The following is a 49,430-nucleotide window of genomic DNA, read 5'->3' on the forward strand; positions in this document are numbered from 1 at the left end:
CGTGTGCGCTGAAGGTCGGCACAGGGGCTCTCGAGGCCTATCACGCCGCCCTGCTGGTCTTCGACGGTCACTACCCGGAGCCGCAGGGGCTGGTGGACGAGACGATCGAGAAGACGGTGAGCAACATGGTCCAAGTCTCCGTCCACGGCATGCAGAACTTGGACAGGGCGATAATAGACGTTATAGCGGGCAGATTCAGCTGAGATTCGCCGGGGCGGACGGGTGTTCGCCCCGGTCGCTTCGTCAGGCGCTCTCCATCAGCGACGCGTGGTCGAGGACCGAGTCTATGAAACGATCCACCGAGTCCTTCCGGGGCAGGGTCTTCGCTATCCAGCTCAGGGTCCCGGCCTCCCTCAGCATCCTGAAAGATGGAGCGTAGTTCATGTCCAGCACCCAGGAGAGCTGCACCAGAAGAAAGTCGGGCAGCGACTTGACATTCTGGTAAGAGGCCCTTCCGTCGGACCCCAGCTCGACGAGCAGCGCCTCCGAGTAGCCTCCGTCCGGGTCGATCGCAGTGAGCAGCTCCTTGATGCGCCCCTCCTGGACATGAGAGCGCACCAAACCGAACACGTCAAGCTTGTCGCTGTCACGGACTATCTTCGCGATGGGCAGGGCGCGAGGCGGTACGTCGCCGGGCAGCTCCCTCTTGTTGTGAAGGCGCACTGCCAGCAGTATGTCCTCCCACCGAGGGCACGACCGGGCCAGGTCGGCGGGGAATCTCTCCCGCAGGGCCGACTCACCCAGGTCCCCGTGATCTGTCGACGCGCCGTCGTAGTACGTCCCCCACCCGGCGTACTGGGGGAAACGGCCGGTGTCGTGAAGAAGCGCCGCGGTCACCGCGCTGTCGAGCAGTTCACCGGTCCATCCGAGCTCCCTGGCTATCTTTACCGCGATGTCCCTGACGCGGAGGCTGTGCACCCGCTTCACCTCCATCAGCGGCGGCAGAACCCCGTCCTCCGCGAAGGAGTTTATGTACCCCTCAAGCCACCTGGCGGCGGCATCGTGAAACGTCATGAGACCACACTTCCTTTCATTTTCCACGTCAAATTGTACACTCGCAGCCGAGGATTGGCAACGAGAATGCCGGGGTCGTTCAAAAGGACGACGGTCCCTGTCGTCCCGAACGGCGCGTAGCGCCGGAGGGACCTCGGGGATGAACCGACTTTGCCCACGAGGCCCCGACCTTCGGAACAACAGCTTCGCTGCGAGGGAGTATGAAAGAAGCGCGAAACGCTATATACTATAGGGGGTTTACACCATCGTGAAAAGAGGTGTTTTAAGTGAAAACAATCGAACTTGTCGTGCGTGTAAAGTGGTGCGTCGTCGCTCTGCTGGTCGCTGTCGTCCTCCTTCCCGCCGCGGAGGCTAGCGGCTGGAGTGGCGAGCTCCTGTGGAGCTACGACGCGATGTCCCCGGTATCGGGGTCGCCTGTCTCGGCGGGCGATCTGATCATCACAGGGGACGACACCGGCTGGCTGCACGCGGTTGAAAAAAGCTCGGGGCGGGGCGTGTGGACCTTCAACACGGGGGCGACGATCAACGGCGCGCCCGCCATCCTCGGAGGGAACGCTTTCGTCGGCGGTGCGGATGGCACACTGCTCGCGGTCGACATAGCCACCGGGTCGGTCAGATGGAGATTCACCCCCTCCGGCGAGTACGTCTCGCTCTCCATATGGGCCTCTCCGGCGGCAGGGGACGGCAAGGTCTTCTTCAACAGCTCGGACGGGAAGACATACGCGCTGAACGCCGAGAACGGATCCCTCCTCTGGGCCTACGACACGGGCAGGGAGCTTCGCTCGTCCCCCGTCTACGGCGACGGACTCCTCTTCGTCGGTGCCTACGAGGGGCTCTTTCACGCCCTCGACGCCAAGACGGGCAAGAGGCTGTGGGGAGGCGGCAGCGGCGGGCCGATCGGCACCCCGGCGGTGTCGGACGGGGTCGTCTACTTCGGCGCCTGGGACGGAGCGATTCAGGCGGTGCGCATAAAGAGTGTGATCCCCCTGTGGAAGCACACTGCGGGAGAGGCCATCACCACAGCGCCGTCCGTATCGGGAGGAAGGGTCTTTTTCGGGACGATAAACGGGAAACTCGTCGCACTCGAGGCCGCGTCGGGAAGGCCGCTCTGGGAGTTCCCCGTCCCGGGCGGGGTGCACTCCAACCCTGCGGTTCACGACGGGCTGGTCTTCTTCGGCAGCGTCGGGGGTGCCTTCCACGCGCTGGACGCCGCAACCGGGCAGGAGCGTTGGCGTTTTGAATCATCGCGCGAAATCATGTCCTCGCCGCTGGTCGACGGTGGCGTCGTCTATTTCGGAGGGCACGACGGATGGGTGCGCGCCTTCCGATAGAGCCCGAATAATGCCTGCTACTCCGGGGACGGAGGGGACGATCCCCTTCGTCCTTTGTTTTTTCGCCCGCTCGGTTTATAATTCCCGAGGAGATATCTGCTTTTTGAGCGACGAGGAGGTCGGATGAGTTGCAGGCTGAGATGGACTTGAAGAGCAGAATTGCGAACCTCGAGGATGCTCTGGCCGCGTCAGAGGACGAGAGCAGGAAGATGGCGGCTTTCATAGCCAACATGAGCCACGAGATTCGCACGCCCCTCAACACAATAATCGGCGTGGTCGCCCTTTTTCAGGATACCAAGCTCGACTTCGAGCAGAAGAAGTTCGTCGAGATGCTGTCTGCTTCCTCGAGCGACCTTCTGCAGCTGGTGGAGGAGCTGCTCGACATGTCGCGCCTGAAGACAGGCGGGCTCGAGCTGCAGGAGAGCCCTGTCCCCGTGCGCTCCTGTTTCTCCCAGGCGGTGCGCCCTCTCGCCATGGCGGCGCGCGAGCGGAGGGTGCAGGTCGAGCTCACCATCCCCCCCTCCGTTCCGGAGTTCCTGCTGGGGGACAGCCACCGACTGAGACAGACCCTCAGGAACATCGTCGCAACTGCCATCGCCCTCACCGCGAGGGGGGCAATCCTTATCAACGTGGTGCCCGAGGAGGAGACGAACGAATCCGTCATGCTCCACGTCACCATCGAGCACCCCTCCAACCGGGCCTCCAACGACAGGATAAGAGCCATGCTCGACCACTCCGCCCTCGACCGCACCGAATTCTCGCAGGCGTACGAGGGAACGGGCATCGGCCTGATAATCTCGGAGGGCATAGCCGAGGCCGCGGGAGGCGCACTGTGGGCAGAGAGTTTGGAAGACGAGCGGAACGTCTTCCACCTGACGCTGAACCTCAAGAAGATCCCCTCCCCGGCATCGCAGTCCCCCGAGAATCTGCCGAAGACGCAAGAGGAGAACCTTGATCCGGCGCAGCTCCCCGCCGAGCTCTCCATACTGGTGGTCGACGACAATAACTTCAACAGGAGCCTCACCAGGTCAATACTCAGGAAAAAGGGAGGGCCCGGTTGGACCATAGACCTCGCCAAGGGGGGCGAGGAGGCGCTGCGGATGGTGGCGGAGAAGGAATTCGACCTCGTGTTCATGGACATCCAGATGCCCGGAATGAACGGGCTGGATACGACCAGGGAGATACGCGCCAGAGAGGGCGCGGATACCAGACTGCCGGTGGTGGCTATGACCGCCTACGCGATGGAGGGGGACAGACAGATGTGCCTGGACGCCGGGATGAACGACTACATAGCCAAGCCGGTGGACCCCGACGAACTGGTTGAGATAATCCTGCGCAACACGGCGCCGGGCTAAGGCGCCTGACCCGGGTCTCGCTCAGCGGACGTGCACGCACAGGGCGGACAAGTCGTCCTTGCTCGCGCCCGAGTAGCCTATGGTGAACAGGTGATCGTACGCCTCGTTGAACGACATTGCCAGGTCTTCCGACCCATGCATCAGGTCGAGGAAGCCGTCGCTAGTGAAGATGAAGTAGTCCCCGCTCTTGGTCGAGATCTCTCCCGTGCCGAACTCCACCCTCCTTGACAGCCCCAGCAGCGACCCGGGCGACGATGCCTTGCTCATCACCCCGCCCGACCCGTGAAGGAACGCGTTCACCCCCGCAGAGCAGTAGGACAGGCTCATCTCGCGCAGGTTCAGGCTGAAGCATATCGCGGCGGCGAAGGATTCCGACAGGAACCTCTCGGCTGCTATGGCGTTCACCCACTGCAGCTTCTCCAGCAGGCTCGTCCCTATCATCTCCTCGTCCTCGAAGGCCTGGCGGAAGAGCACCAGCATCGCCGACGTCTGCAGGGCCGCCGGGACGCCGTGCCCCATCAGGTCGAACAGGTATCCGTTCAGCACCCTGTCCTCCGGGTCCCAGTGGTACCCAAACAGGTCGCCGCTGATCATGAACATCGGCCTGAAGATGCTTCGCACCTCCACGTCCGGCTCCCCCGTCAGGTCGCCCGGCAGGAAACCCCGCTGGATCGCCGAGGCCAGGGCGACGTCCTCCTTGGCCAACGTCTCCTGCGACACGTCCGTCACGACCATCATCATTATCTCGTCCGTGTCCTGCGCAAGCGAGCGGAAAGTGGCCTGGACCGGGAAGAACACCCCGCCCTTCTTCCTGTGCATGGTCGTCGTGACGGAGAAGACCCTGCCGGCGGACGCGTCGCGCGCCGGGTAGACCTCGTCAATAGTCAGGTCGTCCGTCTCCTCCAGGGAGTAGCCGTACAGTACCCTGGCCGCCTCGTTCATGTAGATGATCCTGTCCGTGCTCGTCTCCCAGACGACGAGCGACTCGCCGAACATGTCCAGCAGGTTCATGCCGTTGAACCGGAAGCCGGCTATCTCCACCGCCAGCGGAAACGGGGACGGAGCGGGCGGCGATGCCTGCCGTTCCTCCGGGGCCTCGTTCCTCATCCTCAGAACGACCATCCTGCCGGACTCCTCCAGCGTGACCTCGTCCACCAAGTGCAGGATGATCTGCACCCCGCGCCCGGACTCCATCTCGAAGTCCATGAAGACCTCCGGGTCCGGCCTGAGGTCGTGCGCGAAGCAGCCCCCCTCGCTCCTTATCGAGACGCTAAGCGCCTCTCCTTCCTTGAGGACGCGCAGCTCCACCCGCGCGTCGGGCAGACCGTTGTTGCCGTGAAAGAGCGCGTTGTTCGCGGCCTCGTTGACGGCCGTGAACAGCCTCATGCCCCTCCTGGGACCGCAAACAGAGCGGAACAGATGCAACAGCCCCTCCCTATGAAGGGCAAACTCGTCCACCGTGCTGAACGACAACGAAGCCAGGATCTCGGTAACGCTCATGCCATCACCCCCCGAAATGAATAGGGAAAAGATGAAAGGGGAAAAAAGACCCCCGCGCCTGTACGTAATGATAGCACAGGGCGGGGGCATCAGTCCGACTTGAAATACTACTGCCACCAGGACTTGACTCGCTCTTTCACCGGGCCTATTTAGCCGCCGCGGCCAGGGCCTGGGCCCTGTCGGTCCACTCCCAGAGAGGCAGGGGATCAAGGTCGATTCTGCCCATGTGCCCGTAGGCCGCAAGCCGCTTGTACTGGGGCTTGCACAGCTGAAGGTCGCGAATTATGGCCGCGGGGCGGAAGTCGAAGTGCTCTCGCACTATCTCCGATACCTTCTCGTCGGGGATCTTCCCCGTTCCCATGGTGTCCAGCATGATCGACACCGGCTCTGCCACCCCTATGGCGTAGGCCAGCTGAATCTGGCACTGGTCGGCAAGTCCCGCCGCCACAACGTTCTTGGCCACGTAGCGCGCCATGTAGGCCGCCGACCTGTCCACCTTGGTCGGGTCCTTGCCCGAGAAGGCGCCCCCTCCGTGCGCCACCCATCCACCGTAGGTGTCGACGATGATCTTTCTTCCGGTGAGGCCCGAGTCAGCCATCGGCCCCCCCTTGACGAAGCGTCCGGTCGGGTTCACCAGGATCCTGGTCCCGTCCTTCATCAGGTGTCCGGGCACTATCGGCGCTACCACATACTCGATGATGTCGGCCCTTATCTCGTCCAGGGTCGCCTCCGGGTGGTGCTGGGCGGCCACCACGATTGTGTCGGCGCGCACGGCCTTGCCCCCCTCGTATTCAAGGGTGACCTGGGTCTTTCCGTCCGGGCGCAGGTAGGGGATCGTCCCCTCCTTGCGCACCTTGGAGAGCTGCCTGGCAAGCCGGTGGGCCAGAGCTATCGGCATGGGCATGTACTCCTCGGTCTCATTGCAGGCGAAGCCGTACATCATCCCCTGGTCGCCCGCACCCGTCCGTGCGATGTCCTCCTCGGACACCTGGAGCTCGCGCACCTCTAGAGCCTTGTCCACGCCCCGCGCTATGTCCCTGGACTGCTCGTCAATCGCCGTCAGCACCGCGCAGGTGTCCCCGTCGAAGCCGTACTTCGCCCTGGTGTAGCCTATGTCCTTGATTATGTCCCTGGCCAGCTTCGGGATGTCCACGTAGGTAGCCGTGGTGATCTCCCCCGCCACCATCACCATGCCAGTGGTACAGAGCACCTCGCATGCCACCCTGCCCGTCGGATCCTCGGCCAGGATTGCATCCAGAACGCCGTCCGAGATCTGGTCGGCCACCTTGTCCGGGTGTCCCTCCGTCACGGACTCAGAAGAAAACAGAAAACGCTCGCTCGCCAATTATGCATCCCCCTTGAAAAGTGATAAAAAAAAAGACCCCTCGCAAGAAGGGCCTTTGACTGTTCTCAAACGCTCCCTCTTATCACTCGGCCTTGGGCCGCTGGTATTAGCACCATGCCTCGCGGCAGGTTGCCGGGTTTCATCGGGCCAGTCCCTCCACCTCTCTGGATAAGAGTCCTAGATTGTAATGAATCGACCAGGATGAATTATACGCTATTTCGCTCCCCTGTCAACGATCGCCGAGGCGAAGGAACTCGCCGCGCTCGAGATGGCAAATAAAGCTGTCATCCCGAACGAGTGTGAGGGATCCCGCCCCCCTCTGTCTTCCCGAACGAGTGTGAGGGATCCCGCCCCCCTCTGTCTTCCCGAACGAATGTGAGGGATCCCGCCCCCCTCTGTCTTCCCGAACGAATGTGAGGGATCCCGCCCTTGAGGGCGCGGCAAGTTTGACAGCCGGGAGCGAGTGTAATATACTTCATTTGTGTCAGTGTATCCTGGAGGTGAGAACGATGACCCCGGCTTTCGCTATTCCATCGATTGAAGTAGTCGGCTGGGCCAGAAAAAACTACCTCGAACCCTCGTACCCCGACAAACGCTACGACGAGCAGAAGTCCTTCTCCGAGCTACGGGCCCGAGGCAGACATGCCCGAGGGGACGGGACTCTTCAGCGTGCGCTTGACTCATACCGGGATCACGCGGCCTACAGCAGCCGTTTTCTTCAGTTCAACATCGTCGAGGAGGCAGGCCTCGTCCAGGTGATAGTGAAGGAGAAAAACGACGAGGAGAAGATCATCCGAAAGATACCGCCGGACGAGATAGTTCGCCTCATCGAGCGCCAGAACGAGATGATAGGCTTCCTGCTCGACCTGGTGGCCTAGCTGAAATAAGATGGATAAAAATTAAGAGACCCGGACCGACCGCGGCCCGGGTCTTTTTTGTTCGCCCTCGTTATTTACAGGGGGTGTAGCCGCAGCTGAAGCAGTACTCGCACCCCGAGATCATCTCAAGGGGCGCCTTGCACTCCGGGCATACCGCCGCGCCGCCCTGCGTATCGCCTCCCCTGCCTATCAGCCTCTCCAGCAGCACTGCTATCGCGTCCGGGATGGAGCGGGTCACGTGCTGGTCGTCGAACTCGAACAGCCAGTACTCCTTGCCGGACAGCCCCTTCAGGGTCGCTATGAAGTCCTCCAGCTTTCCGCCGCTGCGCAGGCCGATGGAGATCGCTCTGGACAGGGCCTCAGTCATCGCCTTCAGCTCCGAGCCGCTCTTGCCTATCGTGGCGAAGACCTCGAACGGCTCGTCCCCGTCGAAGTTCAGGGTGACGTAGATGCTCCCCCACGGCGTGGTCTCCTTGATGGTCTTGCCGAAGACCACCAGCCCGGGCCGCTCCTTGACACGGCTGGACATGGGCGGCCGCTTCTCCTCGGGGACCTCCGCCTTCTCCGGCTTCTTCACCGTCTCGATCGGCTGAAGCGAGCGGGACCCGTCCCGGTATATCGTTATACCCTTCGCCCCCAAGTCGTGGCATCGCTGGTAGATCGCCCTGACCTGGGCAACAGTCGCCTCCTGCGGCAGGTTGACCGTCTTGCTTATGCCGCTGTCCACTATGCCCGCGAAGACCCCCGTGACGTCGATATGCTCGTCGGGGGTTATGTCGTACGCCGTCACGAACACCGGGTCGGAGAGAGAGTCGCTTTCATGCAGCTCCGCCACCTGCTGCTGCGACAGCAGCTTGTGATGAAACTCCCTGGTCTCCTGCCCCTCTCCATCCACCTTGGCTATGCGACGGCTCCAGCTCCAGGCGAAGTTCGGCTCGATTCCGGCGCTTGTGTCTATCAGCATCGAGATGGACCCGGTCGGCGCTATGGAGAGCCGCCTGCTGTTGCGCATCCTGCCGCTTGCGAACGCCCGGAACACCCTCGCTGCAAGGGCCAGTCTCTCCTGCTCGTTTCCCAGACCGACCGCGTTGAAGAAGGACTCGAAAGAGTTGGCCAGCGTGTAGGGCACCGTGGGAGATGAGCGAAGCTTTCTCACCAGCGACTCCATCGTCTCTCGATCTACCGAGTCGAACCACGACTCGGGGAAGAGCTGCTCACCCTGCTCGTGCGCGAACTTGAGGAAGAGCTTCTCCACCAGGTGCGACTCCGGGAAGGGCTCCTTCCCCATCTCGCCCACTATGTCGGTGGTGGCGCAGAGGGCAGCCGCTCCCATCGTGTCGGCGAGCGTCTTGCAGAAGACATTGAATCGCTCCGAGCCGTACCTCATCCCCAGCATTATTGCCGCGTCCGCCAGGCCCATGATCCCCAGCCCGACCGGCCTGATCCGTTCCGTGCGCTCCCCTATCCGGTCCAGCGGGTAGGAGCATGCGTCTATCACCAGGTCGAGGTAGTAGATCGACCGGAAGACCTGGTCGGCGAACCCCTTGAAGTCGAAGTACGAGCTCCCGTCCTCCCTGCGGGCCACGAACGCCTCCACGTTAACCGAACCAAGATTGCAGCTCGTATAGTTCGGCAGCGGCTGTTCACCGCAAGGATTAGTGGACTCGATCTTCCAGGTGTCGTCCAGCTTAAGCAGGTTGTCGGCGTTTGCTCGGTCGATGAAGAAGATTCCGGGGTCGCCGCGCCTCCAGGCGCTCTCGCACAGCTTGTTCCACAGCTCGACCCCGTCGACAGTCCGGACCGGCTTGCCGCTCCTCCGCGAGACCAGCTCGAAAGGCTCTCCCGTCCCTGCAGAACGCATGAGCGCGTCCGATACGCAGACGGAGATGTTGAAATAGGGCAGCCTTCCGTCGTCTACCTTCGCGTCTATGAAGTCGAAGATGTCAGGATGGTCGTCGAACAGCATCCCCATGAGCGCCGCCCTCCTGCGGCCGCCCTGCACCACCACGGCCCCCATGGTATTCCACGTCTCCATGAACGACACGGGCCCGCTGGCCTGTCCGCCGATGCCGCCGTTGATCACGGATCCCCTCTCCCGCAGGTGCCCGAAGTTGGCCCCCACGCCGCCGCCGAACTTGCTTATCACGGCCGCGTCCTTCACCGAGTCGAAGATGCCGTCTATGCTGTCCGGGACCTCTATGACGAAACAGGCGAAGAGCTGCTGCCCCCTCGTCCTTGAGCTGTGCAGCAGCGAGTAGTCCTCGAACGACAGCCTGTCGGGGTCGCAGTAGAGCTTGTCCGAGAGTTGCGGGTCGACCGTCTGACCCGCGCCCGCCGCGAACAGGCAGGGGGAGTTGAACAGAAAGCGCCTGCTCCGTATGTCGTCGAATATATTCAGCTCGAGCCGCCTCAGCCACTCCAGGGACTCCTCCCCGCCGTCGAGATACCGGGACTCGGCGCAGGCCACCGTGCGCGACACCCTGCGGGCGAACTCCGTGAAAGTCCTCTCCTTCCGGATCTCCTGTACGTCCGCATCGAAACGGCGGGCGAAATAGCGCTGGTCGAGAAGCCACATAGCGTTCTCGGAGAGACCGTTCTCGCCTCCTTCCGGGGGCGATGAGAACGAGGAACGGAAGCGATCTCTGTACGAAACCGACACTTTAAACCCCTCCTAAACACACTACATATACTATGATACATCTTTCACACTCAACATATTGTGTAGAAACCGGATTGCGGGTATCAGACTACCACTTCTTACCCTTTCTCACAAGGGGGACGATGCTACTTCAGAATTGAAAGAATAGGGGCCAAAAGCACCTTTTTTCATCCTTACAGGGCCCTTTGTGACTGAATCTTCCGTCCGCCCCTTGACAGGAGAGAGGAAAGGATGTATCCTCTTCGCCAATTCCACGGGGAAAGGAGAGTCCGCCGGATGGTTTCCGCAAGGTGCGCGGTCTTTGTGTTCGAGTTCGCGTTTACCTGTGACCAGGGTTATTATTACCCCTGGTCTGCCTTGCTTTGGAAACCGGATGACGGCTCGCGCTTTACGCCCGCAGAGGTATAGAGGACCGTGTTTTTCCCACCCTGTTCGCAGGGCTAGGAATCGGAAGAGACAGCGAGGACCGTTCCCGGTTTCCACCGGAGGACGGTCCTTTTTGTCTTCAGGACAACAGTCAAAAGGAGTGATGCAGGATGAAGCGCATTGAACCGGCGAAGAGGATCCACGGCAGGCTCTCCCTGCCCGGGGACAAGTCCATCTCCCATAGGGCGGCCCTTCTCGGGGCCGTGTGCCCGGAGGGGATCACCGTGCGCAACTTCTCCGACGGAGCGGACTGTTCGGCCACGCTGAGCTGCCTTGAGCAGGCCGGAGCTTCCGTCAGGCTTGGAGGCGGCGCCCTCTCCGTGTCGGCCCCCGCGGGACTGACCTCCCCGGGAGGGGCGTTGGACGCGGGCAACTCCGGCACCACGGCACGCACCCTATGCGGGCTGATCGCGGGCCTTCCCGGCGTCAAGGCGCGCATAACGGGCGATGACAGCCTTTCGAAGCGGCCGATGATGCGAGTGGTCAGCCCGCTGCGCGCCATGGGGGCGAGCATCGGCGGGCCGTCGGACGGACTGCGCCTCCCGGTCGAGATCCGGGGCGAGAGACTGAAGGGGACCTCTCACGTCATGGAGACCGCGAGCGCGCAGGTAAAGACCGCGATACTGCTGGCCGGCCTGGGCGCCGACGAGCCGGTCACAGTCATAGAACCGCTGCCCACCCGGGACCACACGGAGCGCATGCTGGCCCACATGGGGGCGGCGCTCTACCTTGACGGCGGCGCGATAACGATCTCCCCGTCGAGGCCGTTGAAGGGCGGCGAGTGGACCATACCCGGCGACTTCTCCTCGGCGGCCTTCTGGATAGTGGCCGCCGCCATCCTCCCGGACTCGTGCGTCTCGCTGCCGGGCACCGGGCTGAACCCGACTCGCACAGGACTTCTCAGTGTGCTCGAGCGAATGGGGCTGGCCTGCACTGTCGAGCAGGAGGGGCTTAAGGGAGGAGAGCCGGCGGGCACGATAACAGTCCACTCCAGCAGGCTGCGAGCGACGGAGATAGAGCCGTCGGAGATACCCCTGATGATAGACGAGCTCCCCGTTCTGGCCGTGGCAGCGACTCAGGCGGAGGGGACGACGGAGCTTCACGGCGCCATGGAGCTTCGCTTCAAGGAGTGCGACCGCATAGTGGCCATGGTGCGCGGACTGTCGGCCCTCGGCGCGGACATAACAGAGCTGGAGGACGGCTGGAGGATAACAGGGCCCGTGAAACTCAAGGGCGGACGAGTCTCCAGCATGGGAGACCACCGGGTCGCCATGGCCCTGGCTGTGGCCGGACTGGCGGCGGATTCTCCCGTCGAGATAATGGATCACCAGTGCGTGGACATCTCCTACCCCGGCTTCTTCAAGACTCTCGACATGCTAGCCGGGAGGAGGAACTGATGAGCCTTCGCTTTTTGACAAGCGGTGAATCGCACGGCAGGGGGCTCCTGGTGGTGGTGGACGGGCTGCCCGCCGGCCTGCCGGTGTCGCCCGAGCACCTTGAACTGGCGCTGGCGCGAAGGAGGCGCGGATTCGGCAGGGGAGGAAGGGCTTCTGTCGAGCGAGACGAGACGGTGGTCTGGGGAGGGCTTCGGGACGGTCGCACCACAGGCGGCCCTGTGGGCATCTCGATAGCCAACACGGAGCGAGAGCTGTGGGACGAGGCGATGAACCCTTGGGCGATCAACGCGGAGGCGGCCCGCACGAGGGCAGTCACCGCGCCGCGCCCGGGGCACGCGGACCTGCCCGGGGGGGTGAAGTTCGGCCACGACGACATGAGGGATGTGTTGGAGCGAGCCAGCGCCAGGTCCACCGCGCCCCGCACGGTCGCCGGGGTGCTGGCCGCTCGGATGCTGGAGGAGCTGGGCGTCTCCGTGCGGGGCGCGGTCGAGTCCGTAGGGGGAGTCAAGGCACGAATGCCGGAGAGATCGGAGGATTGGGCACGGGCGTCGATGTCCGAGCTCGGAGCGGCCTTCGCGGAGGACGAGGAAGCCATGAGGGAGAGGATCGTCCGGGCCGATACGGAGGGAGACAGTTTGGGAGGAGTTTTCGTCGTGTCGGTAGCCGGGCTCCCCCCCGGAGTGGGCAGCTTCACCGAGTGGGACAGGAGGCTGGACGGGCTGCTTGGACAGGCGCTGCTCTCCATACCCGGGATAAAGGGGATCGAGTTCGGGCTCGGGTTCGATGCTGCGGATCTGCCGGGCAGCGAGGTTCACGACCCGATAGTCGTGGACGGAGGCCGGTGGACCAGGCCCACGAACAGGTCAGGAGGGATCGAAGGCGGTATGAGCAACGGAGGCGAGATAATAATCCGCGCGGCCATGAAGCCCATCCCGACGATGAAGAGGGGGCTTCCCTCCTACGACCTGGTCTCCCGCTCGCCCTGCGAGGGTCACGTGGAGAGAAGCGACGTCTGCGCGGTCCCGTCGGCATGCGTGGTGGGAGAAGCGATGGCTGCATGGACCGTGGCGTGCGCCGTGGTCGAGCAGTTCGGCGGCGACAGGATGGACGACCTGGCGCAGAGGTTCATGCTCTACAGGCGTAGGGCGGAGGGGTGGAACCTCCGTGCGTAGCCGCGTCGTCTGCCTCGGAGGCTTCATGTGTTCGGGCAAGAGCAGCGTGGGGCGCGAACTGTCCCTCAGGCTGGGGCACGAGTTCCTGGACACGGACGAAATGGTGGAGGCAAGGGCCGGTCTGTCGGTCGCGGAGATCTTCGCCCGTCTAGGGGAGCCGGAGTTCCGACTCATGGAGCGGGAGGCCGTGCTGGAGGCGCTCGACGGGAGCGGTCGCGTGGTGTCCCTCGGAGGCGGGGCGCTGCTGGACGAGGGATCCCGGTCGGCGGTGCTCGCGAGGTCGTTCCTGGTGATGCTGGACGTCCGGCCGGAGACGGTGCTGAAACGGGCCTGGTCTGCCGGGCGAAGAGCGCGCCCCCTGCTGGACGGAGGGGTGCGCGCCCTCATGGAGAGCCGTGCAGAGGCCTACTCGTCATGCCATATGAGGGTCGCCACGGACGACCTTGCGGTCGAGGCCGTGGCGGACGCAGTAATGAAGGGCCTGCCCCTCCTAGAAGCAGGGGTATGAGCCCAGCAGGCGTATGAAGGAGGCCCGCTCCCTCATCTCGTCCAGCGCATTCCTGACGTGCGGCTCCTCGACGTGCCCCTCGATATCGATGAAGAAGTAGTACTCGAACGGGCTTCCCGACAGGGGCCGGGACTGGATGTGGGTCAGGTTCAGCCCGTTTGTGTATATAGGCTCCATCGCTCTGAACAGGCTTCCGGGCGTGTGACTTACGTTGAAGAGTATCGAGGTCTTGTTCCTCTCCCCCATTCCGGGGTTCCCGAATCCGACCGTCCAGAAGCGAGTGGTGTTCCGCCCCCGATCCTGTATCTTGCGGGCAAGCACGTTCAGCTCGTTGTTGCCGGCCGCCAGCTCGCTGCAGACAGCGGCACGCCCTCGGCTTCCCACCGCCAGGGCGGCCGCGGCGCTAGTGCTCGCCGCTGGTATCTGAATCGCCGACGGCAGGTTCGCCCTCAGCCACTCCCTGCACTGCCCCAGGGCCTGCGGGTGGGAGAATACCTCGAGAATGTCCTCCAGGCGATTCTCGCCGGAGGCCAGGTTGTGGTCTATGGATATCGACAGCTCCCTCTGGATGGAGAGCTCCGTTCCCTGCAGCGAGGCGAAGGCGTCCATCGTAGGAAGCACCGTCCCCTCCAGGGAGTTCTCCGCCGGGACGACCCCCCAGTCCGCTTTCCCCTTCTCCACCTCCGCGAACACGTCCACGAACGACGTGCAGTACACGGGCATCATCTCCGAGCCGAACGACGCCAACGCCCCCTCGTGGGAGAACGACCCCTCCGGCCCGAGGAAGGCGACCCTCGGCCTGCGCTGCACCGCTCGGCAGGCCGACAGTATTTCCCTGTATATATGCTCGACCGCCCTCCTGTCGACCCCCTCCGCGGCGGCGGCCACCCTCTCTATGACCTCGCCCTCCCTCGCCGGGTCGTACACCTGGCCCCCCTTCTTGGCGATCCCCGCCTCGAAAGCCACCTTGACCCTGCGCGACAGCAACGATGCTATCTCCAAATCGATCTCGTCTATTCTCTCCCTGCACTCCCGGAGCTCTTCAGAGGACATTCAGCTTCCCCCCCAACCACACATTTATCAGAGTTTTCTTTGTTTATTTCTCCTCTTGACAATCTTCGACAAGGCATATAAAATCTCCGACAACTTGCGGCGCCGTTGCCGACACACACCGTTGCATATAGTATCACACGGCCCGCAAGGACGACATAGACGCAAAGGAGGGAATCCCGATGAACGATCTTTACTCGATGAATCGCTCGACAAACGCCTCTGTAGTAGCCATCGTTATTATCATTCGCTGCGGGGATTCCCCCGGAGCGCTTGTCGTCGTGTAACCACGCGACAGGCTTTCCGGCCGGGGTCCCCAGCAATGAGGGGGCCCCGGCCTTTTTTTATTCAAAAACTTCGGGGAGGTGCAGACATGGAGCGGACGATAGGAGTAGTGGCGGAGAACAGGCCGGGAGTGCTGTCGAGGCTGTCGGGGCTGATGGAGCGAAGGGGCTTCCAGGTGAGGGACGTGTCGGCGGGGGTGACGCAGCAGCCGGGGCGCTCGCGCTTCACCTTCGTGATCGCCGGGGACGATAAGAGGGCGTCGCAGGCTGTGCGCCAGCTTCGCAAGATGGTGGAGACGGTCGACGCGTTCGAGCTTAGCCCGGCCTTCTGCGTGGAGAGGCGGATGATGCTGATGAAGTTCGACCTGCCCTTCGAGGGACGGCCGGCGCTGTTCGACTCGCTGCGGGGTTATTCGCACTCGATCGCGGGTGAGCAGGGGGACACTCTCATAGTCGAGGTCACCGGCACGGGCGAGCAGCTTGACGGTTGCCTGGAGGCGGCCAGGGGTCACGGGCTGACGGAGGCCGTGCAGAGCGGCCCGTTGGCGATGGACGCGCGCTCCGGCGCGACGGCGTTTTAAGTACACATTGAAAAAGGAGCTGTGATCGACATGGCGAAGGTTCTTTACGACAGAGATGCGGATATGGGGTTGCTGAAGGGTAGGACGGTGGCGGTGCTAGGCTACGGCAGCCAGGGACACGCGCATGCGCAGAATTTGCGCGACAGCGGGGTCACGGTGCTGATCGGTCTGCAGGAGGGCAGCAGATCGAGGGCGACGGCAGAGTCGGACGGCTTCAAGGTCTTCTCGGTCGCCGAGGCCGTCAAGCAGGCGGACGTAGTGATGTTCCTTATGCCGGACCACGTCCAGGGGAACGTCTACAGGGAGCACGTGGCCCCCAACCTCAAGAGGGGCGCGGCGCTGGCCTTCGCACACGGCTTCTCCGTCCACTTCAACCAGGTGACCCCGAGGGAGGACAACGACGTCTTCATGGTGGCGCCCAAGGGGCCGGGGCACCTGGTCCGCAGGATGTACGCCGAGGGCAGGGGCGTGCCGTGCCTCCTGGCGGTGCATCAGGACGCGTCGGGCAGCGCGCGGGATCTGGGGCTGGCGTACGCGTGCGCGATAGGCGGCGGCCGGGCGGGGGTTCTATCCACCACCTTCAGGGAGGAGACGGAGACCGACCTGTTCGGAGAGCAGGCTGTCCTCTGCGGGGGGATAACCGAGCTGATCAAGGCCGGGTTCGATACCCTGGTGGAGGCCGGCTACCAGCCGGAGATCGCCTATTTCGAGTGCCTGAACGAGATGAAGCTGATCGTCGACCTGATGTACGAGGGAGGCATAGGATGGATGCGCTACTCGGTCAGCGACACGGCGAAGTACGGCGACCTCGTGGCGGGAAAAAAGGTCGTCGACAACAGGGTTCGCGAGACCATGAAGGAGCTGCTGGAGAGCGTGCAGGACGGTTCGTTCGCCAAGGACTGGATGCTTGAGAACCAGTGCGGCAGGCCGCGCATGAGAAAATGGATGGAGCGAGAGAGGGCCCACCCGATAGAGGAGGTCGGCAGAGAGCTGCGAGCGATGATGCCTTGGATGGACGCCAAGTCCGCGCCCGAGGGATAGAAGAGAGACGGAAAGGGGAAGGTTGACATGATGATGAACGGAGCGAAGATGGTCGTCGAGGCACTCCAGAAGGAGGGTGTCAAGTGCGTGTTCGGCATACCGGGAGGGTCGGTGATCCCCCTGTACGACGCCCTCTACGACGCGGCCTTCCCCCACATCCTGGTGCGGCACGAGCAGGCGGCGGCTCACGCCGCGGATGGATATGCCAGGGTATCCGGCAGGCCGGGGGTGTGCGTCTGCACCTCCGGGCCGGGCTTCACGAACATACTCACGGGATTGGCCACGGCATTTCTTGACTCGGTGCCAATGGTCGCTATCGCGGGGCAGGTGTCCACGTCGCTCATCGGGGGGGACGCCTTCCAGGAGGTGGACTCCTTCGGCGCGAGCCTGCCGACCGTGAAGCACAGCATACTGGTCCGCTCTGCGGAGGAGATCCCGAGCGCGATCAAGGGGGCGTTCGAGCTGGCTCTCTCCGGCAGGCCAGGGCCGGTGCTGGTGGAGCTGCCGGTGGACACACAGAGGGCCGAGGGCGAGTTCGCCTGGCCGGAGGAGGAGCTCTTCTCGGGGCACCACCTGAAGCAGGCAGAGGACCTGTCGCGACTGGGCGATGCTGCGAGGCTCCTGAGGGGCGCGCAACGCCCCGTGATACTGGCGGGCGGCGGGGTGATAACCTCGGGCGCGGCGGGGCGGCTTCTGCTGCTGGCCGAGCGGGGGGACCTTCCGGTGGCGGTCACTCTGATGGGCAAGGGCGCCTTTCCCGACGATCACCCGCTGGCCCTGGGGATGGCCGGGATGCACGGGACGCCCGCGGCCAACACCGCTCTGGCGGAGGCGGACGTCGTGCTGGCGGTAGGCGCGAGGTTCAGCGACAGGACGACCGGCAAGGTTGCCGACTTCGCAAGCGGGGCCTCCGTCATCCACGTCGACATAGACCATGCGGAGATAGACAAGATCGTTAACTGCGACGTCGCCCTGCTTGGGGATGCGGCCAGGGTGCTGCGGGCCCTCGCGGACTCCCTGCCGGAGATGGAGCACGGAGAGTGGACCGGCCGTCTGAGGGAACTGGCCGAGGAGATGCCCCTGAACAACCCGGAGGAGGGCTTCTCACCCGCGTCGGTCTTCGAGGCGGTGAGGCGTCGAGTGGACGAGCGGACGGTAGCCGTCACCGACGTCGGGCAGAACCAGATGTGGGCCGCGCTCCACTGGAGGGCGGGCGGGCCGAGGACCTTCCTCAGCTCCGGCGGCCTGGGGACGATGGGCTTCTCTCTCCCCGCCGCGATAGGGGCCTCGTTCGCTGCGGGAGAGGCGCCGACAGTATGCTTCGCTGGCGACGGAGGCTTCCTGATGACCTGCCAGGAGCTTGAGACCTGCGCCCGCTACAGGCTGCCCGTCAAGGTCATCCTGCTGAACAACGGCTGCCTGGGGATGGTGCGACAGTGGCAGGAGCTCTTCTGGGACGAGCGTTACTCGGCGACCACCCAGGCCCCAGTCTGCGACTTTGCCGCCATCTCCTCGGCCTTCGGAGTCCCGGCCCGTTCATGCGACGATCTCGGCGGGCTGGAGAGAGCGCTGGACTTCGCCTTCGACGTGCAGGGCCCGGCCTTGGTCGAGTGCCGCATCCCGCAGAATGAGCTCGTAATGCCGATGGTCCCGGCGGGAACGGCACTGAAGGATTTCATGTACAGGGTGAGGGCGTAAAAAACTCCAAGAGTACGTGCCGGGGAAACAGGCGACATCGGCGCACGTCACGTCATATTATGCGACCCGCGCCCCGATCTGTGCTTGCCTATCGGCATGAAGGATCTCTCAAAGAGAGTGAGATCGGCGCTTTTGAATACGCGCCCGAACGACGAGAAGGACAAGGGCGACTATCATCAAAAGCAGGGCGTAGGCCTGAGGCTGCGAGACCCCAAGCGCACCTGCCCGGCCGCGAAAATCGCCCCTGAAAAACTCCAGCGCGAACCGCGCCGCGCCGTACCCGGCGCAGTAGCCGATCAGCCTGAGCCTCTCGGGCAGCAGCGTCAGAAGCAGATAAAGCGCGAACAGCCAGGCGGCCTCCATAAGCTGCACCGGCCACACCGGGACGCCGCCGTAGTGAAGCGCGGCGGGGCTGCCCGGGGGGAAGACCACCCCCCACCCCTCGGGTGACGGCCTGCCGTAGCAGCAGCCCGCCATGAAGCAGCCGATGCGTGTAAAAGCGTGAGCCAAGGCAAGATACGGGGCCAGCCTGTCCATAGTCTGAAGAACGGGGATGCTGAGGACACGAAACGCCATAACAAGAATAACCCCTCCGATGAACATGGCGGGCATCACAGAAAAGCCACTGGAAGGAATCCATACGCCCATATCAAGCGTCAGGAAGGCCCTTGCCCCGCGCCTGCAGAACACCCTCGTCCAGTGCGAGAGCAGAAACCCGCACCCAACCGCCAGCAACCCCATCACCAAGGAGGGCACGGCCCTGGCGTCGTGCCCGTACCTGAACCAGTAGAGCAGCGAAGCCAGGGCTATCCCTGTCCACACCAAAAGGCTGAACGACCGGAGGGGCACGCCCTCTCCTATCGGCATCACGCAGAGAATCGGGCGCATAACATGAGTATTATGAGTATTCCTATCTCCTCAGCAGTATCAGCAGAGGCAGCAACAGGACGACCACGGACGCGCCGGTTCGACCGGCGACAAACGAGCAACCACCGCCACCACCGCCTGCAGGCGGCCTTGGATCAGGGTCGGGTCCCGGGGTCGGCTCCGGCTCGAGTTCGGGTTCGAACGAATCCTCGACTGCGCCCGTATCTCTATTCACATTGTTTACCCTCATATTCGATAAATCGCCCACGAACAGCCTGCCGTCAGGGGAGACCGCCAAAGTCGACGGGATCAGCATCTTGCCCTCCGGGACCTGCGACGGTGCGTCTTCGATCGGCCCCTTCCAGCCATCCACCCATCCGTCGCCATCGCGTGTGGGCGATACGAAGCCCTCTGCGCGGACGAAATCCCCGCCATTCTCGACGTAACAGACTATCTCGTTCTTCCATCCGTCGCCTCTCGGGTTGTTGCGATATGTCACATAGAGCCTCTCCCCCTCGGCACTGGTTTTTCCCGAGCCTGACGCGGCGGCCACCAGCAGATTCTCCGGTGTCTTTGTGCCTATTACCATCTGTGGATAACTTGCGACAAGCGAGGGGCTGCTGCCGGTGGAGATTTTCAGAACCCTGCCGCCCTCTGCAAGCTCTGCTACGTAAAAATGCCTTCCGTCCGGGGCCACCGCCACGCCTGACGGACGCTCCACACCCGCCAGCTTCAGCATGTCGTAGACTATCTTCTCTCGAACCTCCCCCGACGATTCAAAAAAGTACTGAAGCACCAGATGATTGGTCTGCATAGAGGACGCGTTGCAGTCCAGGACAAACAGGCTTCCGTCGGCGGGGCTCCAAGCCAAGTCGCGCAGCTTGTTGAACTCCATTGAACCGCCCCCCGGCTCGTCCAACTTCCTCAGGAATACGCCGTCGGTGTCGAAGGCCTGAATACGCGAGTTGTCCGCATCGCCCACGTAGACGACGCCCCTCTCACGGTCAACGGCTATCCCCCTGGGTTGTATGAACTCACCGTCACCACTTCCGGCGGCACCCCATTTTTTTATCAGATCTCCGCTCGGCGAGCGCTTCTGAATCTGAGGAGGCTTTGCCAGCACGGTGTAGCAGTTGCCCTGGCTGTCGAAATCCGTTCCCGCTACAGCGCTCATCGGTGTGACGGAGTCCGACGTCGCGCCGACCCCCGCAGCGGCGCTGTTTGGTTTTCCGTAGTTCATCTTCAGCTCTTCTCCGTCCCAAGATACGGAGACCCACACATGTTTCATGTCATCCTCGCCCGCGCCGGAGGGTCTCTCGAGGGGGAACACGGCCTTTGCCAAGACCTCGTTTCCGGAGACGACCCTTGCGGGCATCTCGTCCCCCCAACTGCCGGCCCTGACGGTCATATACGTCTGCGCCTCGCCGGGCCTCAACTCCGACCTTCGATATTCCGTATCAGATTGTATTGCCGCCAACGACCGGGAGGAGGAAACATCGTCGTCCTCGTCATGATACAGCTCGATGATAACGTCGGCCCTTTCCTCGCTTTCTGTTGCTCCGACACTTTTAATGGTGTGTATTGAAGATGTGGACACACAATAATCGGCAACGAAGAATAACCCCATTTCAAAGCAGCCTGCGCCTCCCAGAAAAACCACCGCACAGGCCAGGACACAAAGGATCCCAACCAACCCCGCCAAACCCCTTCTTTGTGGCTTCGACTCGCTTTTCATCATAACATCCCCCTTTCACTATTGCCTTGCCACGGCACTAATGCCGATCACATCTCTCAAACAATAATACAACATTTAAAAATTTATTCAAGCATCATTCAAGCATCACTATTGTCCAAAATAAGTTCATGTACAGGGCGAGGGCGTAGGCGGGCATTGCGACGGTCGTGGTATCATACTCTTCAGCGATGGGGGAACTGTCGAAGGGGGGAGCTCCATGACCGGCGAGGTCAAGGCCAGGGTGATCCAGGAGTACGTGCCGGGAAAACAGGTGACATTGGCGCACGTCATATGCAACCCGCGTCCCGAGCTGTGCTCGCTGATCGGCGTGGAGAGCTCCGGCGCGATAGGCATAATGACGATCACCCCGGGCGAGGGGGCGATAATCGCCGCGGACATAGCGTCCAAGTCCGGCGACATAGCGATGGACTTCATCGACCGATTCACTGGGTGCGTGCTCTTCACCGGGGACGTGGCGGCGGTCGAGAGCTCGCTCGAAAGCGCGGTGAGGACCCTAGCCTCGGTTCTGGGGTTCGCCCCGGCACCACTGACCCGAACCTAGCGGCCTCATGAAAAGAGTGATGGTAGCGGGGCCCGCCGGCGCCGGGAAGACGAGCCTGCTGAGGGCGCTCGGCCTGCTGGAGGGGAACGTCCGCAAGACGGAGGCGATAGGTTTCAGCGAGACTACGGTGGACACCCCCGGCGAGTTCTTCGACATGCCGCGCTTCTACCACGCGCTGATAACCACATCGGTGAAGGCGGGGCTGGTGCTGCTGGTGGCCGACCCCCTCAGGCGCTTGCGACGCTCCTCCGGGTTCGCCCGCGCCCTGCGGGCCCCGGTGATCGGCGTGATTACCAAGCTGGACGTCGCCCGGCCGGAGGACGTGGAGGCCGCCCGCGACAGCCTGAAATATTCCGGGGTGAGCGAGATATACGCCGTCTCCTCCCTGCGGGGCGACGGGATAAGGGAGCTGGCCGAGCGAGTGCGCAGCCTCCGCGAGGGTTAAACCCCGAGATCCCTCCTCCCTAGCGGTCGTCGGGATGACAAAACACGCTGCTCATAGGGGGACAAAACACGCTGCTACTCGGGAAAAATTGCAATGCCCTCTGAGAAACGACCTTGGTCATCCCGACGACCAGCGGGAGGAGGGATCTCGGCATCGCCGCTAGCTACACTATATACGACACCAGGTCCCCGTGGGGGGCCGGAATTACTGCGACGCTGACTATGCCGCCCTCCTCGCCCAGCTCCCTCTCGCAGGCCTGCATCGACGCCTCGACGCTCCCCAGGTCCCCGGTGAACAGGACGAAACCCTTGCCGCCCAGCCCCCTGGCTATGCGTATCTCCACCAGGCAAACCGCGGCCGCCTTAGCCGCGACGTCTCCCGCCTTTATCGCCGCTATTGCCGAGATGGTCTCGACCACGCCGAGCGCCTTCATCTCGGAGATCTCGACCGTGGCGGTTATCGCCGGGATGACCGACGGATGTACGTTCGGGATGACGTGCGACTCTATGGTGAAGAGATCACCTATAGCAACGGCCCTGTCGACCGCCGTCCTTACCGAGTCGACCTTTCCGCCGATGACCGTGACGTACTTTCCGGGGCATATGGGCGAGGAGAACAGGATCCGGACCTCGGACGCCTTGAGCATGCCGTCCGCCGCCTCTATCCCCTTGGGTACGGTCTTGTACTCGACGAGTCCTATGGCCTTGCTCATTCGTTTTCCCTCCCGCCCGAAACCTCCACGATCATCCTGTCGCTCTCGACTGCGACGACCGTGCCCGAGATCGACGAATGAACGGCCGCCGAAACCTCGCCTTCCGCGGCCGCCACCATTTGCCCCCGCTTCACGAAGTCGTCCGGCGATACCACCGGCACGGCCGGCGCTCCTATGTGCTGCTTGAGCATGAGCACCACTCTGCTCGCGGGCAGGATCTCCTCCGACAGGGGGGCCCTCTGCTCCGCGTACTTGGAGAGACCTAGCCTGAGGGTCAGCTTCCAGACCGGGAAGAGGCGATACTCCCTGAACGGGTTGGCCCGCTCGGGTCGCTCCTGGTGCGGGTTCTTAATGCCCGCCGCCGTCATTCGCGCCTTCAGCTCCCTGTTCAACTTCCACGGCTGAAGCCCCATTATGCAGGCCGTCTCGCACAGTCCGCACTCGCAGCAGAGAAAGGCCTCCGTGGCCGCAGCATCGCGCTCGCAGGTGCTGTTGAAAGCCGCCAGGCGCATAAGCTTGTCCGGCCGCAGCCTGTGCCCCAGCAGGTAGCGGGGGCAGACGTCGGTGCAGAGCATGCAGTGGCAGCAGGCGGTCTTCGCCAGCCGCATCATCTCCGCCATGTCGCGCCCTTTGGAGATCGCCAAGGGATGATCGCGGGGCAGCACAAGCACGCCCTTTGTGGTCTTGGTCACCGGCTCTTCCCGTTCGAAGACCAGCCTGCCCATCATCGGTCCCCCCTCGATGAAGACCGGGGCATCCGTCGTCGCGCCGCCGCAGGCCTCGACCGTCTCGCCGAAGGAGACCCCCACGGGAACCCTGAGGGTCGCCGGCGTCCTCACCTCGCCCGCTACCGTAAGGTACTTGTCGGTCACCGGCCTGCCCTCGGCCGCCCCGGCAATGTTCAGAAGGGTCTCGACGTTGAGGGTCGCCACGCCGACGTCGAGCGGTATGCCACCCTCCGGGACGATTCGCCCCAAGGTCTCGTAGACCATCACCTGCTCGTCCCCCGCAGGGTAGGTGTTCGACAGGGAGTGAACGCGAAGCCTCGGATACGCGGGCAGGGCAGCCTCGATCCTTCGGACGGCGTCCTCGTACTTTTTCTTCAGGACGAATACCGCTCCCTCGGCCCCGGACAGGTCGACCAGCGAATCCAACGTCGCGGGCAACCTCTCGGCGTGCACGGCGGCCAGCTGCTGATCGACCTCCAGCAGCGGCTCGCACTCGGCCCCGTTGACCAGTATGTACTCGCACGGGCGGGCGAGCTTCGCGTGGGTCGGGAATCCAGCCCCTCCCGCCCCGACCACGCCAGCGCTTTTAATCCGCTCAAGAAGATCGCTCATCAGGACTCTACCCCCCGAACACCAGGGTCTTTATGACCACGGGAAGCACCCTTCCCCTGGCCAGCGGCCTGCCTATGTCGATGTAGTCGCCGTTCTCAACCTTTATCCCGTCGATGCTGACGATCTTCTTCCCCTCTCCCAGGGTGCCGCGAAGAGCGTAGCCGAGCGCCTTGGCCATGTCGTTCTCAAGCACCAGCACTGCCACGTCGTTCCGCGCCAGGTACTCCTCCAGGCCAATGCGAATCTCCGCCGCCAGCGCCTGCACCGAGTCGAACGACGGATTCTCCAGCCCCCGGAAGGACACGGCCACAGCCCCCTGGACACCGGAGGAGTCCCTGAACCAGCGCAGCCCCTCCGCGATGGCTCTCCCGACCCCCTCCCGCTCATCCCTCTCCGAGAGCTTTAGGATCGGCAGGTTTCTCAGGGGGAGGACCGACTCGTCGGAGAAGGATATAGTGCTGCCGCTGATGTCCATGGAGTGGCTGCCAGCACCGACAACGGTGGCCCGGATGGTCTCCTCGGCCGGGATGACCTTCAGGGTCCGGCAGGTCTCGGTCCACCTGGCCGCCTGACCCAGCAGGATGCCTATGTCGCCGTAGACGAACGGCCCGCCCGGTGGAACGGCGGCCATGCCGTCCGCCACTCCGCCGGAGAAGGAGACATGCTTCACGCTCCTGTCGTCCCCCCTGAAGTCGTGAGACGTCAGCAGACCGTCGAAGAGCCGGCTCCTTGGCGCGAGCCCCATCAGTTCGTCAAGGAAGGCGGCCATGCGCGCGGCGAGCCTCTCGAGCTCGCCCACGGGGGCCGCCCTCCCCTCTGAGATCGACAGCCCGAGCGACGAGACAACTGGGGCGAGGCAGGGAGCCACGTACTCGATCCTCCTTGAGGCAGGGTCGAGCCGGACCAGCCTGCCGCCGATGTCAAGGCAGCTCGTGTCCGCAACCTCGCCGTTCCGGAAGATAGCGACGTTGGTCGTGCCGCCGCCCATGTCGAAGTTCGCGACCGACGTTCTCTCGCTCTTGGAGTAGGCCGCCGCTCCCGAGCCCTTTCCAGCTAGGATCGCCTCCAGGTCCGAGCCGGCGGTGACGACGACGAAGTCCCCGGCCAGCCCCTCCATTCCTCGCGCCAGCGTCTCCGCGTTCTCCTTCCTCGCGGTCTCGCCGGTTATTATGACGGCCCCGGCGGAGATTTTCTCCCTTCTCATCCCCGCCGCCCGGTACTCGGACTCGATTATGCGCCTCACTCCGTCGGCGTCTATCACGGAGGCCGAGAGCAGCGGGGTGAAGTGGATGCCGCTTCGGAAGATCACTCGCTTGTCCACCACGGCGATGCGCGGCACCGAGGCGACGCTAGCCGTGTTCTCTATCTCGAGCTCGCTAAAGACCAGCTGGGTTGTGGATGTGCCTATGTCGATTCCTACGCTGAGAACGGTCTCGGCCATGTCAGCGGCGGGCCGCCTACCCGAACTCCCTGTCGTACCCCTTGGGCAGGTGCCTGTACATGAGGACGTAGCACACGCTGCTCAGGCGGTTCAGAGCCCGCAGCACGTCCGGCCGGCCGATGACCCCTTCCCCCTCGTAGTAGGCGTTGAACGCGGCCAGCTCCACCTCGCGGATCTCGGTGCGCAGAGCGTTGAGCCCGGCGCAAAGCGGGCCCATAGTGTAGTGCGGCCTGATGTGGCCAAGCCCGAAGTGCTTCTTCGGGTTGTGCGACATGGAGCGAAGCTCGTCGAGACCCAGCCCCAGCAGCGGGACGTCCTCCACCTGCCTGCCGGTGACGTCCGACGCCAGGAGCTCTCGCGAGAAGTCAAGCAGTTCGTCCAGCTCCTCCGCCAGAGTTTGGTTCCCAAGTTCCACGGCCCTCGACTGCAGCTCGATTATCCTGGACTGCAGACTGTCCATCCTGCCGCGGAAGGCGATGCGGGGGTGCCCCTTGGTCACCAGCCTGTTGCCGGAGATGTGTGTCAGGTGCTCCGGCTTGACGGTGAACGAACCGCCGTCCGGGCCGACGAAGCGCGGCCTCCCTGCCTCCGGTGTCGGCGCGGGCCCGGTCGCGGGCGGGTCTTGCCGCTCGGCGGGCGTCTCCTCGTCCCCTACCACCAGCTCTATATTCCTGTCGCTCAGGTACTGGCGAGCCGAGGGGGTGACTATGGTTCCCCGTTCCACCCTGTAGGAGCAAAGCTCCCTCCCGTCTATCTCGGCTCGAAGATCCCCTTCTGTTATCAGCTTCATCCTGCTCACCCTTCCGTACCGTCCGGACGCCCCGGTCAACCGAGGCGGCCCTAGTACTCCAGCAGCCCCTCGTCCACCTCGACCGAGTCGATTATGCCGACGATCACCGCGTCTACAGGCACGTTCCGGTCGGCGAACACGGTCCGGGCGGAGCTTCCCTGTGAGACTATCACGTCGTCGCCTATGCCCGCGCCCGCCGCGTCTACCGCGACGAAGGTCTCCAGCTTCGAGCCCTTGACCGGGCGCACTACGAAGAACTTCATGCCGTTCAGCCTGTCGTCCTTCTTCGTGGCCCAAAGGTTCCCCACGACCTTGGCGATAATCACGGCTCGCCCTCCCGACGGACCGTCACGTTCTTGAACCGCAGCCAGTCGCGACCCAGCGGTGTTATTATCGCCCCGCGATCGACCAGCAGTTCTCCCCCGTCGCGGCAGACCTCCTTCAGATCCTGCTCCGTCAGCAGCCTCCTGCCCCTCGCGTCCGAGGCATTCGCAGGCGGGGCGGGGCAATCGCTGGAAGCGCCTGCTTGCAGGGCGGCGCCGAGCTCGCCCGATGCCACGAACTTCGCCCCGAACGAGCGCAGCCTCTCCTCGCACGATTCGTAGTGAGCGGCGATAGGCGTGTCTCTGCGGGCAAACCTCCAAGAGACTCCCTCCGTCAGCACGTACACGGGCACGCAGGCCAGCAGAGCCCCGACGATGGCCGATGACTCCGCTCCATACCCCAGCCCCAGAGAGGCCAGGACGAGCTGGTTCTCCGAAAGAACCGGCACCACCAAGCCCGAGCAGTCGCCCCATTCAGGCGCCGCCCCGTCCCGGACGTACTCGACCGAGACCCCCGGGGGGACCTCGCAGCATCCCGGATCGCCCACCACGAGGAACGGTCTCGCCGCCGGGTTCCCGCTCTTCATTCCAAGCCTCTTCATCAGCTCCTCGGTCACCATGTCGACCAACTTGGCCTGATCCATCTCCTCACCCACAATCTTCGGACAAGAGCCATTGCCGGCCCCGTTCAACGCGCTAACCGTCCGAGCGCCCGATCATCCAGCCCCGGACCCCCGCGCTCCAGCCGCAGGCGTTGGCCTCGTCGTAGTCTATGTGCATCGCCATACGGTAATCAGGCGACACCCGCACAAGCACCCCCTCGAAGACCACGGGGCGCTCCCCGGCCACCCTGACGCTCACACTGTCCCCGTCCGAGACGCCGAACCGCTCCGCGTCCCCGGGCGTCATGTGGACGTGCCTGCGGGCTATGATTACCCCCTCGTCCAGGGTCACCTCGCCGGTCGCCGACCGGAGGGTAAGAGACGCGCTGCCGCACGTGTCCCCCGAGTCGCGCACCGGGGGGGCGACCCCGAGGGTCCTCGCGTCGGTCATCGACAGCTCCACCTGCGTGCGCTCGCGCTCCGGCCCGAGGATCGCGACGTTCTCGATCGTACCCCTCGGTCCGACGAGAGTCAGCCTCTCCTGGCTCAGGAATTCCCCCGGCTGAGACAGGCTCCGAGAGCTGGTGAGAGAGCGCCCCCTGCCGAAGAGGGCATCGACATGCTCCCGGCGCAGGTGAACGTGCCTGCCGGAGGCCTCCACCTCGAAGGAGATGCGGTTCGTCACCTCCGCCGCAATACGCTCGACGAGCAGCTCGAAGGCCTCGTCGGTCATCTCGTTCACTCCCCCTCGCCTCGGCGTTCAGGCCGCGCGGGGATCAACCCTCCAGCTTCGGCAGGATGAACTCCACCTCCGCGTGAGGACGGGGTATCACGTGGACCGATAGCAGCTCGCCGACCTTGCCCGCAGCCGCCGCGCCCGCGTCCGTGGCCGCCTTGACCGCACCCACGTCGCCCCGCACCATGACTGTGACCAACCCGCCTCCGACCATCACCTTGCCTATCAGAGAGACGTTCGCGGCCTTGACCATCGCGTCGGCCGCCTCGACCGCCCCGACCAGCCCTCTCGTCTCTATCATCCCCAGAGCCTGCATTCCGTTGTTCATCGTTTCACTACCTCCCTGCCAGAAGTATTTTTCACCTGTTTAAACCGAGCCTCTCGGCCACCTTGGCCGTCACTCTCTCCACCAGCAGATCCAGGGCCTCTCCGTCCAGCCCCTCCACCCTCGTCCCCGGGCGCTTCTCGATCTCGCGGACGCCCCACGCTACCCTCCTGATGTTCAGCAGGTGCAGCGGGCCCACATTGTCCGACGTGGCGTTGCGCCCTATCGCACCGCAGCCGAGAGTCATGGAGGGGAACAGGTTCGTCGTCGCCCCTACCGCACCGAGGGCGGATCCGGCGTTCACCACCACGCGCGACACGGGCTTTTTCAGACCGAACTCCCGTATGACTTCCTCGTTGGTGGAGTGTATCGCCAATGTGTGCCCCGCTCCCTCGAACGCCAGCAGCTCAATGCACTGCTCGCAGCACTTCTCCCACCCGTCGGCCGAGTAGAACGCCAGCACCGGGCAGAGCTTCTCGTGCGAGAAAGGAAAATCCGCGCCCACTCCCATCCCCTCCGCCAGCAGCACGGTCGCGCCCTCCGGGATCTCTATCCCCGCAGCGTCCGCGATGAACCCGGGCGGCTTGCCCACCGTCCTCGGGTTCATGCCGCCGGTCGGGGTGAAGATCGCGAGGGCTACCCTGGCCGCGTCCTCCCGCGACAGGAAGTGCCCTCCCTGCCGGACGAACTCCTCCCTGACCTCCCGTTCGATGCACGACTCCACCACCACGGACTGCTCCGAAGCGCATATCGTGCTGTAGTCGAACGTCTTGCTGTCGATTATCCTGCGGACCGTGAGGGGGATGTCCGCCGACCTCTCTATGAAGGCGGGAGTGTTTCCCGGCCCCACCCCTATCGCCGGGGTCCCCGAGCTGTACGCGGCCCTCACCATGTCCGAGCCGCCAGTGGCCAGCACAAGGGCGACGTCCTTCGAGCGCATCAGCTCGTCCGTCCCCTCGCGGGCGACCGTCGACATGCACCCGAATATTCCCTCCGGCCCGCCCGCGGATTCCACCGCCTGCGACATCAGCCGCACCGTCTCCCTCACGCAGCCCTTCGCGCTCGGGTGCGGGGAGAATACAATAGCGTTGCCCGACTTGAGGGCTATCAAGGCCTTGAAGATCGCCGTCGAAGTCGGGTTGGTGCACGGAATGAGACCGGCCACCACTCCAACCGGCACCGCGACCTCGAACATCCTGGCTTCCCTGTCCTCTTTTATGATGCCGACGGTCTTCAGGTCCTTGATCGCCTCGTACACGTTGAACGACGCGAAGAAGTTCTTGAGGGCCTTGTCCTCGGGCCTGCCGAAACCGGTCTCCTCGTGCGCCAGCCGGCCGAGGGTCGAAGAGTTGTGCCGACACGTCACGGAGACGGCCTCCACAAGCTCGTCTATCTTGGCCTGGCTCATGGCGGCGAGGCATCTCTGCGCCTCCTTTGCCCCGGCGACGAGGTCCCGCGCCTCCTGCACGGAGAGAAGGTCGCGATACACCAGACTCGTCATTCACCGTCACCCCCGGAGGACTCGAAGAACTCCGCCAGCTTCGCGATGAGCTCTGCCTTCCCCGCGTAGCGGATCTCCTTCTTCGTCATCGAGGTCAAATCAACGCTCCTCGCCAGCCGACGCAGCTCCATCACCTTCATGGACGCCAGCCCCTCTATATCGCCGCTCCACTCCGACCCGCCCTCGTCCTCGGCCCGCTCGGTCATCTCCCGTTCCGGGCAGGGACGTTCCTCGTCGCGGCCGAAGCCGTGCCCGAGCATCGCGAACACCTCGGGCGACAGGCGAGGTATCACGTGGGAGGAGCACTTCCTGTTCAACACGCCCAGCGACGCGACCGCCGCGTCGACCGCCGAGCTCACCGCCGACACCTCGCCGACGATCAGCACGGTTATCAGCCCGGCCCCCACCTTGCTGACCCTCAGCAGCGACACGGAGGCCGCCTTGAGGGCCGAATCCGCCGCCTCGATAGCGCCGAGCAGCCCGTTGACCTCTATCATCCCGATAGCCCTGTTCTCCATGGAGGAGTCTCACCCCCCTCGCGGCCGCGCCCCGGCGGCCCGACATGATTCAGTACGATCCGTGCTAGTACAGAACCGGATTTTCCGCTACGAATACCACCGCCTGGGCGAACGCGTCGCACGCGGCCCTGCACGCCGACTGCGCGCCCGTCAACAGCCCGCCTCCGAAGTTGGTCTCCGACGGGGGCCCGAAGAAGGCGGCCAGCCTCACGTCCGCCGCCTTCAACGCCGCGTCCAGCGCATACATCGCCTCGAGCGGCGGTGCGATCAGGTAGGCTATCGCTTCCCCCTCCTTCACCCCCGCCACCTTGGAGAGGTAGCTGCCCGAGCGAGAGATACAGTGAGCGAAGTAGGGGATGGAGTCGTCATCGTCCGCGGAGACGAACCAGGCGTCGTTCTCCATGAAGTCCGCCAGCGCGTCGAGAGCGCTGCGCACCTCCGCCGGGTTCGGCCCGGCAAGAATGCCGATCACCTCACCGGCGAGCCTGGTGTTGGCGTTGGCCGCCCCCGCATAGAACGACCTGGCGTAGACCACCTCGACATCGGCCTTCTTCGTGGCCTCGTCAAGAGCGGTGTAAGTCACGTCGTCGCTGTCCGCCGTGACGATGCCGAGGCTCCTACGGTCGGGACTCAGTCCGAGCGACTCCGCCAGTGCCCGGTCCACGTTCGGGATGATCTTCACGCTCAATAGCTTCGCCTTCAAGGGATCGCCCTTCATATCCTCTTCCCTCCCGACAGAAAAGCGTGCTTAAAGCTTCAGGTCGATGCCGCCGACCTTCTTCTCCAGCATCAGCTTGATTATATCCGCGATGTAGCCGCCCGCCTCGACGGCCGGAGTGCCGCCCGCATGGATGTTGGACACCACGGTGCGCCTGGCCTCCGGCATTCCGACCGTCGCCCCGTAGGCTATGTAGGCGGACATGCTCTCCGCCGTCACCAGGCCGGGCCTCTCCCCGATCAGAGTGCAGACCACCTCTGCCCCCGTGGCCTCCGACACGGCATCCATCGCCTGCACCCTTCCGTACTTGACGAAGAAGGGCCTCGCAATCTTGACGCCGCTCCTGTCCAGCCCCTGCTCCATCGCCTTGAGGGTGTCCATGGCGTTGGTCATCACCGCCGTGGAGCTGAGGCCGTCGGCTATGTAGACAGCGACCTTCGGCGACTGACCGACGATTCGCTTGATCGCTTCCACCGCCTCCCGACCGAACAGCCTTCCCAGGTCGGGGCGAGTCAGGAACTGATCCTTGTCTTCACACTCGGTCCGGACGGTCTCCAGGCCGTTGGCCTCCAGGAACTCGTCGGACACGTCCGTGAAGACCGCGTCCTGCGCCGCGGCGTGGTCGGCCCGGAAACGCAGCAGGGTCTCAGTCATGTACCTCGGCCCCGCGCGCCACACTCCGATGCGAGACGGCGTCGCGGCCTTCATCGCCATCAGAGCCTCCCGGTTCGCCGGCTCGGGCACCAAACAGTGCTTCCTCAGGTCGATCTCCGTCAGGTCCGGAAGACCGTCCCCCTCGGCGCCGGGGAGGGACTCCACCTTCGGCGCCTCGATCTTCGCCTCTACTGCAGTCCCGGCACTCATCTCCGTCAGTATCTGCTGAACCATCTGCTTGAGTTCGAGTTCGCTAACCATTGTCTCACCCCCGCTATCAGGCAAAAACGGACAGATCGCCGGCCTTCTTCGTCAGCCTGCCGTCCTCCATCAGGCCCATCCTCTCAAGCCACTTTTCGAACGGGGCTATCGGGCGGACGCCCAGGAGCTGCCGCAGCGCCGCCGCCTCGTGATAGCCCGTGCACTGGTAGTTGAGCATCGGATCATCCCCGTGGGGGACTCCCATGAAGAAGTTGCAGCCCGAGGCCGTCAGCAGCACCGCCAGATTCTCTATGTCGTTCTGGTCCACCTTCATGTGATTAGTGTAGCATGCGTCGCAGCCCATCGGGATGCCTGTCAGCTTGCCCATGAAGTGGTCCTCCAGCCCCGCTCGGATGACCTGCCGGCTGTCGTAGAGGTACTCCGGTCCGATGAAGCCGACCACTGTGTTCACCATGAAGGGCTTGTATCTCCTGGCGAAACCGTAGGTTCGCGCCTCCAGGGTCACCTGGTCCGCGCCGAAGTGCGCGTCCGACGAAAGCTCCGCCCCCTGCCCCGTCTCGAAGTACATGTAGTTCGGGCCGCTCCCCGTCCCCTGCTTGTCCGCCAGGTCGTTCGCCTCCGCTATAAGGTCGGCCGAGATGGCGAAAGCCTCGTTGCACTTCTGCGTGCCGGAGATGCTCTGGAAGACACAGTCCGAGGGCGCACCCCGCCTGATCGCCTCCATCTGGGTCGTGACGTGCGCCAGGGTGCAGATCTGCGTCGGTATCTCGAACCTTTCTTTTATCTCCTGGAAGCGCAAGAGGATCCTCATGATGCTGTCCACCGTGTCGTCGACCGGGTTCAGCCCGATCACCGCGTCGCCGACCCCGTAGGAGAGCCCCTCGTACACCGCCGCCGTCACTCCCTCCACGTCGTCGGTCGGGTGGTTCGGCTGGCAGCGAGCGGCCAATGTCCCCGGAAGGCCGATCGTGGTGTTGCAGTGCGCCTGTACGCGGATCTTGCTCGCCCCGTACACGAGGTCCAGGTTGGTCATCAGCTTCGCCACGCCCGCTATTACCTCGCTGGTCAGGCCCCGGCTTATTCGCTTGATCTGCTCGCCAGAGGTCTCGTTCGACAGGATCCACTCGCGCAGCTCGGCGATCGTCCATCCGGCGGCCTCGGCGTAGATCCTCTCGTTGACGTCGTCCTGGATCACCCGGGTCACTTCGTCCTGATCGTAGGGGATCACAGGATTGTTGCGGAGATCCGCGACCGTGAGATTGGCCAGCACGTGCTTCGCCGCTATCCTCTCCTCCATCGACTCCGCCATTATCCCGGCAAGGCGGTCGCCGGACCTCTCCTCGTTCGCCTTGGCGAGAACCTCCTTGATGTCCTTGAACTGGTACGTTCGGCCAAAGAGCCTGGTCTTGAGGTTCACCGTCATTTCACCTCCAAAAAAGATTCAAACGCCCCCGTGCCGGGTTTCGACCGGCTTCCCGAACATCCTGCCCGTCTTGCAAAGTCTTCGTCGATACTACTTCACTCCAAGCCAGCCTAACATGACGAAAATAACTCTGTCAATCGCAATCTCTGAAACTATAGCGATGCGCTGCCGGCGAGACAGGACCGCAGTTCCGCCTCGACGTCCGAAACTGCTTGACTCCGGCTCTTCTTCAGCAAGGGAGACACTCCGCCAGATTGAAGTGCAAAATTTTTATCGATCGGAGGGTTGACAATTCCGCACGATGGGGATAATATCTCATGGAACCGAAAATCCGCATCGAAAGGGGGTTCCCGCAAAATGACCAATGCGAAGCTGAAGAACTTTGCGACATCGTTCGCATTTGCGATGATGATGATGACTAGCGGTGACCCTCCTGAGGCGGTCGGCGCTTAGTTCAACGTGCGCGCGAGAGCTTCAGCCGGGGGTCTTCGTATACGAAGACCCCCGGCTTTTTTTATACTTTCGAGGAGGCGGTCGGTGTGTGGAAAGAAGGGGAAGGCCTGGTGCTGAAGTTCGGAGGCACATCAGTGTCGAATCCGGAGATGATTCAAGCGGCGGCTCGAAGGACGGCGTCGTTCGCCCGCTCCGGGCGCAAGACCGCTGTCGTGGTCTCCGCGATGGGCGGTTCGACCGACGAGCTTATAGAACTGGCCAGGGCGACCGCGCCCCTTAAGACCGACCGCAGGGAGCTTGACAGGCTTCTGGCCACGGGCGAGCAACAGTCGTCCGCTCTTCTGGCCATGGCTCTCTCGGCCGAGGGGTGCCCGGCCCGATCATTCAGCGGCGACGAGGCCGGATTCATAGCCGAGGGCCCGTGGGGGCAGGGCAGGATTCTGTCTGTGAACCCGGAGAGGGTAGCGGCAGCGACGGCCTTCGGCAACGTGGCCGTGATCTCGGGTTTCCAGGCTTCCACCAGGGAAGGGGAGACGATTACCCTGGGACGCGGCGGGTCCGACCTGTCGGCGATCGCGCTGGCGGGCGCCCTTGGAGCGTCCGAGTGCAGGATATACACCGACGTGGACGGCATCTACTCCGCGGACCCTCGCGTGGTGCCGGGGGCGGTCAAGCTCGACCGGATATGCTGGGACGAGTGCCTGGAGATGTCCTTCTGCGGCGCTTCGGTGCTGCAGGCTCGGGGAATAGAGATGGCGGGCAGGTTGAAGATGCCCGTGTGCGTAGAATCAAGTTCGGAGGAAAGGGAGGGGACGTGGATCGTGGAGAGAAACATCGACGAAGCGGTTTTCATACGCTCGGTGGCGTCGGACGACAATCTGGCGGTGCTCACCGTCGGCGGGGGGAGGGAGGCCGAGCGCATGCTCATGGACGCCCTCTCCAAGGAGGGGATACGCACCACCGCGATAACCGCGGGAGGAAGCGCATCCTTCCACATAGACGGAGCGCGTCTGCACGACGCGATGGAGATCTGCACCCGTCTCGGTGGATGCGACGTGTCCGTCAACGATGCCCTGGCGCGCGTATCGGTCATAGGACCGGGCGCAGGGAACCATCCCAAGGTGTCCGGCGCCATGCTCGGGATCCTCTCGGGGCTGGGGGCGACCGTTCACATGCTGACCTCCTCCGCTCTGTCGGTCACCTGCGTGGTGGACAGGGAGCGCTCGGCCGATGCCGTCCGCGCCCTTCACGAGGAGTTCATAGAGAAGAAAGGGGTATTTCAATGCGCTTAGATTCCACACTTGGCCTTTGCTTCATAGGCTTCGGCAACGTCGGACAGGGGCTCGCACACATCCTTCTCAGGAAGGAGAGAGAGCTCGAGGAGAGGTGGGGGCTGGCCTGCCGCACCGTGGCGGTCGTCACCCGCACAAGGGGAGCGGCCGTGTCGCGCGACGGGCTGAACCTGGAAGAGCTGCTCGCAAAGGCCGAACGAGGGGAGTCCATAGGCGTGGAAAAGATAACCCCGATAGAGGCGGCCCTTCTTCCTCAGACCGACATAGTGCTGGACGTCACCCCGACCGACCTCGAGACGGGCGAGCCCGGACTCTCCGTCACCCGCGCGGCCCTCGGCTCGGGCCGCTCAGTGGTCACGTCGAACAAGGGACCGGTCTCCCTTGCCCTTGCTGAACTGCAGGCGCTGGCCCGCGAACGCGGCGCTCACTTCCGCTTCGAGGGCTCCGTGATGAGCGGCACCCCATCGCTCAACCTCGCGCTCGAGTCGCTGGCCGGATGCGACGTCAGCCAGGTACAGGGCATAGTCAACGGCACGACGAACTACATCCTAACCCGCATGGAGGAGGGATGCGAGTACGAGGACGCACTACAGGAGGCGCAGGAGAAGGGATACGCCGAGGCCGACCCGTCGGGCGACGTCGACGGATGGGACGCAGCCGTGAAGGCGCAGATCCTCGCCTCGGCCGTGTTGGGCGCACCAATCTCGCTGAGCGCGGTGGATCGCACGGGAATATCAGCCATAACCCGCGCAGACGTGGAGGCCGCCGCCGCCCGAGGAAACAGGATAAAGCTGCTGGCCAAGGTATCCCGCACAGCGGGGGGAGTATCCGCCTCCGTCGCCCCCGGCGAAGTGCCCCTGTCACACCCGCTTGCAGGCGTGGGCGGAGCGACCAACGCCCTCACCTTCACCACGGACAACCTGCACGACGTAACCATCATAGGTCCCGGCGCGGGAAGAGAGGAGACCGGACAGGCTCTGCTCACCGACCTCATAGCCATTGCAACAGCCGAGCGAACCACCGGCCGCTTCGCCGTCCAAGCCGGCTGAGCAGAAAAAAAAGACCGACAGGGGGGCCGCAGTGCCGAGATCCCTCGGCGATGAACCCGCCTCGGGATGACAGGCACATGTCGTCCCGAACGAGCGCAGCGAGGAGGGGCTTCGGTTTTGTCATCCCAACCGCAGCCCCTCTTGTCGTCCCGAGTGTTTTTTCTTTGTCATCCCGACGACCGGGCCCCTGCTGTCAACCCGATCGTTTCATTCTGTCATCCCGAGCGAAACGAGGGATCTCGCCTCTCTACTCCCCAAAACCAGGCCCCAAGGAAGAAGAGAGCCGTTCTTTCTCCACCTCTCGTCCTCGTCCCGTAGCATGATGCCTCAAGGCGGTATACGATCCGCTACTGCCGTGCAGTCCGCCCTTCCATAGACCGAAATACACCGATGATGGTAGAATAACCTCACGACTCGCCTGCATTACCTCCCTGGCCGTTGCCGGTATGTGCATAACAGGGGGTTTTGCTTGGCGGAAGAACATAGACGCCTTGATATGTTCAAGGGCTGCACCCCGGTCACGGAGGATATATCCATGGCAAATGAAACAAGTCGCATTCGGGATCCTCTTCACAATGTCATTAAGTTCAAGGATACTGGTATCGAGGCGGTTTTATGGAAGGTAGTCTCAACAGAACCCTTTCAGCGCCTCCGCCGGATTAAACAGCTTGGGTTTTCCGATCTTGTCTATCCTGGGGCCACTCATACCCGTTTTATGCATAGTCTTGGTGCATACCACATAGCAAAACGTCTATTGAACCAAATTGAAAATAAAATGCCTTGCAATGAATTTGACATTTATAAGAGGGACACGGCCTTGGCCGCAGCTCTTTTACACGATATAGGGCATGGCCCTTTCAGTCATGCATTCGAGAATGCGGCGAAGAAGGCTGAAATGCATGAAATAACGGATCACGAAAAAATATCTGCTGAAATAATAATGAACACGAAAATATCGGGCATATTAAACGGCTATAGTCAGGACTCCGGTTTTGCCGAAAAGGTCGCCGACCTTTTAAAATCAGAGAGTGGCGATATTTACAGCGCGGTGGTCTCAAGCCAGTTTGATGCTGATCGCTTGGATTACATGCAGAGAGACAGGCTTTTTACCGGGACTCAGTTAGGCATGGTCGATTTTGAGTGGCTTTTTTCGAATTTTGAAATCGGAGAAGAGACGCCGGCAGTTGAAGATCAGGACATCCCCGGGGTCACCGCGATGACACTCGCCATCAACGAAAAAGCTATACTGGCAGCTGAATCGTACGTGCTCAATTTGTTTCATCTATACCCTACTGTGTATTACCATAAAACCACCCGAGGCGCGGAAAAACTGTTCACGGAGCTAATATGCGAGCTATTTAATACGGTGAAAAATGGGGGCTCCAACATTGAAGCGAAGACAGGCCTTGAAAAGAATCACCCTGTCATTCGCTTGATTATCGATGGCAAGGACCTCGTTGAAAGAAGCATTGCACTGGACGACACCGTGATGTGGAGCGCTTTCTCGTCGATGAGGAGCGCCAAAAACAAGTTGATGGCCGATTTTGCCGATCGCCTGCTTTCCAGAAGGCTTTTCAAATGTATAGATGTCCGAGAGTTACTGAAAGCGCGAACGGTAAACGAGAGAGATCATGATAAGGCCCGCCTGTGCGAGAAAACAAGAGAGAGCCTCTTGCGTTTAGAAGACAGCATTACAAAGACGTGTAAAAGTATTGAGGAAAAGGTAGAAGAATGGAATAAGGACAAACGCACTAGCCCTGAAATGATGATTCTATCTGACCTGGGTGATCGAGAGGCTTATGATGCCTATTCCAAAAAGGGTGTATCCGGGCGGATCCGGGTAAAAAAAGGCGAGAGTATTTACGGGCTGCATGAAGTATCCGAGGTTGTTGGAAACATCCCCGTTTACATGTTTTTCCGGTGTTATGTTTCCGATAAAAACGGAAAATCGGCAGAATTTTTACATAAACTTGTCGATTCTTTTGGAGACAAGCTTGCAAGGGAGGTCGAGCAAGATGAAGTGGGAGGATAGAGCGACCGTAGTTGCCGATGTCATTCAAGCCGCTGGAGGGAGAATAATAGGTCGGACCAAGCTCCAGAAAATTATATACCTAATGACAGCCGCTGGTTGGCAAAGCGATTTTTCGTTTCGTTACCACCATTTTGGGCCGTACAGCGAATCTTTGGCCGAAGCAGTCGACGACGCAAGAATACTGGGGATGGTACGCGAGGACGTAAAGTTTACCAATGCAAAGAACCCTTACTCGGTTTTCACCCTGACGGATGGGCAAGAGGCAATGCAAGGTTTCAATGAGAAAATCGGGTGTCTCCTGAAAAAGGCTTCCGATGCCAACGCCGTCGAATTGGAGCTGGCGGCAACCGCCTTGTTTCTTTTTAAGGATGAGGAATACGTGAATCCCTGGGAAGAGACACAGCGAAGAAAGCCTCAAAAGTCAACGGGGGAATATATTAGCAAAGCAAAAGTATTATACGAGGAACTACGCGGTTGCGCTCCGGAAACACTCCCGCAGCTGCTGGATCAAAGCAATAAACAGTCCTGTCAGCACTTGGACTAAGGACCGTTTTTGACCCCTGGGACCCGTTTTTAGTTTGCTTATCCTGAGAAACAACGCGTTTATGACATAGAGGTTTTTCATGTTGCAAAAAACAAAAACAGGCTCCCCGCGAAACTTGGGGAGCCTTGGTATTGCTGGAGCCGGTGTGCGGACTCGAACCGCAGACCTGCGCATTACGAGTGCGCTGCTCTGCCAACTGAGCTACACCGGCTGAGAATTTGGCGGTCCCAACGGGATTCGAACCCGTGTCGCAGCCTTGAAAGGGCTGTGTCCTAGGCCACTGGACGATGGGACCGCTAGACTTGAAGTGGTGAGCCGTGTGGGGGTCGAACCCACGACACCCGGATTAAAAGTCCGGTGCTCTGCCTCTGAGCTAACGGCTCGTTACTTTCTTCGTGCGCAAGTGCTTATTTTACACAAAAAACAGGCACAGTCAAGCCTTGCGACCGTTGACATTATTATATTATATATAGTTTTTGCAGTTCCCGGATTATAAGTCCGGTGATCTTGAAGCGGCTTTTTGAGATCCCTCGTCGCAAGCTCCTCGGGATGACATAAGCAGGCGACAGGCGAAGCGAAGCAAGCCTAGTCGATCGCTTATGCGGAGCGCCACTGTCCGCGAAGCAGACGAGCGAACGGACGATTTTTCCGTTCGTGTCGGTCGCTTGGGCGGCATGTTTCTGGCCGCCTTCCCAGTCCTCGGGACGGCGAGGGGCGAGCCGACCGCTTGGGCGGCACTTACCTGGCCGCTTTACCATCGTCGCTTATCCGTCGGTTATCGTTTTTCTGTAGCCGTTCTTTCTGACGGCTAGATCGCTGAGCAGTTGTTCTCCGGTCCCTATCTGCTCGCGCACTCTCTCCGGGGAGGTCCCGCCGTAGGTCTTCCGCCTCTCCACGGCTTTTTCAAGGGAGAGGATCGCCTGCAGGTCCTCGGACGCGGCGGGTAGCAGCTCTTTCCACTCGTCCGGGGAGAGCTCGAGCAGTCCCTTGCCTCTCTCGATGCACTGTTTGACCAGCTGTCCGGTCATGGCGTGCGCGTCGCGAAAGGGGACACCTTTCGACACCAGGTGTTCGGCGACGTCGGTGGCCAGGGCGAAGCCATCCCTCATACCGCTGAGCGCTCTGTCCTCGTCGATCTCCACGGCGGAGAGAAGCGGCGGCAGGACGGACAGGATCCCGGCGACTGTGTCGAGGGAGGCGAGCAGGCCTCTTTTGTCCTCCTGGAGGTCCCTGTCGTAGGTGGACGGGAGGCCCTTGAGCGTGATCAGCAGATCCAGCAGGCGCCCTATTATCTGTCCCGTTTTACCGCGGATCAGCTCCGGCACGTCGGGGTTCTTCTTCTGGGGCATCATGCTGGATCCGGTGCAGAAGGCATCGGGAAGAAGCAGCCATCCGAACTCCGACGAGGAATAGATCACGAAGTCCTCCGCAAGCCTGCTGCAGTGGACGGCGAAGAGCGCCGCAAACGAGTGGTAGTCGACCATGTAGTCCCTCTGGGAGACTGTGTCCAGGCTGTTTCGGGTCGGCTCCGGGAAGCCGAGCTCCGACGCGGTGAACCAGCGGTCGATCGGGAGGGTGGAGCCTGCGAGCGCGCCGGCCCCCAGCGGGCACTCGTTCAGGGAGTCGAGCGCGAAGAATAGGCGTTCCGAGTCGCGCGAGAAGGCCGTGAAGTGCGCCATCCAGTAGTGTCCCGCCGAGATGGGCTGGGCCTGCTGGAGGTGGGTATAGCCAGGGATTATGACGTCGACGTGCTTTTTGGCGAGCGCCAGCAGTTCCGCAAGCAGTCGCTCCAGCCCTTTGGCCGTGTCCAGCAGGCGATCCCTTAGGAAAAGGCGCATGGTTACGGCTACCTGGTCGTTGCGGCTTCTGCCGGTGTGCAGCTTGGCGCCAAGCGGGCCCAGAAGCTCGATAAGGCGGCTTTCGACGTTCATGTGGACGTCCTCGAGGTCGGGGTCGGGGACGAAGGTACCGTCCGCTATCTCGTCTCTTATGCGCGAGAGTCCTTCGATTATCAGCTCGACCTCGTCGGAGTCGAGCACTCCGATCTTTCCCAGCATCCTGGCGTGGGCTTTGCTGCCCTCGATATCCCACCGAGCAAGGCCCCAGTCGAGGTCGAGGGACTGGGTGAAGTCGCGCACCACCAAGGCTGTGTCCCCGGAAAAACGCCCCTTCCACATCTCAATCTCTCCTTTATAGAAGAATTATTGACAGCCCCACTTGGACGGAGCTTCGCACTCGAGGGGGCGTACCATCCGTTCGAGCAGCTCTTCCGCCGGATGGAAACCGACCGCGAGCCAGTAGGCCACCTGGAGGTGCAGGCATTTGGCCCCTCCGCCTCCCTGGTATCGTATGCCGCCCACTCCGCCGAGGGAGAGCGATCTCCACTCGCCCTTCCGAAACCGGTGCAAAAAGCGCCTCTCCATGGGTGAGATGGAGAGTATTCGCAGGCGCGCGGCTCTCATGTGGTAGCTTACCCATGACGGCTGATTGCTCTTCACGTCGCGCTCCAGGAGCTCGATCGCTCCCTCGGACTCCAGTCGGCCGCACAGGTGAACCAGCCAAGGACAGGTCAGCCAGAAGGCTGTGGGGAACGGCTTGTTATCTCGAATCGAGCGACAGGTTATCACTGCGGGGTTCCCCCTGGAGCAGCGCACTGCAACTCCGGAGGCGACCGCCGGATCGAAGGCACGGGCTTTCATCCAGCTCGCAAGCATTGCAAGGTCTTTGCTCGAGAGAGGTCGCGAAAAAAAGAGGGGGCGGATGCGCCCCCGGGAGAATCGCTTTTCCTTCATTCTCACCTCGAAGGTCTGCCCCTCTTCTTCGGCGATCTGCCGCTGCTTCGCTTGCTGTTGAGATCCGCGATCTTAGCCTCGCTTGTCTTGAGGTAGTTCGAGAGCTTTTTCTCGAAGCTGTCGAGGTTGTCGTCAAACGACTGCGCCGGCGCCGAGCCTCTGGGCACGTAACCCGACGGAGCGGCCCGGGGGGCGTCCTGCCTCTTCAGGGAGAGGTCTATTCGCCCCTTCTCGTCGATTTTAATCACACGGGCCTGAAGCTCCTGACCAAGGGTCAGCACATCCTCGACTTTTTTTACAAAGCCTTGGGACAGCTCCGATATGTGAATCATCGCTCTCTGGCCATTTTTTATACGCACAAATGCGCCATACGGCATAATCTGCTCCACGACGCAGAAGACCATCTCTCCCGGCGATAGGGGAGAGACTTCGGTTTTTTTTTCGTCCGCCATGCAGTTGTCAACCCTCCACGATTGTTTGGTGAACCGAATGCGGCTACAGGGCCGCAATAAGGAGCAATTGTTGTTCGGGCGAAAACCACCTCCGCAGATCGTCTTCCGGATCGCCTAAACGTCGACCTGTCTCCACTCGAGCCTGCCTCCGGCGCTGAAATTCCTTACCAGCAGCAGGGCACCGACTCTATGCGCTTTTTGAGGATTATACCAGACTATCAGGGTTCCTTTATCCTTATTGAAGATACTTTTTATCATCCCGTCCTCGAAGACCGGGTAGTAAAGCGCAAGGGGCGACTCGCCCGCGCTGGAGAGGCGCCCCCTCCCGTCGTACCACTGCAGTCGATTCCCGACCTCGAAGGGCAGGGAGGCGACCCTTTTCAAGCCTCTCCTGTTTTTGACCGAGAGACGCTTGACACGGCGTATTGCGGCCTTTTCAAATCCCAGGATCTTGCGACCGCCCACCTTGACCTCTCTGTTCAGCGTGACCGGCACGGACTTCACCTGCCTGGTCATGCTGTCGAAGGCACCGTGCGGAAGGCGGAAGCCCTTAGCCTCGATCCTCATCCCGGCCCCGAGGAGTTTCGAGCCGAAGGCCCGCTCCGGCTTCCTAAGCGGGCGAACCTCAAGCTGCCGCGCGACTGTCTGAATATCCACCTTCCTCTCCTCTGTGCGAAGCGAACGGACTTTAGCCTTTCCGAGGAAGAGCCTTGCAAGAAAGGTGCGAATATCCTCAGTCGCCACTTTGCTCCTCGCCCAGCGCAGCCAGGGCCTTGGACATGCGGGAGAACGGCTCCAGGAGGTCCATCGTGGAGGCGGCCTCAACCAGTATCGACGCCACGGCCTTCGCCTCCTCCTCCTTGGATCTGCTCAGCGGCAGCGAGATGCGCAACGGAGCGCTCATCGGGTCGGCCTGAACCAGGTACGACCCGGGGTCGTTCTGTTTTTCCGTGTCCCCCACGGCGTCCATGGGCGCCCTGCTGGTGGGGGCGAGCAATACTGCCTTCGCCCTAGCCGTGCGGGAAAGGGACTCGAGAAGGTCGGCGTCCCTGCAAATCCAGAGAGTCGGCTGCACTTCCACGGCTCCGACTATGTTCTCAAGTATCAGTTCCTCTTTAAGGTAGACGTCCAGCGCTCCCCCGTAAAGAATTTTTTCTATTCGGGAGGGCTTGATCGGGTCGGTGTAACGGAAGTCGGCCGGGATCCCCCGAAAGTCCGTGACCAGAACGGCACCGCGAAACACCCCGCCCGAGCCGTCCACCAGGATGTAGCCCAGGTTTTTTCCTCCGTAGTGAGAAGACAATGCGATGCCCCTCTCCGCTCAGGCGTAAAGGTCGAACTTGCCCGTGTCGGCAAGCGAGGACTCGGGCGCCTGCTTCTTTCCGGACGCTTTCGACCCTCCCGGTTTTCTTCTGCGTCGCCCCTCCCTCTTCTCCTCCTCTTCCTGTCGCTTCTTTCTGGCGATCCCCTCTTTTTCGGCGGAGGGGTCCATCTGTTGCACTGAAAAATCCCTTTGTTCAGCGGCTGCAAGCACCTCTCCCTGTTGCCCGGCCTGCGCGGCTGCGGCGGCCGGGTCGCGCGTCTGCTGCGCAGTGTGCTCGAGGTTCCAGTGAGCCAGCTGCAGGTTGACCGGCGTGACCACGGGCCTCCACTCCTTTCAGTTATATTTCGGGCCGGTCAGTGATCGTACGGCCTGATCCTTATCTCCCCGTCCTCGAAGACGAAGGAGCAGAACATCTGTTTCTCCCTGACGATGTAAGCCATTCCGCGGATGGACACGGTGACGCCCGGATGGCAGACACCCTTGACACGGACGGAGCCCCTGTTCTTGCTGCTCTCCATCTGCTCGTCTATGTCCCGCAACTCCTCGCGCAACGAGTGAAGCTTGTTTTGCATCTGGAACTTGGCCTTTGTCAGGCTTATCATCAGTGCTCTCTTGTTGTCGTCCAGCTGCTCCGTCTCCTCGGCTTTTTTCAGAAAGCCAAGGTTTGCCTCGACCTTGCCCTCCTTGTCCTCTGTCTCCGCGATGATGGCCACGAGCTGCTTCCTGCGCTCGGAGATCTCGGGGAGGACGCCGACGGCGACCTCGGTTTTGGTCCCCATTTCGCTTCCGAGCGTGAGGCATGCCACCTCGAGCCCCGCCTGGATCTTCCCGCCCGCGATCTGGGCCTTGGCCCCTCCCATGACGGTGATCTTCTCTCGGGCAGCAAGGTCGCTGTGAAGCACCGCGTTGGTCACGGTGATATTCCGACCGCTGCGCAACCTAGCCTGGTCTATGAAACCGACCGATATCTCGCCCTCGGCCTCTAGGTTCGCCTTGTTCATCCCCCTCACGCCGCCGCTGATCACGATATTGCCCTTGCTTGAAAGGTGCGCTCCCTCCACTACTCCCCGAATCTCTATGTTTCCCGTGGTGACGATCTCGAAGCCCTCGCGGACGGCTCCGTTCACCACGACCGTTCCTATGAAGTTGATGTTTCCGATGCTGTAATCCACATCGCCATCCACTTGGAAAACCGGGATAACGTTGATCTTGTTGCCCTTCACTACAAGGTTTCCGTCGATCAGGGCGTGAAGCGACAGGCCATCCTCGCTCGCGTAGGTCCCCGCACCCGCCGGAAGGGGACGGTCCTTGCCCGGTTTGCTCTTGATGGGATCGCCCTTCACGGTGACACCCTGGACTCCCTCCGTGGGCGGTTTTTTTACGGCCAGGAGCTGGTCCTTCAGTATGATCGTGACTATTCCGAGGTCCTTCAGATCCACCCTCCCGGACTCGTCCTCCTCCTTGGGCCTCGCGACGGCGGATTCGACCACGTACTCGATCTCGGCGTCCACTCCGTCCACGGAGGGCGTGCCGTATGCGACAGGCACCCAGATGCGGGCGTTCTTCTCGGATATCATGGATTTTATGACACCGGGGTCGATCCCCTCCACGACGCCCTTTTCCCCGAGAAATTGAAGAACTGTCTCAACGGAGGGCCAGGGTAGGTCGGCAAAAGGAGGCTCTATCCACAGCTCGGCTATCAACCCGTCCTGGCTCGTCCTGACGTCGAACCCGGCGGCTTTTTCACGGGAGGGATCTCTGTCGGCGATCCTTCTGGCCTCCTCGGTCCTCTCCTCGACGTATTTCTCCACTGAGACCGAGTCGTAGCCATCGAGGCCCTGAGACTTGAGAAAACCAACCACGTTCGACATAGTAATCTCGGCACCCTCTCCGGCCTTTAGGTACACTCCGTCCTCGCGGACCTCCAGCTGGAAATAATCGATAGACACGAGCATCACCACCCCAAGTGAAAACGGTCATTCACGCAAGACCAGGAAGGCCCTTAGCGAGGCCAACGCCTTGCCGTGTATCTGAGACACTCTTGACTCCGTAACCCCCAATATCCGGCCGATCTCCTTCAGTGTCAAGCCTTCGTAGTAGTACAGGGATACAACCTGTACCTCCCTCTCCGGCAGGGACTTCAGCGCTGCGGTCACCTTCGCCGCCTCGTCCCCCTCCTCGAGGAGGTCGATGGCCGATGCCTTTTCATCGGGTATTATGGCATCGCGGGTCACCTCGCCCTCCTCCAGGGAGAGCACCTCGTCAAGAGAGACGATGTAGCTGCGGCTGGAGAGCTCGAGGGTTTCGCGGTACTCCTTCTCGCTCGCGCCCATGGCCTCCATCACCGCCTCGTCGGAGAGGACTCCCTTCTCCTGGAGGACGGACTCCATGGCCCTGCCGAGCCTCTGCAACTTTTCCCTGCCCGTCCTGGAGATCCAGTCGTACTTGCGCAGCTCGTCAAGTATCGCCCCGCGAATTCGCGGCACGGCGAAGGTTTGGAACGAGAAGCCCTTGGAGATGTCGAAGCGGTTGATCGCATCCAGCAGGCCGAACACTCCGAAGCTTAGCAGATCCTCGTAGTCCAGCCCGGAGGGCGGCGACACAGCCATCCGCGCCGCGACGTACTTCACCAGGGGAAGGTATCTTTTTACCACCCTCTCCCTGTTCTTCTCGTCCGGCGTGGCGATGTATTCCTCCCACAGAGCGGCGTCCGATGTCTTCAGGGCCAAGTCCGCCCGCCCCCTAGCTCCGATAGAGGATGTAGATCAACAGGCCTATCGCGATCGTGAAGACCAATCCGGGCAGGGCCTTTTTCGTCACGGTTTTAAGCCCGGCGCCTGCCTCCTTCATCGTAAAGAGAGGCGCGATCTTCAGTCGCAGGTCGGCGCTCACCCTGGCCAATCCCTCTATCCCCTTGCTTATGAAGAGCTTGATGAGATACTGCCCGCTCGGCAGCCTCTCGACGGAGGTCACCTGGAAGGCCGGGTGTTCGCCGGCCCTTGACAGAATCTTGTCGATGACGCTAGACAGGGCACCGGTCTTTACCACCTCGACGTACAGGTAGTCACCCGAAGAGATCTCCGAGACCGCCTTCCCCTTCACCGGATCGAGGATGGGCTTGCAGTTTATCAGAACCTTGGAGAGGCCGAGGGTCAAAGGCGTTTCGGACTCCGATTCCGTCACCTCAGCCTTCTCCACCTCGCCGAGCCCTCCCATGTCGAGCCGCGTCTTGTTGAACGTCTCGATCGAGAGGTCGAATACTATCTCGCTGTGATAGACCATCAGGAAGGACTTCTCAAGGGCCTCCGTTATGTACTCCTTCTGCGAGGCGGAGGAGTACAGGGTGTTGACGGCGGTGGGGGAAAAGACCTCTTTGATAAGCTGCATGACCTTTGGGAAGAGAGCTCGGTCAGGAGTGTTGCCCATCTTTTGGATGGCGTTTCTGACGGCCTCCCAATCGGCATGAATGTTGAAAGACACCGGCAGCTCCCTGCTGCTGACCCACATGGTGGTGTCGACCAGCTCTCCCGATCTCCCCTCGGCGATCACGCAGGCCGCTCCGCCCACCTCGCCCTTTTTCCGCGTCTCGAAGCGGAGCTTTATGGCTATGTAAGAGGGAGAGAGCGCGTTTATAAGCGACAGCACGTGATTGGGGTCGGCGGAGGTCGACGAGAGAAGGACTCCAAGGGCGTCCCTGGTACAGCCGAACATCGAGCACAGTTCATCCACCGTGTCCGGAGGCAGCGCATCGACCACGGAGGCTGAATTTTCATAAGCCCCGGTCTCCGCGTAGCCAGTAGAAGTCGTTTCTCCGAGGACTTCTTCGACATGCTCGAACTCAGAATCCATACGATCATCTCCCTTCTCCGGTTCGGTCAAATTTCTATCTTCCCCTTCCCAAGCACCTTGACCGTAAGCATCCATGTCGTCGTGGAGAACTCGATCGTTCGTCCCTTGTTGCCTCCGACATCGAATTTGACTATCGATATGCCGGTCCTTTTGAGCAGCAGTTCGGTCTCCTTGGCATTCCTGCTTCCCACTGCGAGGAAGTCGGTTTGTGCGCCGGGCAGGGCGAACATCTGGGACCCTCCGGCGTACTTCGCCTTAAGCCTCGTCCGCAGCGCCCCCTTGGCGCATACCATGTCTATCAGCTTCGGAATGGCGGTATCCGCGAACTTTCCCGGCTTCTCAAGCGCCTTGGCTCCCGCTCCCCTGCTGTCCGGCAGCATTATGTGCGCCATCCCCGCCACTTTGGCGGACTGGTCATATAGAACAAGGCCGATGCACGAGCCCAGCCCCAGGGTTACAAGCACTTCCGGGGCGGAGACGACAATTATATCGGCCATACCCACATGATGGGCCCTATCCATGGATCAAAGCACCTGCAGCTTTCCAAAGAGTATTTCCAACGATCCCGGGTCGGGGAGCAGCACAACCTTGCCCGAGACATCTCTGTCGAGGTCGCTCACCTTGAGCGTGGTATCGACGAGAAAGGCGTATTCCCCCGCCTGACCGAAGATCGACGCCACTACCTCAAGCACCGCGCCCATCATATCGTGGGCGACCCCGGGCACGGAGATGCTATGCGTTCCGCCTATGAGGACGTTGACCGCGTTCAGGAAGGAGCTCAGGATGATATTGCCCACTTCGGTGAGCACGCTGTCCCTCATCTCGTCGGGCAGATCCTCCGGGAGCATGCCTCCCATCTGATGCATGATCAAAAGGTCGACCATCGTCTGGGCGTCCTCCTCGTCCTGGAAGAAGATGAGGCTGCACGGGAAGTCTCCGTCCGAACGGACGAAGACCGCCGCGATCTCCTTCAACGGGTCGCCGTAGTACTCGGCGAGCTCGTAGATGGAGACCAGCTCGGCCTTCGGGACATCCATATCCACCGTGCGGGACAGCATGGCCGACAGCGCCGTCGCGGCGTTGCCGGCGCCGATATTGCCGACCTCTTTCATGGCGTCCAGCTGAATGCTGCTAAAATTTTCAACCTCCATGGAAATGCCGCGTCCTTCCCTATTTGAATTTTTATCTGCCGTGCAGGCCCGCGACGTCCAGGATCAGAGCCACGTTTCCATCTCCAAGTATCGTGGCGCCCGCTATGCCCTTAATCTTCGACATAAAGCGTCCCAGTGACTTGATGACGATATCCTGCTGGCCGATCAGCTCGCTGACGATGAAGCCCACCCTGTTGCGTCCCATCCTGACGACCACCACCGGGAACTCTTCCCTCTGCTCCCGCGAGCAGTTCGGAGTCTGCAGAATCATCGAAAGATCGTACAGCGAGAGCACCTCTCCCCGAAGCAGCGTCGCCGGGGTTCCGTGAACGGTCTTGACGTTCTCCTTTTTCACGAGGATGGTCTCTTCGACGTTCTCCAAGGGAAGGGCGTATGTCTCCTCTCCGACCTTGATCAGAAGCGCGAGGACTATCGCAAGGGTCAGGGGAAGCCTCAGATAGACGTTGGTCCCGGCACCCAGCTCCGTCGAGATGTCAAACTGGCCGCCGAGCGCCTCGACCTTTGTCCTCACGGCGTCCATGCCGACTCCCCTGCCGGACAGATCGGTGACCTCGTCCGCCATGCTGAAGCCCGGCAGAAGGATCAGGTTGACCATCTCGTCGTCGCTCATGGCGGCGGCCTCCTCCTCGGTGACGACGCCGTTCGCCAGCGCCTTCGTCCTCACCTTGGCGGCGTCTATCCCCTTGCCGTCGTCCATCACCTCTATTATGACCCCGCTGCCCTCCTGGTAGGCGGAGATCTTTATTGTGCCCTTGGCGGGCTTGCCCACGGATTTCCTGTCCGCCTTCCTCTCTATTCCGTGGTCGATCGAGTTCCTGATGATGTGGACCATCGGCTCGCCGATCTCGTCGATGACCGTGCGGTCGAGCTCCGTCTCCTGACCCTCCATTATCAGCTGGATCTCCTTGTCAAGAGACTTGGAAAGGTCCCGGACCAGGCGCGGGAAGCGCTCGAATATGAAGGACACAGGGACCATGCGCAGCTTGGTCACAAGCTCCTGGATGTCGCCCGATATACGACCGAGCTGTGACAAGGGCTCGTCGAACTGGCGAAGTTGCGCCTCCTGGACCAGCCTCTCTATCCGGGCGCGCCCGATGACCAGCTCGCCCACCAGGTTCATGAGCTTGTCCAGGTGACCGATGTCGACCCGTACCGTCTGCCCCTGCTTCTTCTGCGCGGGGGTCGGCTTGGCCTTCACGGGCGGTGCCTGTCGCACGGCCCTTTTCTGCGCTGCCGGCCCGGCCTCCACGACCGAGGCCTCTTCCTCCGGCGTCTCGTCAAGCTCGGTCTCTCCCGCAGGCGAGGAGAGTTCCCTTAC

48 protein-coding genes, 3 tRNA genes and 1 riboswitch are annotated in these 49,430 nt (G+C 62.0%); of the genes, 16 read left to right on the forward strand and 35 right to left on the reverse strand.

What is annotated here, in order from left to right:
- On the forward strand, positions 1-203 hold a 203-nt coding region (locus GX181_00195; GenBank protein ID NLM70365.1), incomplete at its 5' end, for a serine dehydratase subunit alpha family protein.
- 40 nt (positions 204-243) lie between these two features.
- Here GX181_00195 and GX181_00200 read toward each other — a convergent pair.
- Entirely contained in the window at positions 244-1,014 is a 771-nt protein-coding gene (locus tag GX181_00200; GenBank protein NLM70366.1) for an HD domain-containing protein, read from the reverse strand.
- Positions 1,015-1,280: 266 nt separating this feature from the next.
- Between GX181_00200 and GX181_00205 the strand changes: the two genes are divergently transcribed.
- A complete protein-coding gene (locus tag GX181_00205; GenBank protein ID NLM70367.1) occupies positions 1,281-2,345 on the forward strand; it encodes a PQQ-binding-like beta-propeller repeat protein in 1,065 nt (354 codons plus the stop codon).
- A gap of 128 nt (positions 2,346-2,473) precedes the next feature.
- Positions 2,474-3,700: a response regulator gene (locus GX181_00210; protein ID NLM70368.1), complete on the forward strand. Its 1,227-nt coding sequence runs from the start codon at positions 2,474-2,476 to the stop codon at positions 3,698-3,700.
- A gap of 21 nt (positions 3,701-3,721) precedes the next feature.
- Here the strand turns inward: GX181_00210 and GX181_00215 are convergent, their stop codons facing one another.
- Together GX181_00215 and GX181_00220 are read right to left on the reverse strand one after the other, a co-directional pair.
- Positions 3,722-5,200: a SpoIIE family protein phosphatase gene (locus tag GX181_00215; GenBank protein NLM70369.1), complete on the reverse strand. Its 1,479-nt coding sequence runs from the start codon at positions 5,198-5,200 to the stop codon at positions 3,722-3,724.
- A gap of 145 nt (positions 5,201-5,345) precedes the next feature.
- Positions 5,346-6,545, reverse strand: coding sequence for a methionine adenosyltransferase (locus tag GX181_00220; GenBank protein ID NLM70370.1), 1,200 nt, complete (start codon positions 6,543-6,545; stop codon positions 5,346-5,348).
- A gap of 76 nt (positions 6,546-6,621) precedes the next feature.
- Positions 6,622-6,720: riboswitch (SAM riboswitch) on the reverse strand.
- Between the two features lie 334 nt (positions 6,721-7,054).
- Between GX181_00220 and GX181_00225 the strand changes: the two genes are divergently transcribed.
- On the forward strand, positions 7,055-7,423 hold the full coding sequence (locus tag GX181_00225) for a flagellar protein FlaG (protein ID NLM70371.1): 369 nt from the start codon (positions 7,055-7,057) through the stop codon (positions 7,421-7,423).
- A gap of 70 nt (positions 7,424-7,493) precedes the next feature.
- Here the strand turns inward: GX181_00225 and GX181_00230 are convergent, their stop codons facing one another.
- Positions 7,494-9,998: an adenosylcobalamin-dependent ribonucleoside-diphosphate reductase gene (locus GX181_00230; GenBank protein ID NLM70372.1), complete on the reverse strand. Its 2,505-nt coding sequence runs from the start codon at positions 9,996-9,998 to the stop codon at positions 7,494-7,496.
- Between the two features lie 620 nt (positions 9,999-10,618).
- On the opposite strand from GX181_00230, the gene aroA reads away from it, so the two are divergent.
- From aroA to GX181_00245, 3 genes are read left to right on the forward strand one after another with little or no spacing between them, the layout of a single operon-like run.
- On the forward strand, positions 10,619-11,905 hold the full coding sequence (gene aroA / locus GX181_00235; GenBank protein NLM70373.1) for a 3-phosphoshikimate 1-carboxyvinyltransferase: 1,287 nt from the start codon (positions 10,619-10,621) through the stop codon (positions 11,903-11,905).
- Entirely contained in the window at positions 11,905-13,077 is a 1,173-nt protein-coding gene (gene aroC, locus GX181_00240) for a chorismate synthase (protein ID NLM70374.1), read from the forward strand. The genes aroA and aroC overlap by 1 nt, the downstream gene beginning before the upstream one ends.
- Positions 13,070-13,585 carry a shikimate kinase gene (locus tag GX181_00245; GenBank protein NLM70375.1) on the forward strand — a complete coding sequence of 172 codons (516 nt, stop codon included), beginning with the start codon at positions 13,070-13,072 and terminating at the stop codon, positions 13,583-13,585. The genes aroC and GX181_00245 overlap by 8 nt, the downstream gene beginning before the upstream one ends.
- On the opposite strand, the gene pheA is transcribed toward GX181_00245, so the two are convergent.
- Positions 13,568-14,638, reverse strand: a complete 1,071-nt coding sequence (gene pheA, locus GX181_00250; GenBank protein ID NLM70376.1) for a prephenate dehydratase — start codon at positions 14,636-14,638, stop codon at positions 13,568-13,570. The two genes, GX181_00245 and pheA, sit on opposite strands and share 18 nt — an antisense overlap.
- Before the next feature lie 370 nt (positions 14,639-15,008).
- Here pheA and ilvN point away from each other — a divergent pair, with 370 nt between their 5' ends.
- Genes ilvN through ilvB form a run of 3 tightly spaced genes read left to right on the forward strand, consistent with a single transcriptional unit; the run spans position 15,009 to position 18,239 of the window.
- Positions 15,009-15,500, forward strand: coding sequence for an acetolactate synthase small subunit (gene ilvN, locus GX181_00255; protein NLM70377.1), 492 nt, complete (start codon positions 15,009-15,011; stop codon positions 15,498-15,500).
- 30 nt (positions 15,501-15,530) lie between these two features.
- The gene (ilvC, locus tag GX181_00260) at positions 15,531-16,541 is read left to right on the forward strand and encodes a ketol-acid reductoisomerase (GenBank protein NLM70378.1); all 1,011 of its coding nucleotides are present in this window, start codon (positions 15,531-15,533) and stop codon (positions 16,539-16,541) included.
- A gap of 27 nt (positions 16,542-16,568) precedes the next feature.
- The gene (gene ilvB / locus GX181_00265) at positions 16,569-18,239 is read left to right on the forward strand and encodes a biosynthetic-type acetolactate synthase large subunit (GenBank protein NLM70379.1); all 1,671 of its coding nucleotides are present in this window, start codon (positions 16,569-16,571) and stop codon (positions 18,237-18,239) included.
- 108 nt (positions 18,240-18,347) lie between these two features.
- Here the strand turns inward: ilvB and GX181_00270 are convergent, their stop codons facing one another.
- Entirely contained in the window at positions 18,348-19,127 is a 780-nt protein-coding gene (locus GX181_00270; GenBank protein ID NLM70380.1) for a prolipoprotein diacylglyceryl transferase, read from the reverse strand.
- Between the two features lie 22 nt (positions 19,128-19,149).
- Positions 19,150-20,514 carry a hypothetical protein gene (locus tag GX181_00275; GenBank protein ID NLM70381.1) on the reverse strand — a complete coding sequence of 455 codons (1,365 nt, stop codon included), beginning with the start codon at positions 20,512-20,514 and terminating at the stop codon, positions 19,150-19,152.
- Between the two features lie 544 nt (positions 20,515-21,058).
- On the opposite strand from GX181_00275, the gene GX181_00280 reads away from it, so the two are divergent.
- Positions 21,059-21,403 (forward strand): BMC domain-containing protein, encoded by a 345-nt coding sequence (locus tag GX181_00280; GenBank protein NLM70382.1) that lies wholly within the window; start codon positions 21,059-21,061, stop codon positions 21,401-21,403.
- Between the two features lie 7 nt (positions 21,404-21,410).
- Entirely contained in the window at positions 21,411-21,848 is a 438-nt protein-coding gene (locus tag GX181_00285; GenBank protein NLM70383.1) for an ethanolamine utilization protein, read from the forward strand.
- A 163-nt stretch (positions 21,849-22,011) separates the two neighbouring features.
- On the opposite strand, the gene GX181_00290 is transcribed toward GX181_00285, so the two are convergent.
- The 13 genes from GX181_00290 to GX181_00350 all read right to left on the reverse strand — a co-directional run bounded on the left by GX181_00290 (position 22,012) and on the right by GX181_00350 (position 33,147).
- A complete protein-coding gene (locus GX181_00290; GenBank protein NLM70384.1) occupies positions 22,012-22,560 on the reverse strand; it encodes a BMC domain-containing protein in 549 nt (182 codons plus the stop codon).
- Complete coding sequence (locus GX181_00295; GenBank protein ID NLM70385.1) at positions 22,557-23,903, reverse strand: electron transport complex protein RnfC; 1,347 nt, start codon at positions 23,901-23,903, stop codon at positions 22,557-22,559. Before GX181_00295 ends, GX181_00290 begins: the two co-directional genes overlap by 4 nt.
- Positions 23,904-23,907: 4 nt before the next feature.
- Positions 23,908-25,341, reverse strand: coding sequence for an ethanolamine ammonia-lyase reactivating factor EutA (eutA, locus tag GX181_00300; protein ID NLM70386.1), 1,434 nt, complete (start codon positions 25,339-25,341; stop codon positions 23,908-23,910).
- Between the two features lie 16 nt (positions 25,342-25,357).
- Positions 25,358-26,131, reverse strand: a complete 774-nt coding sequence (locus GX181_00305) for a cobalamin adenosyltransferase (protein NLM70387.1) — start codon at positions 26,129-26,131, stop codon at positions 25,358-25,360.
- Between the two features lie 50 nt (positions 26,132-26,181).
- A complete protein-coding gene (locus GX181_00310; protein ID NLM70388.1) occupies positions 26,182-26,457 on the reverse strand; it encodes a EutN/CcmL family microcompartment protein in 276 nt (91 codons plus the stop codon).
- The gene (locus GX181_00315; protein NLM70389.1) at positions 26,454-27,110 is read right to left on the reverse strand and encodes a hypothetical protein; all 657 of its coding nucleotides are present in this window, start codon (positions 27,108-27,110) and stop codon (positions 26,454-26,456) included. Before GX181_00315 ends, GX181_00310 begins: the two co-directional genes overlap by 4 nt.
- Positions 27,111-27,150: 40 nt before the next feature.
- Complete coding sequence (locus GX181_00320; protein ID NLM70390.1) at positions 27,151-27,789, reverse strand: phosphate propanoyltransferase; 639 nt, start codon at positions 27,787-27,789, stop codon at positions 27,151-27,153.
- A 43-nt stretch (positions 27,790-27,832) separates the two neighbouring features.
- A complete protein-coding gene (locus tag GX181_00325; protein ID NLM70391.1) occupies positions 27,833-28,120 on the reverse strand; it encodes a BMC domain-containing protein in 288 nt (95 codons plus the stop codon).
- A gap of 31 nt (positions 28,121-28,151) precedes the next feature.
- Positions 28,152-29,618: an acetaldehyde dehydrogenase (acetylating) gene (locus GX181_00330; GenBank protein ID NLM70392.1), complete on the reverse strand. Its 1,467-nt coding sequence runs from the start codon at positions 29,616-29,618 to the stop codon at positions 28,152-28,154.
- A complete protein-coding gene (locus GX181_00335; protein ID NLM70393.1) occupies positions 29,615-30,136 on the reverse strand; it encodes a BMC domain-containing protein in 522 nt (173 codons plus the stop codon). The genes GX181_00330 and GX181_00335 overlap by 4 nt, the downstream gene beginning before the upstream one ends.
- A gap of 64 nt (positions 30,137-30,200) precedes the next feature.
- Positions 30,201-30,854, reverse strand: a complete 654-nt coding sequence (gene eutL / locus GX181_00340) for an ethanolamine utilization microcompartment protein EutL (GenBank protein ID NLM70394.1) — start codon at positions 30,852-30,854, stop codon at positions 30,201-30,203.
- Between the two features lie 30 nt (positions 30,855-30,884).
- Positions 30,885-31,769, reverse strand: a complete 885-nt coding sequence (gene eutC, locus GX181_00345; GenBank protein ID NLM70395.1) for an ethanolamine ammonia-lyase subunit EutC — start codon at positions 31,767-31,769, stop codon at positions 30,885-30,887.
- A gap of 16 nt (positions 31,770-31,785) precedes the next feature.
- Positions 31,786-33,147, reverse strand: coding sequence for an ethanolamine ammonia-lyase subunit EutB (locus GX181_00350; GenBank protein ID NLM70396.1), 1,362 nt, complete (start codon positions 33,145-33,147; stop codon positions 31,786-31,788).
- 545 nt (positions 33,148-33,692) lie between these two features.
- Between GX181_00350 and GX181_00355 the strand changes: the two genes are divergently transcribed.
- The 4 genes from GX181_00355 (at position 33,693) to GX181_00370 (ending at position 38,523) form a co-directional block, all read left to right on the forward strand.
- Entirely contained in the window at positions 33,693-34,898 is a 1,206-nt protein-coding gene (locus GX181_00355) for an aspartate kinase (protein ID NLM70397.1), read from the forward strand.
- Entirely contained in the window at positions 34,889-35,947 is a 1,059-nt protein-coding gene (locus tag GX181_00360; GenBank protein NLM70398.1) for a homoserine dehydrogenase, read from the forward strand. Before GX181_00355 ends, GX181_00360 begins: the two co-directional genes overlap by 10 nt.
- Positions 35,948-36,416: 469 nt before the next feature.
- Positions 36,417-37,979: an HD domain-containing protein gene (locus GX181_00365; GenBank protein ID NLM70399.1), complete on the forward strand. Its 1,563-nt coding sequence runs from the start codon at positions 36,417-36,419 to the stop codon at positions 37,977-37,979.
- Positions 37,963-38,523 carry a hypothetical protein gene (locus tag GX181_00370; GenBank protein NLM70400.1) on the forward strand — a complete coding sequence of 187 codons (561 nt, stop codon included), beginning with the start codon at positions 37,963-37,965 and terminating at the stop codon, positions 38,521-38,523. Before GX181_00365 ends, GX181_00370 begins: the two co-directional genes overlap by 17 nt.
- Positions 38,524-38,658: 135 nt before the next feature.
- On the opposite strand, the gene GX181_00375 is transcribed toward GX181_00370, so the two are convergent.
- From GX181_00375 to GX181_00445, 15 genes are all read right to left on the reverse strand, one after another.
- A tRNA-Thr gene (locus GX181_00375) sits at positions 38,659-38,734 on the reverse strand.
- An 8-nt stretch (positions 38,735-38,742) separates the two neighbouring features.
- Positions 38,743-38,818, reverse strand: a tRNA-Glu gene (locus GX181_00380).
- A gap of 13 nt (positions 38,819-38,831) precedes the next feature.
- Positions 38,832-38,906 (reverse strand) — tRNA-Lys (locus tag GX181_00385).
- Positions 38,907-39,287: 381 nt separating this feature from the next.
- Complete coding sequence (gene argH / locus GX181_00390; GenBank protein NLM70401.1) at positions 39,288-40,700, reverse strand: argininosuccinate lyase; 1,413 nt, start codon at positions 40,698-40,700, stop codon at positions 39,288-39,290.
- 24 nt (positions 40,701-40,724) lie between these two features.
- On the reverse strand, positions 40,725-41,222 hold the full coding sequence (locus GX181_00395; protein NLM70402.1) for a DUF501 domain-containing protein: 498 nt from the start codon (positions 41,220-41,222) through the stop codon (positions 40,725-40,727).
- A gap of 95 nt (positions 41,223-41,317) precedes the next feature.
- Positions 41,318-41,767 carry a S1 RNA-binding domain-containing protein gene (locus GX181_00400; GenBank protein NLM70403.1) on the reverse strand — a complete coding sequence of 150 codons (450 nt, stop codon included), beginning with the start codon at positions 41,765-41,767 and terminating at the stop codon, positions 41,318-41,320.
- A gap of 114 nt (positions 41,768-41,881) precedes the next feature.
- On the reverse strand, positions 41,882-42,511 hold the full coding sequence (locus GX181_00405) for a hypothetical protein (GenBank protein ID NLM70404.1): 630 nt from the start codon (positions 42,509-42,511) through the stop codon (positions 41,882-41,884).
- Positions 42,501-43,070 carry a hypothetical protein gene (locus tag GX181_00410; GenBank protein NLM70405.1) on the reverse strand — a complete coding sequence of 190 codons (570 nt, stop codon included), beginning with the start codon at positions 43,068-43,070 and terminating at the stop codon, positions 42,501-42,503. The genes GX181_00405 and GX181_00410 overlap by 11 nt, the downstream gene beginning before the upstream one ends.
- An 18-nt stretch (positions 43,071-43,088) precedes the next feature.
- On the reverse strand, positions 43,089-43,409 hold the full coding sequence (locus GX181_00415) for a hypothetical protein (protein ID NLM70406.1): 321 nt from the start codon (positions 43,407-43,409) through the stop codon (positions 43,089-43,091).
- 35 nt (positions 43,410-43,444) lie between these two features.
- On the reverse strand, positions 43,445-45,040 hold the full coding sequence (locus tag GX181_00420; GenBank protein ID NLM70407.1) for a DUF342 domain-containing protein: 1,596 nt from the start codon (positions 45,038-45,040) through the stop codon (positions 43,445-43,447).
- 27 nt (positions 45,041-45,067) lie between these two features.
- A complete protein-coding gene (locus GX181_00425) occupies positions 45,068-45,814 on the reverse strand; it encodes a FliA/WhiG family RNA polymerase sigma factor (GenBank protein ID NLM70408.1) in 747 nt (248 codons plus the stop codon).
- A gap of 19 nt (positions 45,815-45,833) precedes the next feature.
- Positions 45,834-46,940 carry a hypothetical protein gene (locus GX181_00430; GenBank protein ID NLM70409.1) on the reverse strand — a complete coding sequence of 369 codons (1,107 nt, stop codon included), beginning with the start codon at positions 46,938-46,940 and terminating at the stop codon, positions 45,834-45,836.
- 26 nt (positions 46,941-46,966) lie between these two features.
- A complete protein-coding gene (locus GX181_00435) occupies positions 46,967-47,461 on the reverse strand; it encodes a chemotaxis protein CheD (GenBank protein NLM70410.1) in 495 nt (164 codons plus the stop codon).
- A gap of 3 nt (positions 47,462-47,464) precedes the next feature.
- Positions 47,465-48,091: a chemotaxis protein CheC gene (locus GX181_00440; GenBank protein ID NLM70411.1), complete on the reverse strand. Its 627-nt coding sequence runs from the start codon at positions 48,089-48,091 to the stop codon at positions 47,465-47,467.
- A gap of 31 nt (positions 48,092-48,122) precedes the next feature.
- Positions 48,123-49,430, reverse strand: a 1,308-nt coding sequence (locus tag GX181_00445; GenBank protein ID NLM70412.1) for a chemotaxis protein CheA, incomplete at its 5' end; no start/stop codon positions are given.

Source organism: Synergistaceae bacterium (assembly GCA_012521675.1).
Classification (GTDB): Bacteria; Synergistota; Synergistia; order Synergistales; family Aminobacteriaceae; genus JAAYLU01.

Bases quoted from the DNA above. Each gene is read 5' to 3' on its own strand.
- eutL (NLM70394.1), bottom strand. From the start codon at position 30,854: ATGAAGGGCGATCCCTTGAAGGCGAAGCTATTGAGCGTGAAGATCATC.
- GX181_00320 (NLM70390.1), bottom strand. From the start codon at position 27,789: ATGACCGACGAGGCCTTCGAGCTGCTCGTCGAGCGTATTGCGGCGGAG.
- aroC (NLM70374.1), top strand. From the start codon at position 11,905: ATGAGCCTTCGCTTTTTGACAAGCGGTGAATCGCACGGCAGGGGGCTC.
- aroA (NLM70373.1), top strand. From the start codon at position 10,619: ATGAAGCGCATTGAACCGGCGAAGAGGATCCACGGCAGGCTCTCCCTG.
- GX181_00330 (NLM70392.1), bottom strand. From the start codon at position 29,618: ATGACGAGTCTGGTGTATCGCGACCTTCTCTCCGTGCAGGAGGCGCGG.
- eutC (NLM70395.1), bottom strand. From the start codon at position 31,769: ATGGTTAGCGAACTCGAACTCAAGCAGATGGTTCAGCAGATACTGACG.
- GX181_00430 (NLM70409.1), bottom strand. From the start codon at position 46,940: ATGGATTCTGAGTTCGAGCATGTCGAAGAAGTCCTCGGAGAAACGACT.
- pheA (NLM70376.1), bottom strand. From the start codon at position 14,638: ATGTCCTCTGAAGAGCTCCGGGAGTGCAGGGAGAGAATAGACGAGATC.
- ilvC (NLM70378.1), top strand. From the start codon at position 15,531: ATGGCGAAGGTTCTTTACGACAGAGATGCGGATATGGGGTTGCTGAAG.
- GX181_00395 (NLM70402.1), bottom strand. From the start codon at position 41,222: ATGAAAGCCCGTGCCTTCGATCCGGCGGTCGCCTCCGGAGTTGCAGTG.
- GX181_00370 (NLM70400.1), top strand. From the start codon at position 37,963: ATGAAGTGGGAGGATAGAGCGACCGTAGTTGCCGATGTCATTCAAGCC.
- argH (NLM70401.1), bottom strand. From the start codon at position 40,700: ATGTGGAAGGGGCGTTTTTCCGGGGACACAGCCTTGGTGGTGCGCGAC.
- GX181_00230 (NLM70372.1), bottom strand. From the start codon at position 9,998: ATGTGGCTTCTCGACCAGCGCTATTTCGCCCGCCGTTTCGATGCGGAC.
- GX181_00285 (NLM70383.1), top strand. From the start codon at position 21,411: ATGAAAAGAGTGATGGTAGCGGGGCCCGCCGGCGCCGGGAAGACGAGC.
- GX181_00275 (NLM70381.1), bottom strand. From the start codon at position 20,514: ATGACCGTCAGGGCCGGCAGTTGGGGGGACGAGATGCCCGCAAGGGTC.
- GX181_00215 (NLM70369.1), bottom strand. From the start codon at position 5,200: ATGAGCGTTACCGAGATCCTGGCTTCGTTGTCGTTCAGCACGGTGGAC.
- GX181_00225 (NLM70371.1), top strand. From the start codon at position 7,055: ATGACCCCGGCTTTCGCTATTCCATCGATTGAAGTAGTCGGCTGGGCC.
- GX181_00435 (NLM70410.1), bottom strand. From the start codon at position 47,461: ATGGATAGGGCCCATCATGTGGGTATGGCCGATATAATTGTCGTCTCC.
- GX181_00325 (NLM70391.1), bottom strand. From the start codon at position 28,120: ATGAACAACGGAATGCAGGCTCTGGGGATGATAGAGACGAGAGGGCTG.
- GX181_00280 (NLM70382.1), top strand. From the start codon at position 21,059: ATGACCGGCGAGGTCAAGGCCAGGGTGATCCAGGAGTACGTGCCGGGA.
- GX181_00400 (NLM70403.1), bottom strand. From the start codon at position 41,767: ATGGCGGACGAAAAAAAAACCGAAGTCTCTCCCCTATCGCCGGGAGAG.
- ilvB (NLM70379.1), top strand. From the start codon at position 16,569: ATGATGATGAACGGAGCGAAGATGGTCGTCGAGGCACTCCAGAAGGAG.
- GX181_00335 (NLM70393.1), bottom strand. From the start codon at position 30,136: ATGGAGAACAGGGCTATCGGGATGATAGAGGTCAACGGGCTGCTCGGC.
- GX181_00305 (NLM70387.1), bottom strand. From the start codon at position 26,131: ATGAAGCTGATAACAGAAGGGGATCTTCGAGCCGAGATAGACGGGAGG.
- GX181_00440 (NLM70411.1), bottom strand. From the start codon at position 48,091: ATGGAGGTTGAAAATTTTAGCAGCATTCAGCTGGACGCCATGAAAGAG.
- GX181_00270 (NLM70380.1), bottom strand. From the start codon at position 19,127: ATGCGCCCGATTCTCTGCGTGATGCCGATAGGAGAGGGCGTGCCCCTC.
- GX181_00360 (NLM70398.1), top strand. From the start codon at position 34,889: ATGCGCTTAGATTCCACACTTGGCCTTTGCTTCATAGGCTTCGGCAAC.
- ilvN (NLM70377.1), top strand. From the start codon at position 15,009: ATGGAGCGGACGATAGGAGTAGTGGCGGAGAACAGGCCGGGAGTGCTG.
- eutA (NLM70386.1), bottom strand. From the start codon at position 25,341: ATGGCCGAGACCGTTCTCAGCGTAGGAATCGACATAGGCACATCCACA.
- GX181_00290 (NLM70384.1), bottom strand. From the start codon at position 22,560: ATGAGCAAGGCCATAGGACTCGTCGAGTACAAGACCGTACCCAAGGGG.
- GX181_00200 (NLM70366.1), bottom strand. From the start codon at position 1,014: ATGACGTTTCACGATGCCGCCGCCAGGTGGCTTGAGGGGTACATAAAC.